The sequence below is a fragment of the Calditrichota bacterium genome (assembly GCA_013152715.1).
In the GTDB taxonomy this organism is placed as follows: Bacteria; Zhuqueibacterota; Zhuqueibacteria; order Thermofontimicrobiales; family Thermofontimicrobiaceae; genus 4484-87.
In genome coordinates this window covers 1-57,671 of the sequence record JAADFU010000097.1, presented here as the reverse complement: position 1 = coordinate 57,671, position 57,671 = coordinate 1, and the positions used below count along the sequence as shown (strand labels likewise).

Below are 57,671 nucleotides of genomic sequence, written 5' to 3'. Positions count from 1 at the left end.
TGCACGAAAAAGCCAGATTGCTGCGCGCCTGGGCAAATAGCCCGTGGGTGATGATGGAGGGAATTGACGAAACATTCGCTGCGGCGATTTTCATCGGTTATCACGCCAAAGCCATGACGGCGCAAGGGACACTGTCGCACACCATGCGCGGCGATATTTTTGATTTGCGCGTGAATGGCATTTCTCTGCCGGAATTGGGCTGGAATGCGCTCATTGCCGGTTACGTGAATGTTCCGGTCATTTTTGTTTCCGGAGATGATTTGATTTGTCGACAGGCAAAAGAACTGATTCCCGACATCGAAGCGGTGACTGTGAAGCAAGGATTTGGGGAAGCAAATTTGAATCTGCATCCCAAGGTGGCGCAGGAAAAAATTCGCCAGGGGGTCGCTTCTGTCATGGAAAGAATCGACCGGATCGCGCCTTTTCGGCTGGAAAAACCCTATGTCATGGAGATAGCTTACAAAAAAACGCGCCTTACCAATCAAGCCGCCTGGTATCCCGGCGTGGTGCGAAGAAATGATTTTACGGTAAGTTTATCCTGCGAGGATTTCATGGACTGTATGAAATTTTTTTATTTTGTGGGCTTCTAAGTTACGGGGCGTTTTCAGCCGCCCGTTTTTGAAAACTTTATTTCAGTAAACTGTCGTTCAACTCGATTCCTACCGGGCAATGGTCAGAGCCCAATACTTCTTTGTCGATAAAAGCGTCTTTCACTTCTCCCGCCAGATTTTCGCTGACGAAAAAATAGTCGATGCGCCAGCCAATGTCCCGTTCGCGCGCGCGGGTGCGCATATCCCACCAGGAGTAGTGGCCGCCTTCTTCGACAAACAGGCGAAATGTATCCACAAATCCGTGCGCCAGCAGTTTGTCAATCCAGGCGCGCTCTTCGGGCAAAAATCCGCTGCGTTTCTCATTTTCTTTGGGATGCGCCAGATCGATTTCCTTGTGCGCCGTGTTCACATCGCCGCAAATGATTATTTTTTTCCCGGCAGAGCGCAGCCGATCGGCGCGATCCAGAAAAGCTTCGTAGAAATCCATCTTGTATTTCAGCCGCTCTTTAGATTGTTTGCCGTTTGGAAAATAGATATTGAACAAAATGAAATTCCCGAAATCCGCTTCCAGCAATCGGCCTTCGCTGTCAAGGCTCTCAATTCCCATGCCCGATTTTACGCTCGTCGGCTTAAACTTTGTCAGCATGGCGACGCCGCTGTATCCTTTGCGCTCGGCAGAAGTATGAAAAAAATAATACCCTTCGGCGTCACGAATGTCGCCCGGAATTTGGTCGTCTTGCGCTTTTGTTTCCTGTAAACATAAAATATCCGGCTGATCGCGGCGTAGCCATTCCATGAAATTTTTTTTGTGAGCAGCGCGAATTCCGTTGACGTTCCACGATAATAAGCGAACCGTGTTCATTCACAGACCTTTCCGATTTATTGTATGGGGAATCAGAATCTCCAATAAAAAAATGTGTCATTATGATCGTGGCGAGTTTATTTCTTCGGTTTTATTTTGACCGCTGTGCCATAAGCCAACAGTTCAGCCGATGCTTGCATGACAGCGGACGTGGTAAATCTGACGCAAACGATGGCGTCAGCGCCCAAATCTTCGGCTTCTTTGATCATACGATCCAGTGATTGCTCCCGGGATTCCGCCAGCATTTTCGTGTACTCGGTAATTTCTCCGCCAACGAGCATTCTCAGTCCAGCCAGAATGTCTTTTCCAACATGACGCGCGCGAATGGTATTTCCGCGAACCAAACCCAGCGTTTTCGTGATTTGGTAATCGGCAAACTCATCTTGCGTTGTAATCAGCATACGACCTCCTGTTTTTTACAATTTAACATTTTTGTCGTAGTAATCGTCTTCTTTGTTTTCGATGCGGTCAGTAACGACCTTCATGAACAGCAGCCCGATCCCGGCAATGGCAACCAATCCGACAAGACCCCAGGGAAAAGCTACAATCAACCCCACGAACATTGCCACAACATAAATGAGAAAGACAATCCCCAGCAGAATATATCCCGCCTTTTCCATGACTTAACCTCCATTTTCAATGACAAGTGGCTATTAAAGTTTTGGTACGACTTCTTTTTTCCCTTGCAAATGGTAAATCAAACGAATCAAATAACTGACACTGGATAGAAAAACAAAAATGACCGTTAATGCTGAAAAAATCTCTTTGAGAACGTTGATTTGAAAAATATAACTGATAAGAGTCACCGCAAGCACGTTGGCGGTTATTTTCCCAATGAGATTCGAGGGCGTAATGAATTTAAATCTTTTTGCATAAAATAAACCGCCTATCAAAATGGCAACATCTCTGCCGATGATGAGGATTACCAACCACAGCGGCATTTGATGTTTGAGGTACAATATCACCGTCGTTAATCCGATCACTAATTTATCGGCCAGCGGGTCGAGCATTTTTCCCATTTCGGAAATTTGATTGAGCCGCCTCGCGAGAATACCGTCTAAAAAGTCTGAAGCAACTCCAATAACAATAATGAGCCCCATGGCAAGATAATTTTCATTCCATAAAAAAATTCCTACCGGGATTAACAACAACAAGCGAAAGAACGAAATAAAATTCGGTATGGTGAATATCTGCTTCTTGTCCAACAATCTTCCCCTTTCAGGAGTCGTATCAGAATTCAACTCGAATTGTGTTTATAACTTACAAAAAATCAAAGTCAAAATCAAGTTGAAAATTGACAACTTGTAAATATGAGGATTGACAATGGCAGAGAATTAAACCCACCGACGTCAAATCTCATCTTTTCAGAATGGACGGAACTCAACGATTGAAAGAAAATATGGAGATTTACGGCGATTTTCTTTTTAGAAGTGTTCTCTCCGCTTTGCAATGAAATTTTTTTTCTGCTTTCTGCCCCCTTCGGACAACAAACATGAAACGAGCATTGATTCAAATATTTCAAAATTATTGTCACTTTTTTTAAATTTTTCTTGACATTTTAATAAAAAAAACATATAATGCAGTGGTACAAAAGTTTCACAGTAATTAACATCTGAAAAATTTAATTCAAACGCAAAGAACATTTTTTGTACCAACTTCCGGCAAGCTTTCTCTTTTAAATGTGAGATCGGTTGATTTTCTCAAGTTCAAAAAACTAAAATAAAAACATGCCGCTAATGTCGCCAGATTAAACTGATATGAGAAATTTTAGCATAAAAACAGAAGTCGTTAAGATCTTTCCAATTTTTTAAGTCTGGAGACTTTGCGGCTGAAGAATAAAAACACAATCTCATTGGAGTTAAAGACATGGCTGATTTAACTTCTTACAAAAAATTGATCCTCAAAAACTTTGATCATCTCACTCGAAATCAGAAAAAAATTGCTCAATTTCTGATAGATCATCCCGAAGAAATAGCTCTGTCATCTATTGATACGATTGCAGATAAATTGGGCGTAGGCAAGGCCACTGTCGTGCGGCTGGCGCAATCGCTCGGTTACAAAGGATTTCTTGAGCTAAAAACAGAGCTCACAAATCGCCTGCGCAATGATCTCAAGCCTTCCAATAAACTTAAAGCCGCATTGCAAAACTCTCATCTCCGGTCCGAATTTCTGACGACAATTGCCAGCGATGAAATCCAGAATATTCAGGAAACACTGCACTCCCTCGATCAGGCGGCATTTGATAAGGCAGTGGCCATTTTGAAAGAAGCGCCTCACATCTACGCCATGGGATTAGGGATATCATCGTACCTTTCTCAGATCGCTGCCTATTTTTTGAATAAATTGTCGTTAAAAGCCAAAGCTTTCAGTCACGGTAGTTTGAGCTTCCACGAACAAATACTTTCTTTACAAGAAAACGACGCCTTAATCGGCATCAGTCTCCCTCCTTATTCAATTGAAACCATAAATGCCGCCGAAGTCGCTCGATCTCGCGGGGCAAAAGTCATTTCCATCACCGACAAACTCGTATCTCCCATTACGCGGTTTTCAGACGTTGTTTTCCCTGTTAAAACCCACAACATTGTGTTTATCAATTCAATCGGCGCAATTTTTGTCATTATTTACGCTCTGGCTACTGGGCTGGGTTTGAGCGACAAAGAATTTGCTCTCAAAGCGTTGGCGCAATTTGAAAATGCTCAATCGGAGTTTGGTTTTGATGTACATAAAGATTTTTTTGCAAAATCATGACGCAGCAGAATCCTTTCAGAGGTTTTAAGCTTTTGGAGGGACAAAAAATTTAAATGTACAATTTCCAGGGAGGTCAATTCATGAAATCTGAAAAATGCAAAGTTGCTTTAGTTTCCCTGTTAATAGTGATGTCCACTGCTCTTTTGGCTCAGGCACGGGTTGGCGACGTGATTTCGTCTTTCCCGGCGCCGGGCCATTTTTCCACCGGCCTCACTTTCGACGGAAAGAATTTATGGGTAGCAGACCGAAAGACCGACTTACTGTACCAAATTAATCCCAAAACCGGCGCTGTCACAAAAACATTGCCCGCGCCAGGTTTCAGCGTCACCGGATTGGCGTGGGACGGTAGCTATTTGTGGGTCATCGACGACAAAGAAAATTTCCTCTACCGCATGAACACAAAAACCGGCGAAGCGGAACGCATCATCGAATCGTACACGCGCCACCCGAAAGACATTTGCTGGGACGGAAAATTGCTTTGGGTCGTGGACGACAAATTAGACATGGTGCTCAGCGTGGATCCGGAGGACGGCATGATGATCGATCATTTTCCGTCCCCGGCGGGCAATCCCGACGGCATGGCTTTTGACGGAAAATATCTCTGGATCACTGATCGCGGCAAAGATATGCTCTATCGCGTTTGTCCGAAATCAGGCATGGTGATCAGTGCTCTTCATGCGCCGGCGCCTTACGCCCGCGGCTTGGCATGGGACGGAAAAACACTCTGGAATGTGGATTACCAGTCGGACAAAATCTATCAGATCAAATTGGACGATGATGAAATTCTCACTCGTGACGAAGGTCAGGCGCGAAAATTGGAAAACACGATCGACTTCCGCAATTACGGCCCAGGCGACGTGACTGAGCTGGATGTGTACATCGCCATTCCGGAAAATCGGGATAATCAGGAACTCCTTGAACCGGTTTCTTTCGCGCCGCAGCCGACGGCCATTTTGACCGACCAATGGGGACAAAGAGTCGCCCATTACCATGTCACAAATTTGAAAAGCGGAAATTTCTTTCGCGCCACGATGACGGTGAAGGCAAAAGTTTACGGCATTGAATATTTCCTCGATCCTGCGAAAACGGGCACGCTTGATGATATTCCCGGTGACATCAAACAAAAATACTTGGTTGATGGGAAAAAATTAATGATCCGCGATCCGTTCATTCAAAATCTGGCAAAAAAAATTGTCGGTGATGAAAAAAATCCTTACTGGATCGCGCGAAAAGTTTTCAATTATCTGATCGACCATCTTTCTTACAATTTGAAACCCGTCGGTGGCTGGAACACAGCGCCGACGGTACTGAAACGCGGCACCGCCTCCTGCTCTGAATACTCATTTTCTTTTGTCGCACTGTGTCGCGCCATGGGACTTCCGGCGCGCTACGTCGGAACGGTTTCTCGCCGCGGTGACGACGCCAGCCTGGACGAAGTTTTCCATCGTTGGTGCGAAGTCTATTTGCCCCATTACGGCTGGATTCCTTTCGACGCCAACAAGGGCGACAAAACCAGGCCGGCGGATCAAGCCGCCGGCATTGGCGATACCGACCGCCGTTACATCATCACCACTACCAGCGGCGGCGGCTCTGAATATATGGATTGGACTTACAATTTCAACTACCACTGGAAATCTAAAGGCAAATGTCGGATTTACACTGAATATTACGGCGAATGGGAGCCCATTGAAAAATAGGTCAAAGATTAGATCCGTGAAGAAAAAAATGGATTTGAGATATTAGATGGTAAAACAGAGAGACAAACGACAACCAACGTTCTTTGAAGCACTACTTCCTCTTATTTTGATGGCGCTTTTTCTGGGCATTGGCTACGGCGTTTTTCGTTTGCGCGCGGAAATTTTGCTCATTGCCGCTGCTTTCTGTTCCGGACTTATTGCGCTCAGATTGGGCTACAATTGGAAAGAATTGGAAGAAGGAATCGTGGAAAGCATCGCCAAAGCCATGCCCGCGATGCTTATTGTCATTTGTGTGGGACTATTAATCGGCTCGTGGATTGCAGCCGGGACAATTCCCATGTTGGTTTTTTACGGACTAAAAATAATTTCTCCAAAATTCTTTCTGCTCACTGCCTCTCTGGTGTGCAGTGTGGTTTCTTTATTCACTGGCACTTCGTGGGGGACAGTCGGCACAATGGGCGTGGCTTTCATGGGAATCGCCCACGGACTGGGTATTCCGCCCGGTGCCGCGGCGGGGGCGATTGTCGCCGGATCCTATTTTGGGGATAAACTTTCTCCGTTTTCCGACACGACAAATTTAGCGCCCATCGCCGCAAAAAGCAATCTATTCGACCACATTCGGCACATGCTCTGGACGACAACGCCGGCGTGGCTGTTGGGACTCGTTGTTTATTTCATCGCCGGCTATTCCTACGGGTCTTCTTCAATGGAATCGCAGCAAATGACCTTGATTTTGGACACGGTGCAGTCGAATTTTCAATTCAATATTTTGTTGCTGCTGCCGCCGGTGATTATTTTGTATTTTGCCATTAGCAAAAAGCCAACGATTCCGGGAATGATTATCGCGTCCCTGGTGGCGACAATTTTGGGGCTGATTTTCCAGAAAACAAACATGGTCGAAATGGTGAACGCCATGACTGTGGGTTACGAATCCAAAACCGGGGTCGAAGTCGTGGACAATTTGTTTTCCCGCGGCGGCATGGCGGGAATGATGCACGTAACTTTGATTGCGTTTTGCGCTTTCTCTTTTGCCGGAATCGTGCAAAAGGCCGGCATGCTGGATGTTTTGCTTCAGCGTTTGCTCCAGGTCGCCAAATCGACCGGCTCATTGATTTTATCGGTAGTCATTTCCGGCATCGCTGTGGCGCTCATGACCGGTAGTTCGTTTTTGACGATTCTCATTCCCGGGGAGCTTTTCTCTCCGGCGTTCAAAGCGCGCGGATTGGCGGCAAAAAATTTGTCCCGAACAACGGAAGACTCCGGTACTGTGGTTGTGCCGCTCGTTCCCTGGAGCATGGCAGGCGTTTTCATGGCGGGAACGCTGGGAGTTTCCACGTTGACTTATTTGCCGTGGGCGGTCATGTGTTACACTGGATTTGTTTTCGCGATTATCTACGGATACACAGGATTCGCCATTGCGCCGAAAATTCGGGATGATGAAACAATTATTGGGAGCTAATAAAAAAATGTCGCATAATGTGTGCGACGCCCAAAATGAAGATGAGTTCAAATTTTTCACTTTAATCCACTTTTCACTTTTAACCAAATGAAGGAGGCTGTTATGAAGAAGGCTACAGTCTTTGCAGCGCTCATACTGTTGCTTTTCGCGGCGCAGCTCGTACAGGCACAACCGGAACCGGTGTCGATTGTGACGCCGGTGTTGGTGGATTCCGCTGTTTACAATGGAATTTACCGCGGCGTGCAAATGCAGATTTTTTGCGAACCCACAACAGGAAATCTGGTTACTGCCTGGTACCGCTACTACAGTTCCGGGCCTGATCCTCGTCGCATTACTGCTGCCACATCTATCGACGGCGGCCAGACCTGGACAGTTCACGAAAAAATCAACTTTGGCGTTGGCGACGAAATGAATGCGCGTTATGCCTCGGTATATGGCACTCCCACAACGCCGATTATCGTTTATGCTGACAGGAATCCCGGCGGAAGCGATCGCGACAGCAGACCTGTTGTGGCAATGGACATTGCCGGTTGGGGCGGCGGTGCGTTCATTAACTATTTTGTTGATGATTCCGGAACGCCGGACACCGTGCTTTACTCCCGCTACAATTCTGTCGCTGTGGCTCCGGATAATGACCAACTCTGGGCCGTTGGCAGTTATCACACCTCTAGCAAGGCTCCCGGGGAAGGGCTGTATTACTATGTTTCTAAAGATGGCGGCATCACCTGGAGCAGGCCTAAAGTTGTCGCTTCTATCGCAAAATCAGACAGCGGCAAACCGAATTACGTGATTGATCTTTCTTCTTCCGGATTAGGCGTAGGACTTGGTCCCAACAATGCGGCTTTTGTTTCCGGATTGGGACAATGGTACAGCGACGATGATCTCTGGCGTCTTCTTTACGCCAAATCCGACGACGCCGGAATGACCTGGTCGCCGATTTCCATCATCCCCGGCGCCGAAACTTTGCAATTTGCCAATGCCGATGTGTACAAAAATTTCACGGCTCCTTTTGTGGACAAAGATGGCAACTGGCACATTTTCGCTCTCGGAACCGACACCATGGACTACGTTTATCCTGATTTTCCGGAACCCTATCGTGGCTTCGATTTCCGTTTTGACGGTTCCACTTGGTCAATCAACAAATTCGCTTTTCCGTCTTTTCTGGATAACGGATTGGCTGCGCTGGGTGATTTTTCGCCGGATCAGGAACTTTTTCTGTTTAACGACCCGGCAGTAGGCCCGGATGGCACTCTTTACTATGCCTACAGTGACGTCGTTGACACGACTGGCGCGATGGGCGATCCCTACGCTTTCAATTACAACATTATGATTATGTACTCCGAAGACAACGGCGATACCTGGCATGGACCAGTGTCTGTTTTAGACAAATGGACAGGACATGCGCCTTGTGGAATGGCGCGTTTTGCCACGGATAAATTGCACATTGTTTACCGTCGTCATTTCAACACAAGTCAGGCAGATCAGTTTTACTACATTGGCGTTCCGACTGATACCATTAAAGCTCGCGCTACTGGCGTAAACGACCAAGTCACACAAATTTTGCCGACTGAGTTTGAGTTGCATCAGAATTACCCCAACCCGTTCAATCCGACAACGAACATCACCTTTGATCTGACGCAGCCGGCGAAGGTGACGCTCAAAATTTACAACGATCTGGGACAAGAAGTGGCGACTCTGATCGACCAGAAACAGATGGATGCCGGATTCAAGGGAATCACCTGGCATGCTTCTGATCTACCAAGCGGCGTCTATATTTACAAATTAACCGCAGGCTCATTTACAGCAACAAAGAAGATGATCCTGACAAAATAATACTACTTAGTTAGATTGAATCTGAATATCCGCCCTTGCCTTTCTTTAGAGGGGGGACTTAGGGGGGATGGTTAATTGCATAAATAACATAATTTGCTAAGTAGTAATAATGACAGACTCAAAATAGCGGAGAAACGGGAAATGGTCAGGCAAATATTCTACTGCTTGACCATTTCTCATTAAAAAAAATGGATAAAGTCCGTTTCGTAAAAATACTCATATTTGTCAGTTGTGTTTTTCTCAGAAATTTGCCTCTTCCGGCACAAGAGATTGGTGAAACTATTTATTCAGTGGATGTTCCGGGAAATTATCCTATCGGCGTGGCCTGGGATGCGAATCGCTTGTTTTTTACAGATAGGATAGCGAATGCTATTTTTGAAATTGATGCAGCAACAGGGGAAATTTTATCGGAGACACACATGCCAGAGGGAGCGCTTGCCGGAGATGTGGCGTTCTTTGAAGGTGATTTGTGGATAATCGATTCTCAGAATAACGTTATTACGAAATTTAATCCAGCGGACTCCACATTTTCCAATCAAATTTTCCTTCACACAATAAATCCATCAGGACTCACTTCTGCTGGCCAATCGCTCTGGTATCTTGATCAACAATCTAAAATGATTTATCAGCTTGATGCGGCGACTGGCAGCTATCTTGATTCTACTCGTGCACCAGGGATTGCGCCCACAGGAATCAGTTGGGATGGCGCAAGATTCTGGATCGCGGATATGCGAAGCAATCGCCTCTATTTGTTCGATTTCTCTCATCGCAGCGTCATTCAAATCATTCCGCTCGATTCGCGCTTTCCGCAGGGAATTTCTTACGACGGCGAAAATATCTGGGTTTGTTCCCTGGAGGCGAAACAACTCCAGAAAATTGCGCTCGTCAGCGACAAAAACTATCGAATTTTATCTTCTCAACGTGCATTGTTACGTTACACCGTAACGATACGAAATAGCGGCTCCGGAATCATGGAAACGAAAACTTACATCGCCTGCCCGACCTCGTCGCTAAGTCAGTTTTTTGAGGACACTGTTCGCTTCAAAGATCCACCGTTGGATTTTTTTAAAGACAAATACGGTCAAAAAATTGCCTATTACTACCATAACATTAACGCCGGATCACAACGAGTTTATCAGTATCAGGTGCCGGCGACAATTAACGCCATTCGTTATTTTTTGAATCCCGACAGTGTTGGTTCACGGGAACAAATGCCGGATTCCATCGCTAATTTGTACACCGGAGACGGGGAAAAATACCAGATTAATGATTCGGTTATCCAACAAGCTGCCGCAGAAGCGGTCGGCGATGAAACGAATCTCTACTGGCAGGTGCGAAAAATACACGACTTTGTCATCGATCACATTTATTACAACAACGATTCCCGCTGGGACGCAGCGCCTCAAGTTCTCCAGCAGGGACATGGTTCCTGTTCGGAATACTCATTTTTGTTCATTGCTCTCTGCCGCGCGAAGGGAATTCCTGCGCGTTACGAAGCCGGCAGCCATTTGCGCGATGAGTTGCCTTACGAAGACACTGTTTTTCATCGCTGGCAGCAAGTCTATTTCCCCAATTACGGCTGGATTCCCATCGATTGTACTTGGGATGACCGAGACGACATGGTAGAGCAGGCGCTCTATTTTGGCGCAAAAAGCAAATCGACTTTCACCACCACCATCGGCGGCGGCGGAGCGACAGGACTCTGGTGGACGTACAACAGTTCCAATTCAACATCCGGCGGCGACATGGATAGAGAAAAAAAGATGGAATGGCTGGAAATTACCACTGCCGTCGAAGAAATTACTCAAAATATTTACGAAACGAATCCAAGCGATTTCCGATTGATTTACAATTATCCCAATCCATTCAATTCATCGACGACAATCGTTTTCGACTTGAATGAATCTTCGTTGGTTGAATTCAGCATTTACAATTTGCAAGGACAAAAAATCTGGGACAAGAAAGACTGGCGATCGTCCGGCAACAATTTTTGCCAATGGAATGGGACAGATTTTCGCGGAAATGCCGTTTCTTCAGGAAGTTACATTTTAAATTTGAAAACAAAATCAACTCAGCAATCAATACAAATGTTTTTGGTTAAATAATTTTTTGAGTTCATAATTCAGAGTTTACGGTTGAGAGTTGTGAAGCGCCGACTGCGTTTAAATAAGACGGCTCATTGCTTCGGGTGGAGAATCAAAACGCTTTACGGCATCGAATTTCATTTGGCCGACAAAAAAACAAAGCAAAAAGAAATTCCTAATTCGAAACCCAAAACGCGAAACTCGTAACCCGAAATCTGAAACTCGAAATACAAATATCAAAATGAGGAGGATCATAATGAAACCAAAGTCAGCTTCCTTGATGGTGATTTTTCTGTGTTTTGTTCTCACCCCAATCTTTGTTTTTGGCGGCACAACAGGAAAACTCACTGGCAAAGTCGTGGACGCTGAGAGCGGCAATCCGCTGCCCGGGGCTAACGTTTTTATTACTGGCACTTCTCTCGGAGCAGCCGCGGATATCAACGGCGTCTATTTTATTCTGAATATTCCGCCCGGCACTTATTCAGTGAAAGCGTCGATGATGGGTTACACGGCAATAGTGAAAGAAAATGTGAAAATCATCGTTGATCGCACTACTGAAATTGAATTTAAACTCAAACCGACAGTTATTTCCGGCCAGGTTGTAACGGTTCAGGCGGAGAGACCTGCCGTGGAAAGAGACGTTACATCCAAGACTTCCTATCTTGATTTTCAAACTTTTCAGAACATGCCGGTCAATGAATTCAGCGACGCGATTGCCGCACAGGCAGGCATTACTACCGGAGAGGGCGGAGAATTGCATTTGCGCGGCGGCAGACAGGGGGAAATCGCCTACATGATCGACGGCGTGCTGGTACAGGATCCGTTCTACAAAGCCGGCGCCGCCCAAATCGAGTTGGACAAATATACGATTCAGGAAATGCAACTGATTACCGGCGCTTACAACGCCGAATACGGGCAAGCCATGTCCGGAATTATCAACATTGTCACTAAAGAACCGCAGCGCAAACATTTTTCCGGACGCGTCGAGTACGAATCTCATTGGCTAAACGCTTCTCCGTTTCGACAAGTGGACTGGATGTTGAACTCGGATCTGGTAGATATCCCCTCTGCTCAAGAAGATCAATATCGGGATTCGTGGAGGCAGTACATTTCCGGCAATGATACATCTTCTACCCCCCTACCTGGCGATCCGTTAGGAACTTCTTTTTATCAAGTGCCTGATTTTACGGCAATCCCCGGCGTTGGCAATTTGCCCACGCTATTTGGGAATCCATTATTAGGTTACATTACAACGAATTTAACCGGGCCTGTTCCCTTCATCCCCAATTTGAGTTTCTTTGTCTCCGCGCGCCATTCTAATTTCAAAGATTATCGTCCCTGGGGTTACGACGCACGGCGCGAATTGAACGGAAAATTAGTTTATTCCAAAGGAAATTACAATCTCAAATACAACATCCACGCTACGCGGCGGTATTACAAACCTTACTCTCATGTTTGGAAATATCGTCCCTTTGCTTTGGAAGATCGGCAGGATATCACCAACAGAAATTTACTTGAGTTCACGCATACTTTGTCGTCCAAAACATTTTACACGGCAAAAATTTATCATTACTATCACCGATTCTATCGCTGGAACCCCAATCGCAAGTTCAAAATCAGCGATTGGCCCGAAGAAATTCGCAATGACCAGGTAAAGATGGATTCTGTGATCAATCTTTACAGCGATTGGGAAAAGGGAAGCACCAATTCCGACGGTTTCTACGTTCGCGGCGACCGCGGTCGCTACGAGGACAACCGAACGACGACGCTCACTTTCCAGCTCGATATGACCAGCCAGGTTTCCCGGCATCATCAGATTAAATCCGGATTGCAGGCCAAAAGACACACTGTGTGGCGAGATCGTTGGCGCTATCCCTGGCCCGGTTCAGCTCATTACATTGAAATTTTTGAACATCATCCGGTTGAATTTGCCGGCTATGTGCAGGATAAAATGGAATATGCGCGTTTCATCATTAATGCCGGTCTGCGGCTCGATTATTTTGATCCCAAATACACCATGTGGGAAGACATTTATGATCCCGGTCACCTGGATGAAACGACAGGAGAATGGATTCCTGCTCTGGAAGAGCCGGCAAATCCACAAATTCATTTAAGCCCGCGCATAGGAATCGCTTATCCAGTGACTTCGGGTATGGTGTTTCATTCCTCTTATGGCCACTTTTACGAAGTGCCCAGTTTTTATGAAATGTACAAACATCACGATGTGACGGCGGGCGGCGTCCCGCTTATTGGCAATCCCAAAATCAAAAGCCAGAAAACCGTGCAGTACGAATTTGGTTTAAAATATCAGCTTTCCGAAGATTGGGTTTTTGACGTCAATGCTTATTTCAAAGATGTCACGAATCTGGCGGCCAGCACTTTCAAACTTGTTTTTCCGTACAATTTTACTGTGTTTGACAATTCCGATTATGGCAGTATCAAAGGAATTGACTTCAGCCTGGAGAAAAAATACGGCAGTTATTTTTCAGGAATATTTAACTACACTTTATCCATAGCTAAAGGAAATGAATCATCTTCAAGAGACGGCTACAACTACTACCGCGGCGTTGACGTTACTTTGCGTCCGAATCGGGAATATTTCCTCGATTTCGACCGACGCCATGATATTTCCATGAATTTGATTTTCAAATCTCCCAAAGATTTCGGCCCGACGCTTATCGGGTACAATCCTTTGGGAAATATTGATGTCAATATTCTGGCGCAAGCAGCGAGCGGCTTGCCGTACACGCCTTTTGTCGAAGAACAAGCGGAAAATATTTTTGTGGAAAAAAACACCGGCAGAAGGCCGTGGACTTCGACCGTGGATTTGCGCGTGCAAAAAGAAGTCAATCTCTACCAAAATGTTCGCATGAATTTGTTTCTGGTGGTAAAAAATCTTTTCAATCGGCTCAACACTTTTTACGTTTGGTCGCGAACGGGTAAAGCTTGGGACGCCGGCCCGACTTCTTCCCACACGCAGGACAGAATTCACAATCCGTCGAATGTGGGTCCCTTGCGGCAAATTTCTGTGGGCGCGCGCGTTCTTTTTTAAACAGATTGAATTGCGGAAAAATTCTTTTTGATGAAAAAAAGCAGCAAACCGATTTGATCACACAAGCTTACTTGAAGGAGTTTAAACATGAGGAAAAACATTTTTTATTCATCACTTTTGATTTTGCTCATTTTCACGCTGGCTTTCGCCCAGCAGGTGAATAAAAGGGAAACGGATCAAACGACAGGCATCGCAAAACCTGCCGCACAGGGGCCGGATATTGCCTACGCGCTTCAGGGCAAGGGCGAACTGCTCAATTGTTTTATGAATTTCGGAGAAATTACCGATGGCTACTTCCAATCGGAATTTTATGATTTCCTCTGGCCCAAAAGCAAAGGGGCCATCTCCGCAGGCGACAATTGTGTCGATGACTTTTCCATGATTTTTGCCTGCAAAGGTAATGTGGTTGATGGCTATACAGCTTATCGCCAGGAAGATTGGGGACCCGTCGATGGAAGCTGGGGACATTACCACGCAAAAAATCAGTCCGAAGAACTCATGCACCAAGGCTATCCCCACCTGGCGGTCAGCGACATTCCGGCGACCTGGCCCGAAGGCTATTTTGACGAAAACGGCCAATTCATCGACACGCCCGGCGAACATCATTGGCCCGGAAAGTTTCGCATCGACATCGATTCGACTTCTGCGACTTACGGTCAGGAAGTCCCGGGCGAATTTCCGGCGGATCGCGTAATTTACGCCGCGTTGGATGATGCAGATGATTTACAAGGCGAACCCATGGGAATACGCCTCGACATCGAAACCTATGAATATGGCCGATCCTACGCCGCGGATTTTATTTTTTATGATTTCACCATTACGAACACCAGCGACACGAGATTAGATAGCTGCTGGTGGGGCTATTATTACGATCTTGATTACGGAGATTATCTGGATGAGGCGTACAAAACTTTCAAAACAGGACTGAATCCCGGCGAGTGGGATGTGATGATGGAATATGATCCCAATGGCACATTACCAGATGAGTTCGAGACCGGAGCTTTTGGCGTGGCATATTTTAAAACGCCAAAAGATATGGGCATTACCGATTCTCACTATTTTCTGGACACAGGCCCCACAACAGACGCTGAATTATGGCCTATTATCTCCAGTAATCCTTCTGATCCGAATTGTCCTGTACCCAAGGGCGACTATTTTCACGGCAACAATGTTCATCTGGACGATTACACGCTGACACAAAGTCCGCCCTACGGATACGACTGGGTTTGCATGGAAACTACGGGACCGTTTTCTCTTGAGCCAGGAGAATCCGTGAAAGCCGTGCTCGTTGTCAGCGGCGGTGAGAATGAAGAAGACTTCCTTGCCAATATCGATATTGCCAAAGGAATGTACTTGAAACATTATCAGGGGCCCTCGGGACCGGCGTCTCCGAAGCTATATGCGGTTGCCGGCGATGGTGAGGCCACGCTTTACTGGGACAATGCGCCGGAACTGAAAGCCGACCCTTTTACCGGCGAGCTTGATTTTGAAGGGTATAAAATCTATCGCAGCGTCGATAACGGAAATACCTGGGGAGAAAAGATACTGGATGGCGCGGGCAATCTCGTGGGGTATGTCCCGGTGGCACAATTTGATTTAAAAAATACGATCTCGGGATTAGATCCGTTGAATGCTAACAGTTATCTGGGAAACAACTCCGGAATTCGCCATAGCTGGACTGACACTGACGTCAGCAATGGAGTGACTTATTCGTACACAATCACCGCTTACGACAGAGGTCAGCCGAACAAAAATATCCCTTCTTTTGAATCTTCAAAAGGAACAAAAGCGACCGAGGACAACTTCGTGCAGGTCATTCCGGAACCGCCGGCTTCGGGCGCTGTTCCGCCAGAAGCTTCTGTGTCGCACATTGCCGGCATGGGCAAGGGAACGATTGACCTGGAAATTCTCGACCCGAATAAAATCACCGATCACACCTACCACGTCGTTTTTCCCGACAGCCCGGGCGTTAATTTTCAGTTGGTCGATGCCACCGACAATACAACTTTGCTTGAAAGCTATCCCATCAACACCGACGAAATGCCAGTCAGAGACGGCTTTCGAATCCGCGTGAATGGCGACGACGCTTACGGCGGCATCAGCGCTATCGTCGACGAATTTGGCAGAGATGTGTTCGGCAAAGGCAAAAGCGACACTACCGGCTCCTGGTACGTTGAAGCGCTGGAACGCTGGGGAGATTTTGACGCAAAAACTTCGAATTACGAAATCCGTTTCACCGCGGACAGTTCAGCAATCGGGACAAGAATAGGCGCAAACATTCAGATTGCAGAAAAAGTACCGATTCAGGTCTGGAATACCACCTTTAATACTCGTGTGCATTTTGTGATTCAGGACAATGGTAATTTACAGTTTGATGAGGGAGAGAAAATTTACATTATTAACGCGCCTTATCAGGAATTAACTATTGGAAGCACCTATTCGATCAATCTTTTCGAGCAGGTGCCGCTGGAAGTAACTATTCAAAATGCGCCGACGGATTCTGCGGGACTTCCCCCCATCGAAGGACAGAAAGTTACCATCATTACGCAGCGGGCGCACACACCGCAAGATGTGTACAAAATTACTTTTACAGCAAAATCTTTTCGTGCTGTTACCGACAGCGAACTTGACGCAGTACGAGTTGTTCCTAATCCTTACGTGGTGAACGCAGCCTGGGAACAGGGAGTGAATGTTCGTCTGATGCGTTTTATGTTTTTACCTCCGCAATGTACGATTACGATTTACACGACTCGTGGGGAAAAAATCAGAACTATCAGACATACCAATAGCGCCGGCGCCGAGGACTGGAACGTCACCTCCGATTCCAATCAGGATTTAGCTTTTGGCGTTTATATTTACATCGTTGAAACCCCTGATGGTCGTCAAAAAATGGGTAAATTTGCATTGATTAAATGAGGAGGGAATAATGAAAATCATTCGGGATATTTTGATCATACTGCTGCTAATGGTTTTCCTGCCGTATGGGGCAATGGCGGGAGATAATTTTAAAAAGACCGGTACCACGGCAGCGCAATTCTTAAAAATCGACGCCGGAGCGCGCGCCACTGCCATGGGCGGCGCCTTTTCTTCGATTGCCAGCGACGCTTCCGCTCTCTACTGGAATCCGGCGGGAATCGCTTTGCTGGATGAGCCGGAAGTGACATTCACCTATACTAATTGGATCATGGATATTAATCATGGCTTTACCGGTGCAGTGATTCCCCTGGGAAGGGGAGGTAGTATCGGATTTTCTGCGGTTTTTCAATCCATGGGTGAAATTGAACAAACGACAATCGAGCAGCCACGGGGAACAGGTCTGTTTTTCAGCGCTCAGGATTTCGCGTTTGGCGTGACTTATGCACGAGCAATGACCGATTTCATTCAGGTCGGTATCACCGGGAAACTCATTTATCAGAGTATCTGGAACGAGAACGCCACTGGTGTTGGAATCGATATTGGCATGATGCTGGATACCGGCATTCAGGGAATCAAGTTGGCAATGGTCATGAGTAATTTTGGTACTGAATTGAAAATGGAAGGCAGGGACTTAATTGTCGGCTACGATCAGATGCCGGAAAGCACGCTGAATCCGGACACCGAAGCCAAACTGAGTACTGAATCGTGGCCTTTGCCAACGATTTTTCGCGCTTCTGTGTCCACTGATTTTGTCGGCGCAAACGGTGTGTTCGCTGTCAGTAATAAAAATAGAGTCACTGCAATTTTTGATGTTGCTCACCCCAATGACAATGTCGAACAATTTAATTTCGGCGCAGAATACAGCTTCAACGAGCGCATGTTTTTTCGCGCCGGTTATAAAACGCAAACCGATGAAGAAGGACTGACTTTCGGCGCCGGTTTTGTCGCTCCTATTAGCCCGACAATCAACATGCACCTTGACTACGCTTATGCAGAATTCGGAACTTTCAAATATATTCAGCAATTTACTTTCGGGTTAACTTTTTAGTTTTTCAATTGTCATGCCGGGGCGGGATTGATTTCCGTCCCGGATTTTGCTAGTTCTTCGTTTACTTTGTCGTTATTGCATCATCTTTGAGGTATGGCTCAAAATAGATTGTGAAATCTCTGACGGCTAACGGCCGGGATGAAATCAGTGAGCTTGTTTTCGACTTAAAGATCATGAGAAGGAGCCAATGAGTGGCTACAGAGCAACAAGTAACTCAAATAATTACTGTTAGTTAGCCAACTTCGGAAAAATATTTCCATTTACTGCTTGCAAAGAAAAAAAAATTTAATTTTATCATTTTTTACTTGACTTTAATTTTTTTCTTTTTATATTCAATAACATAGGGCATACTAGAGGGAGGAAAAATATAACAAATGTATTGACCAAAATCATGAATGCAATTCTCAATTTCTCGTCAATTGGAATTGCATTTTTTTTTAATAATTAATTGAATCAGAAAGGGGAGCCAAATGGCAAAGGTCAAGCTGTTCTTTTGCATGCTCTTTATCGTATCGCTTGCATTAGCCGGAGCTTTATCCGCACAAGTGGCTGGCAAAATTGCCGGCTATGTGAAGGATGCAAAGACAGGAGAACCGTTACCCGGCGCGAATGTCATGATAAAAGGCACGTCTTTAGGTGCAGCCACAGACATTGACGGCTACTATTACATGATTAATATTCAGCCTGGCACCTATACGGTCTCTTGCGCCATGATGGGCTACAAAACGCTCACCAAAACTGGGGTTCAGGTTGTAGTGGGACAGACAACCAAGCTGGATTTCACTATGGAGGAGACGGTCCTTGATGTTGGCGAAGAGGTGGTTGTTACGGCAGAACGTCCGCTCATCGAAGCGGATGTTACTTCAAAGGTTTCCACAGTAACTTACGAGGAAATCAAAAACATGCCCGTAGAAGACATGACTCGCGTGCTTGCGCTGCAATCGAACATTACCATTCTCACTAACACGCCGTATGCGAAAAGAGGGTACAACATTCGCGGAATTGAAGATATTCGTATGCGCGGTGGCAGAAACAACGAAGTAGGTCTGTTCGTTGATGGCATGAAAGTACAGAACCCGTTGTTTGGCGGTTTTGCCACACGAATCAACAACAACGCCATCAACCAGATGACTGTGTCTGCTGGCGGTTTTAGCCCGGAATATGGCAACGCATTGTCCGGTGTTATCAATTTAACGACGCGCGAGGGTGGGAATCGGCTGTCTGGTTTGTTGGAATACAGCTCATCCGTTCCTTTCGGAGTAAAAGCATTAGGTACGGAACAGGGCAGAGCTCGAAATTATCAGGATGTTCAATTTAGCATTAATGGCCCAGTGCCATTTGTCCGCAATCTATCTTTTTTCTTTTCCAGCGAAGTTTCCACCAAAGCGGGAAGCGTCTATAAATTTGACGACATTATCTGGAACGATCACCCATTGGTAAAAAACGGCACTCTGCCGACATCGAATGTTCTGTTTCAAGATTTCCTCGAAGACGGAAAGATGGACTCGATTTCACTGAAAGAAGTCCACAGCACAATCGTTCAAGATGTTTATGGCGCGGATCGCTGGATCAATCCCCTGGACATCTGGAAAGGCTGGCATGGCATGGGCTGGAACAATTCATTTGACTGGTTAGGTAAATTAACTTACCGCATTAACCCAACAATGAAATTGTCGCTCAGTGCTTCCCAGTACAATGCATTCAGCCAATATAACAATTTTAGTGCAGGATATTACTACCATCTTCCGGGGGAATGGTACAATATCGACGTGAGTCCTGTGGACACCAGAGAAAACATCGATCGTCTATTAGTTTGCGATGAGTGCGGCACAAAAACTGTGCTTCTTGGCGATCGCTATGACGAAAACGGAAATTTGGTGCGGGCTCACGATCCAACACCTAACGCTTGCCCTGTCTGTGGCAGTACCAATTTTCAAGTCTGGCAAAGAAATCGTTCCGGCATGGCGGCACGCAACGTGCAAATCCGCACGAGCAATCGTCTCAATTTGATCTGGAATCATACACTAAGCCCCTCTACTTTTTACACAGTGCGTTTTCAACGATTTTTTGAATCCAGACGCGTGCGGATTCTCAACGATCCGACCAAACCTTATGGCGATCTTTTAGGCATGAAAAATTATTTTGCTCCGGACTGGGAGAATGTGCTTCAAAAAGATCAGTACGCTTTTCGCAATACCTATGGCGTACGCGACCCGTGGGAAGGATATTTCCGGATGCGCTATGACAACAGCTATTTCTCCGGTGATTCCAGTTACACCTACGATTTCAGAATCGATTTTACCAGCCAGGTCAACAAGCATCATCAGATTAAATTTGGCGGTCAATATACGAAAATTCACCAATTTCGCCATGACGATCAGGGCACTACCGGGCCTACCGCTTATCCTACCATTTACAATTACTGGCCTGAAGAAGGCGCCTTGTACATCATGGACAAAATCGAATATGCCAGCGTCGTGATCAATGTCGGAGGCCGTTTGGACTATGCCTTCCCGGATACCGTCGCCATGTGGGAAAATCCGTTGGATCCGTTAGCTGAGCAAGATTTTACGCAACCCGGGCTGGAATATCGACCGTTTAAAAAAGGCGAACGCAAATGGAAAGTCAGCCCGCGAATTGGTATCGCTTATCCGATTACCGCCACCTCGGTCGTGCATTTCAATTTTGGACATTTTTATCAGCAGCCAAACTACCGCGATCTTTATCGCGCCTCAGGCGCTATTCGCCAGGTGAGTATGCAATTGGGCAACATAATCGGCAATCCGCTGTTGGAACCGGAAAAGTCGATCCAATACGAAATTGGTTACCAACATCAAATTGGTAACCTTTGGGGAATCAATGTGACTCTCTGGTCAAAAGAGACAACCAATCAGGTTGGCTCTATTCAAGTGCCGGCTTATTCTGATCCCCAACATCAGAATCCTTATACATATTCGGTTTTCATCAACAACAACTTTGGTTCCGCGCGCGGCATTGATCTGGCAATTCGTAAGCGGTACAGCCACTATTTTTCAGGAACAATTAACTACACCTGGTCTCAGGCGCGCGTCTTGCGGCCGACTTCGTGGGACGGATACTGGAACGATGACACCAAAAACACGATACCCAAACGCGAAACGAAGCCGAATTGGGATCAGCCGCACAATATTCGTGTTTATTTGAATTTCAGTGTTCCCAGGAACGCCGGCCCGATTCTTTTCGGCAAAAGGCTATTGTCAAGCGCTGGCCTAAGTGTTTTTTATCAGGGGGAAAGCGGGAGACCATACACTCCGACGTTAGGTGAAGCCGGCTACGTGGCGAAAGAAAACTCTGCTCGCTGGCCTTTCTTTCACCAAATCGACTTGCGGGCATACAAAAATTTCAAACTGTTTAGTTTGACCTATTCCGCTTACGTGCAAATTCGTAACCTTTTCGACAGGAAAAACGTGATGGACGGTTACACCAGAACCGGCTCAGCAACCGATCCTGGCGGTCAATACTCTGAATATAGCGCCACGCGAATGGATGGCATTTCCATTAACAATTTTGGACCGCGTAGATCTATTACTTTCGGTTTAAGAATGGAGCTCTAAATTTTGCTTTTATTAATTCGCTGAATTCACGTTCAATTTTTTAAACCGATAATAATATGGAGATCAAAAATGATACGTTTCAAGAACGAGAAAAAATATCTAATCATCCCAGTCCTGTTATTCCTTTTCTGGGCCATGACATTGCAGGCTCAGCAGAAGAAGAACAAAGAATTACTGGGCGATGTCGAAAATTTGACATTACAGAAACCCGCCAGCATCTTCGACCGGGGAATAGCATTTATGGATGCCGGCGAGATGCAGGTCAATGGTGTCGAAAACTACGGAATGATCGGGAGACGCGGCTTTCCATATTGTAAACATGGCTACTGGGGCGAAGTACGCTGGATTATTCCTTTTCTTGCCGTTCCACCGCAGCCCTGGGCAACAAATATTGTCACAGAAGATGGAAACGTCGTTGATCGCAGCCAATACTACAACGTGCTGGAAAGCATCACCTGCTATTTCTGCGAACCTGAACAAGACACGAATTATCCTGATTGGGAGGCGAAAGACGGATCGCGCACAACGCTCATGGGCGACGACACCTGGTCGGATAGACCCTTGATCGCCACGAGCACGAGACCAAATTCCTGGCCTCAAGGATATTGGGATAAAGATCCAATGTCAGCCACTTATGGGCAATTCATTGAAACGCCCGGTGAGCGTCATTGGCCCGGTTATTGGGCAATCGATCCCGACCCGGAGTCGCCAACTTTTGGCAAACCCATTGAAAACAAATTTGTTTCTGATAAAGACATTTTCTTTATCATGGACGACAAATGGAATGGAATTCGCCAGGGAGATGAAAACAATTTGGGTTATCCCATTGGCTTTGATATGGAAGTATCAGGCTATTGCTATTCAACAACTGCCTACAAAGATATCGTCTTCTTCAATTACAACTTGATCTATCGCAAAAAAGACGAAGTCGCCGTCGAAGACCCGACGCGTCAAGTTTACGATCAACCCATCGATAGTCTCTATTTTGGCTTTTTGATAGACCCGGATCTGCCGGGGCGCGATCCGTTGGGATACACGATGGATCCCTGGGCAGAAGATGACTATTGCCTTGCCGATACACAACGAAATATTTTCCTGATGTTTGACAAAGATGGCTATGATCGGGATGCAGATGATATTAACTCCGAAGGACCTGTTTCGGCTTATGCCATTGCCTTTTTAAAAACTCCTAAAGATATAGGTTTGACCGGATACCATTTCTTCACTCAGGAAGATTACGATGCTGCCAACCGCGGCATTGAGGTGGAAAATATCATGTATGCCATGGCAAGCGGCAATAAAGATCTGCTCACACCGCAAATGCAACAAAAATATTTTCATGGTGACGATCCGCAATTTGACGATCTGCAAAAAATGCGCGATATTCAGGAATCCGTCGCTCCGGGTAATCGCCCGGACCTGTGGTTTACGATGTCGTCGGGGCCTTTCTCCATTTCTCCGGGAGACACGCTGCCGCTGCATTTCTGTATTGTCGGCGGGAAGGATAACCCTGGCGCGCTTGACGCCGATGGCTTTCCGACAAATCCGTACGAGGTTCGTTTTGCCGATGTGATTTCTAATTTTGACAAAGCAATGGATTTGTACAATAACAAATTCCAGGGCACGGGTCCTCCTCGTACTCCGACACTGAATGCGGTGGGGACAAAAACCGTCGACGACGATGGTTTGCCCATTGTTTATACGGAAAACGGGAAAGTCACGCTGTACTGGGACGATATCGCTGAAAAATCCCGAGATATCCTCACCAAAAAACGCGATTTTGAAGGTTATAAAATCTATCGGGCCTACGTCGATAGGAAATTGGACTACGTGGACTGGGGCCAGGAAATATATGAAGTGACCGAAACCGGTGAAATCGGCGATATTCTTGCTTACGTTCCGGTTTTTCAATGCGACAAAATTGACGACTATTCAGGAATGGATCCGTATCAATACTGGTTTTACGTCGGGAATAATACGGGAATTGTCCATTCGTGGACAGACAATGACGTCGTCAATGGCGTCCGTTATCGCTACGCCATTACCGCTTACGATCACTGGTATGACGACCCCTATTTTTTTAATTGCAACGAAACTTCCAAAGGCAAATCGCCTCGCGACTTGAATGTGGTTGACGTTATTTCGGGAGTTCATCCGGCTGGCTACATTCCGGCGAACAGTGACACTGTTTTTCAACGAATCAAAGGAGTGGGCAACGGCGTCATTCAGATGGAGATCGTTGATGACAATGAAGTTCTCGGCCATAATTACACGTTATCTTTTACCGACACAAATGGCTTTCTTGAATACAATGTGTTCGACGAGGATGACGGCGTCTTCAAAGTCACCGGCAGCACCAACATCGTCAGCGATACCAGCGGAGTTATTCCGGAGCCGTTTCCGTTCTTTGACGGCGTTGGTCTGAAAATCATCAATTACGACCAAGTAGATATTCTGGAATCTGAAACCCGCTGGACTTCCGTGTCTGCCGATACGTCTGATTATCAGGTTGACATCATCACGGGGCTAAAAGCGATTCCGGCAAATTACGAAATCAGATTTATGGGTGAAAATTCCGACACCAACGCTGTGGGAACGATGCCGCTGCCGTTCCAAGTCTGGAATATCAGTACGGACCCGCCCACTCAAATCGATTTATTGTTTACACCGCCGCAGGAAAGCTATCCCAATGGCGGACAGGTGAGAATGTGGGAATATTTGACGCCAGGGTCTTCTGCCCGGACTTTCACCTGGGTGTTTTCCGTTTCGTGGAAACCGGACACAGTCATTTCCGGCACGGATACCACGATTGTGGACGAATGGGGCGTAGGAAATCCGCCGTCAATTGGCGACATTTTTACTTTTACTACAAAAAAGCCGTTTAAAGATGACCAATTCCGATTTCAAACTTACAAACCCAGCGCAAAGGTGATCCAGGACGACGATCTGGCGAACATCAAAGTTGTTCCCAATCCGTACGTTATCTCCTCTCGCACGGAGCTTTACACGGGAAGTTCGCAATGGAATTTGCACGAAGTACGTTTTACGCATTTGCCGCCAGAATGCACGATACGCATTTATACTTTAACCGGAGATTTGGTGCGGACTCTTGAACACACAAGTCCCACTTATGGCGAAGAACGCTGGGATCTTCTCTCCAAAGAAAATTTAGAGGTTTCCTTTGGCGTTTATATCTACGTTGTAAAAACGCCTTCAGGCAAAAAACGTATCGGAAAAATGGCAGTCGTCAAATAATTACAGCCATCAAATGGGAGATAAAAAAAGATGAAGAAATTCACAGTTTTATTGGTCATATTATTGCTAACCGTCTCCGCGTTTGCGCAGCAAGAGGTTAACAAAGTCGGCACAACGGCTGCCAATTTCTTGAAACTTGAGGTTGGCGCCCGTGCCGTCGCTTTGGCCGGCGCGTTTACGGCTCTTGCCAATGATGCCACCGCGCTGCATTGGAATCCGGCTGGGATTGCTTTTTCTAATCAAATGAAGGCAATTTACAGCAATACCAATCTTTACGCAGGCATTCGTCATCAATTTTTAGGCATTATTTTTCCGTTCTCTGCCAATTATTTCGGCGTATCATTCAATTATGTGGATATTGGCAAAATAGAACGAACAACGGAATTTGACCCCGAAGGCACCGGCTTGTTTTTTCAGAATTTCAGTATGGCGGTCGGGCTGAGTTATGCCCGCGTGTTGACTGATCGAATCACCTTTGGCGTCACCGCCCGTTGGGTGCATGAACAGATCTGGCAGGAAAAAGCAGACGGCGTCTCCGGAGATATCGGACTGATTTTCACACCGGGTTTGACTGGTTTGCGATTGGGAATGAGCATTACGAATTTTGGCCCAAGCATGGCGATGAATAGCGGGCCTCTGCAGACCTTTTATTACGCGCCGTTGCCGGATCAGCCGGGAACGGGAAACCGTAATTTAGAAGCTCAGTTGCAGGTCATGGATTATGCGCTGCCCATTAGTTTTCAGATGGGTGTCGCCTTTGATATCGCCGGCGCCGAGAGCGTTATTCTCCCGAACCCGAGCAACCGCGTCTCTTTCATTTTGGAAATCAACGATTCGTTCGACAACCCGATGCGCGCCAAATGGGCGATGGAATATGAGTGGCGTAAAATTCTGGCGCTGCGCATGGGTTACAAACAAAATTACGATCTGGGCGAGTTTACCTGGGGCGGCGGTCTGAAAATACCTTTCCGAAACATGGATTTGCGCTTCGACTACGCCATGGCGCAATACGGCGACTTAGGCAATGTCCATGTGACAACTTTACAGATCGGGTTTTGAATTTAATTCGAAAATTCAGAGCAGTGAGGAAACCAAACCCTTCTGGTAGGCGTATGCTTACAGAAGGGTTTGGCAAATTGGGAAACGACTCATAAGAAATGAGGAGCAAAAGCAAAATTATGAAAAAAATAACAATTCTCATGCCATTTTTGATTTTTATCATTGGCTGCGCTGGCGCGCTTCCGACGATGCACGAGCCGGTGGAAGGGAAAAATCTGATTATCGGTTCTATCATTTTCGAGAACAATGGTTATCAAAATCGCAACGACATTTATTTTGACAACATTGAGGTGGCAGTTATCGGCATTTACAAGGAAAATGGCAAAGAAAAAGTTTTTGGCAAATGGACGCGTACTGACAAAAACGGTTACTTCTTCATTCCCAATGTGCCGGACGGCCGCTACGGTCTCAAAGGGCTGCGTATCAACATGTCGGGGCAGGCGTTTTTGACTATTGTCAATGAATTTCGCACTCTTGTTGATAATTACAAAATATGGCCAAGCGAGAATATTGCATTTAGCGGAGAATTTTTTGACGTAAAGCCACAAAATCGGATTGTCAATTTAAAGCACAACTATTTTACTTTTTTCCAAAATCAAGAGATTAGATACGGCTCTTATGATAAAATCGACCGCTTTCAGGCATCCAACGGCGACGTCGTCAGCCGTCCGATGATTTTCAAATATTTCATTGATAGTTATCCCCAGAGCGGCTGGAATAAATATTTGCAAAAGGTTCTAAATACCTACCAATACTAAAAAAGCGAAGAAAAGCAAAATGAAGAAGCTATTTGTGACAAACGTTTGTTTGCTGCTGGTGCTGTTCAATAGCGCCGGTTGGGGTTCAGAAAATTCAACGACAACTCCTGCTGAAAAATTGCGTTTTTATGTCGATCAGGCCGCATTTAAAGGCGACGACGACGGCGTCAACGGCTATCTGGAAATTTATATTTCCATCCCTGCTTATCAATTTAAATATCAGCCCAAGGGGAAATCTTTTTTGGCAGCCTACGAAATTTCGATTTCTTTATTCGATGCAAATGAAAAATTAGCCGCTGAAAAAAAGTGGCAGGGATTCAATCAAATTGATTCTCTGAATCAAGCTGAAGGATTGACCACTTTAGATATCGCTGCATTTATGGTGCATCCGGCGACTTATCAGGCAAAAATTCACATTACCGATTTAAATTCACAAGCTTGCGGCGATGCGGCTATTCCCGTAACAATAAAAGCTTTCTCCGGCGATTCGCTCGCTTTGAGCGATGTCCAATTTGCGCGATCCATTAAAAAAACAACCGAGCGGAACAAATTTGTCAAAAACAAAATCGACGTCATTCCCAATCCGTCGCGGGCGTTCGGCATCGAATCGCCGTTTGTCTATTTTTACGGAGAAATTTACAACATCCCGCAAATGAACAACAAATCCACAAAGCTCACCAGAGCTTATTATTTAGTGGACAATCGCGGCGATACGGTGAAATCCGACATCAAGCAAATCTCCCCGCGAGGCAGTTCATCGGTTTGGGTGGGAAAAATCAATATTCTCGATCTCATCTCCGGGAGCTATGATTTGCATCTCATTGTCACCGATGCGGCCAGTAAAATGAGCGCACGCCAACAAGCGGATTTCTGGATCAACAATCCCTACAAAATGCTGACGTTCAAACAATACCGCAAAGAGGATATTGAAGAATTCAAAGCGCAAATTTACTACATCGTCGATGAAAACGAGCGCTCCTTTTTTGATCAATTAGCGACGCCGGCGAAAATCAATTATATCAATAATTTCTGGAAAAATATCGACCCGAAGTTTCGCAGCGAGCATTTGAAAAGATTTTACATTGCCAAAGAACGTTTCAGTTCCCCCACGCTTAAAGGCTGGAAGACCGATCGCGGCAGAGTTTACATCATGTACGGTCCGCCGGACGACGTCGATCGCCACCCCGCTAGTCTGTCAACGCGGGCGTACGAAATTTGGTACTACGAGCACATGCGCGGACAGTCGCTCGTCCAATTTGTATTCGTCGATTTAGGCATTCAGGGAAATTACCAACTCGTGCATTCCGATCTGCAAAATGGTGAACGTCAGGAAATTTACAATCCCAACTGGCGGGGTGAAATTCGTATTTCGCGATAATGTTTTTGTTTGATTGAAAAGTCATACTAAAAAGAAATTTTTTTCAAATAAACGGGCGCAATGCCCGTTTGTCTTTCCCCTGAAAATAAACTGAGGAAAAAATGGCGGCGAAAAGCAAATCTACGACGGCAAAAAATACGACTTTGTTGCAGAAAATATTGCTCATCGGTTTTGGTTTGCTCGTGATTTTAATAATTGAATTGCTATTGCAAGCGTTTGACGTCGCCGATCGCTTTTCCGAAGCAGACCCCTTTGTCGGATTCGAAAACGTTTATCCGCTGTTCGGTGAGAAGAAAGCGCCAAATGGGGAAAAAATCTATCGCACAAATTCCAATAAATTGTCATTTTTCAACGACCAGCAATTTTTCAAAGCAAAACCGGACAGCGTTTTTCGCATTTTTTGTTTCGGCGGCTCCACGACTTACGGCAGACCGTACCGCGCCGAAACTGCGTTTCCCCGTTGGCTGGAGATCAACCTCAATTTGGCGGATGCAACGCACCACTACGAAGTCATCAATTGCGGCGGAATTTCCTACGCCAGCTATCGCATCGTCAACCTGGTCAAAGAAGCTGCCAATTATCAACCTGATTTGTTCATCGTTTACAGCGGCCACAATGAATTTCTGGAAGCAAGAACGTACGAAAACATTTTAAAACAAGATGCGCGTCTCAAAAAGGTACGTGTTCTTCTTGACAAATTTCAAACCTACCGCTTGCTGCGCAAATCCGTCAATGCCATCAAACAAAAAATCAAACCGAAAAAAACAAAGCTGAAAGGTGAAGTCAGCGCCATACTCGACGCCAGCGCCGGGCTGGATCGTTACACCAGAGAAAGCATTCAAAAAAAACAAACAATTTCCCATTTTCGCTACAATCTGGAACGCATCATTCAACTCTCGCGCGAGCGCGCCATACCTCTGATTTTGTGTACCGTCGTCAGCAATGTCAAAGATTTCTCCCCGTTCAAATCAGAGCATAAATCAGACCTTTCCGCTGAACAAGTCAGAACTTGGGACAAATATTTTCAAAAGGGAATCCAATTTCAAGAACAGCGGAATTTTACAGAAGCGCTGACGAATTACTATGAAGATTTTTCCATTGACGATCAGTACGCAGAATTGGCTTTTCGCATTGCGCAGTGTTTGTACGCCACAAATCAATTTGAATTAGCTAAAAAATATTTTTTCCTCGCACAGGAATTGGACGTTTGTCCTTTGCGTGCACCCGCCGGAATCAACCAGGCGATTCGGAATTTGAGCGCCCAATATCAAATTCCGCTCGTCGATCTGGAACCGCTTTTTGCCGATGCACAAAATCATTCCATCCCCGGAAGCCGCTATTTCATCGATCACGTGCATCCGACAATTCGGGCGCAGCAGATGATCGCAGAAAAAATTGCCGAAACGCTGAAGCAAAAACAGCTCGTTCCCACGCAGAATCAGATTGATCAAAAAAAATTGCACAAAATTTATGCCGCTGAATTGCAAAAGCTGCCGACAAATTATTTTAAAGAAGGAATTTTGAACCTCGCCAAGGTGCTCGGCTGGGCAGGAAAAGAAAAAGAAAAATATGACATTTTGCGCCGCAACGCCGTTTCGCTGAAAAATAATTTCGAATATTATTACATGATCGGAAACAGCGCGGTGAAAAACGGCGAGCTCGACAAAGCCATTGGTTATTTCAAAAAAGCGATTGCACTGAATTCCGGTTTTTCCGAATCTTACACCAATTTAGGTTTTGCGCTGGAAAATTCCGGCTTTCCGGATGAAGCTATGAAAAATTATCAGAAAGCATTGGAATTAGACCCGGAAGACTATGTTTCGCAATCCAACATTGGGCGAATTTATTACATTCAAAACAAGCTGGAGGAAGCAAAAAAAGCTTACCAAGCAGCGATCAAACTGAAACCTGACTACCCGCACGCGCACGAAGGGTTGGGTGTCATCTATCACAAGCAAGGCAATTACAACCGAGCGCTTGAAGAATTCAAAAAGGCAATTTCCTATAATCCGAATTACGCCGAGGCCTACTATGATTTAGGGCTGGTGCTTTTTGAGCAATTTAAAACGGATTCCGCCATTGTCTATTTCAAAAAAGCCATTCAATGCCAGCCGGATTACGCCGACGCCTATTCCAGCCTCGGTGTTTGTTATTATCGGAAAAAGATGTTGAAGGAAGCAATTGAGAGTCTGGAAACTGCGGTTTCGTTGAATTCCAATCTTGCCAAAGCGCACAACAATCTCGCCGTCGCTTATCACAGCGCAGGAAAAATCGATCTCGCCTGGCAGCATATTCAACTGGCAAAAAATTTGGGTTACCAGATTCATCCTGAATTTGTCAAGCTGTTGCAAAAAGAGCGCGGAAAAATTAAGAGAAAGTAAGGGGGGGAATCGCTTTTCTCCGTGAACCGACCGCTACTTATTTTATTTCTTTGACATTTTTTGCTTGCATAATTAAAGATAAATTTTATTTTAGTATTTATTGCATCTCAAGTAATTAGCAACAGAAAACGCGAGTAACAGTGAGGAGACGCCAATGTCTGGAATTTTGGATGCTGTTTATGCTTTCATGGATTCATTTGTAAAATTCATGTGGGGCAACTGGATGATTGCACTGTTGGTAGGCACGGGCATTTTGCTCAGTTTGATGACGCGGTTTATTCAGTTCAGAAAATTTTTCCTTTCGCTGAAATATCTTTTTCAGGGCGGCAAAAAAAGCAAAGTTCTTAAAGACACTGAAGGCGATATTTCGCCTTTTGCCGCGCTAATGACCGCCTTAGCCGCCACAGTGGGAAACGGGAATATTGCCGGCGTCGCCGCGGCGATTGCCACCGGCGGTCCCGGGGCGCCATTGTGGATGTGGGTGTCGGGATTGTTTGGCATGGCAACGAAATATGCGGAGTGCTTTCTTGGCGTCAAATACCGCAAAGTTGCAAAAGACGGTTCTATGGCAGGCGGCCCCATGTACTACATCCGTTACGGCATTAAAAAGAAGCAATTTGCTAAATTTTTGGGTATGTTATTCGCAGTCGGGGGTGGGATGACTGCTCTCTTCGGGACAGGAAATATGATGCAGTCCAATTCCATGGCGCTGGCAATGAAACAGCAGTTTGGCGTCCCCACTTTAATCAGTGCCATCGTAATCACTGTTTTAGTCGGAATTGTTATTTTGGGCGGCATCAAAAGAATCGGCGCCGTGGCAGAAAAGTTAGTTCCGGCGATGATCATTTTCTACCTTGCCGGCGCACTGGCAATTTTAATTGCGAGATTCACTCAAATTGACGATGCTTTTGTACTCATTTTCAAATCCGCATTTTCCCTGCAAGCCGCCGGAGGCGCGCTCATCGGCACCTCGGTGCAAAAAGCGATCAGTTTGGGCGTGCGGCGCGGCGTGCTTTCCAACGAAGCGGGTCTTGGCTCCGCTGCCATTGCTCAGAGCGCAGCAAAATCGCCGGACCCGACGTTCAACGGACTTCTCGGCATGACCGGCGTTTTCATCGACACCATTCTGGTCAACACGCTGACGACTCTGACCATTGTTGTTACTGGTGTGTGGAAACTGACACCAGCGTGCGGCGTCGCATTAGTAAAGGAAGGACAAAAATTAACGCCTGATGTTATTAATAATCTCCATCCGCAAGTAATAGATATGGCGCATAAAATCGGCTATGATATTTCTGCCGGAGGCCTCTCCAGTACTGCACTCACTGTGGAAGCGTTTAATTCAGTCATTCCGTTCGGCGGCATCATCATCGCTATCGGCTCGCTGATTTTCGGCTACACCACGCTTTTGGGCTGGGCCTATTATGGTGAGCAATGTTTCGGGTACATCTGGGGTGTGAAATCTGACAAGATTTATCGTACAATTTTCATTGGTTTGCTATTTTTTGGTGCTTTGCTCACTGGTCATTACATGGACATCATTTGGAATCTGGGAGACAGCTTCAATGCAATTATGGCAATTCCAAACCTGATAGGATTACTATTTTTATCGGGTATTGTATCTAAAATTACCAAGGAAACTTTTAGCAAAAGCTAAATTTATGAATTGACCGCTATAAAAAACTGTTGAAGTAGTTTCATGTTTTGGGGTTTGATGGCATAACATCCGAACTATTAATTCGGTTGTTATGTCATTAAGCAACCAAGATCCAAAAAACCGTTTCAATAGTTTGCAACATACTTTTTATGACTTTAATTTAGAATTTTGGGATAAAGTTACTTATCATTATCTGCGGAAATAATCTTTATTGCGCATATAGATTCTTCAGAAAACATTTTTAAATCATCTGAAATCAAACCAAGCTTCAATGAAATTAAATTACAGGTTATGCAAAGAATGGCAAATGGTCCACAATTATCAATTGTTACAAAATAAATTTGACTATCGCCAGAATTTTTTACCAGCCAAAAATTCAAATAGGCCTTCTGTTGAAGATTGCCCAATCGTTTAAAGGAAATTCAGTATGAAAAAAAATTTCTTTCTTGCTATTAGCATCTTATTTCTTGCCCTTGTTATCAATATTAATGTCTTGATTGCTGAAAATCACCCGGAAGGGAAATTAGATGTATTTGTAACTTTCATAGTCACCGTTCCGGAAAATACTCCTGAAAGTGATACTGTTTTTATCGCCGGAACCATGAATAATTGGGACCCCGGATCAGGAGAAGGCTCTTCCTCCGATGATTTACCCATGACAAAAATTTCAGCCAATCAATGGCAATTGACGCTTTCGTTATCACCGAATAATACTTATGAATACAAATACACTCGAGGCAGTTGGAATAGCGTGGAAAAAGACGAACAGGGCAACGAAATTGACAATCGTGAAGTTCATGTACCGTTTTACGCCATCACGATTAATGATACCGTTTCCACCTGGCGGGATGTATTAAATCCGGTGACTCCGGAAAATGTCGATCCGGTCGTTACAATTTACAATGATTCCCCGCAAACTTCCATAGCAATCACCTGGGCTTCTGCAGCAAAAGGCACGAACACCGTTCGTTATGGGATTAACGACATTAGCGAGAATCAACTTGTCGTGGAAGAAAGTCGGGATATGGTCACAAAAAACGACAGCTTGATTCACGTCGCCCGTTTGACTGATCTGCAACCCAACACAACATATTTTTATCAAGTAGAAACTCAGGGAATTTATCAAAGCGATACGTTGAGTTTCACCACGGCGCCGCCGCAGGATAGCTCATTTATGTTCATTGCCTTTGGCGACAACCAGCCTGCGGTCAATACTACAATTTTAAATAACATTATCCGGGAACATCCGACGTTTGTGCTTCATACCGGTGATCTGGTGCAAGACGGCACCCAGCTCAATCAATGGTTTGATGTCTTGCATGACCATCAAAATCTCACAAGTACCACGCCAATGATGGTTATTTATGGTAATCACGAGGAAAATTCACCCTATTTGACAAGTTTTTTCACATTTCCCGACAACAGTTCTTCCGATAGCTACCAGGGGCATTGGTATTCTTTTGACTATAACAACGTTCATATTATTGGCTTGGATATTTACCAGGATTTTAAAGCAGGAAGTGAGCAACAAGATTGGTTGCTAAATGACCTTCAATCCATTGGCGAGGAGATTTCTTACACTATCGTATTCTTCCATGAACCGCCTTACAGCTCCGGTAAGCATGGCGGCAATCTTGAAGTGCAACAATACTTGCTCCCCATCTTTGAGGAGTACGGTGTCGATCTGATTTTTTGCGGACACAACCATCTTTACGAACGAAGTATCATTAATGGAATACCATACATTACCACCGGCGGAGCAGGAGCCACTCTTTACGACTACTATCCGGGGATTAATCCTTTTTCTGTATATGTCGAAAAAGTATTTCACTATTGCAAAATTTACGTCACCCGGGATAACCTGTGGGTCGAAATGATTCGTCAAAACGGCAGCGTAGGAGATGTGCATTATTCCATGCAAACGGACGGGAACGACAAAGACTGGCATTCATGGAAAATTGCTCCGATAGAAGACACAGACAATCTCCAGACAGATCCCGAACTGAAATTGGAACGTTTTTTCATTACACAGGATGCCAATTATTTTTACTTCGGATTCGACGCTCCTGCCCGGACAAAGGGAATTTCCTACGGAATGTATATCGACACCGACAATATACCGGGATCAGGAGGAACGACCGACCGCTGGGGCAAGGCAATTACCGCTGTTTCCCGTCATCTGCCGGAAATTGAAATTTACGCCTATCACAAAAATGACGATACCTGGTCAAGCAGCAGCCCCAAATTCTATCACTGGGATCAGGCTAACTCGCAATGGATAAGTGCTTCCGGCGGCATGGGCAGTCTGCCCACAGGCGGAATTTTTTCCATCGACAGCACCAATCGCTTTTTTGAATTAGCAATCCCTAAAACTGCGCCCGGTTTTAACGGCACAGATAGTTTTTTTGTGGAACTATTCACGGTGGGCGAAACCAGCGGCGCCGGCGCATCGGAATCAATTCCTTCAGATTCTTCCATTCAATTTACAGCAGAAAATAAATCCACTGCCATAACTGTTTTGACCAATTTTTATGGTTTCAATATGAGCAACGAGGAAAAACCTGATTCCAACACAATTTGCATTGACGGGGATCCGTCGGACTGGTTGTCAATGGGTATCGAGCCGTTAGCAGTTGACACGGATAGTGCCCAGCTCAATCCAGAATATCAGTTAGACTCGCTCTATGTTTACATGGATAGCGTCAATGTTTATTTCGGGTTCCGGACGCCCTGCCAGAACATTGGCTTGCATTTTGGGATTTACATTGACACGGACAATATCGTCGGGTCGGGCGGAACTTATGACAAATGGACATGTGACGTCACTGCCGTACCACGACATCTTCCGGACATTTCAATTTATGCGTATCACAAAGATACCGGAGGGTGGTCGGGAAGCAGTCCCAAATATTACACTTGGAACAGCGGAAGTTGGGTGCAACACACCGGAGGATATGGCTCGTTACCCACCGGCGGCGAATTTGCCCATAGCGCGGATAAGGATTTCGTGGAAATCAAAATTCCTCGCACGTCACCCGGGTTTCATGGCGTGAATAATTTTTACATTTCTTTGTTTAATTTTGGCAGCGCAAAAAAGGTTTGTGAAACAGTACCATCAGACCCGGCCGTCCGATTCAATGGTGAAAATAAGACAACTTCCGTGCAACTTTCTCAATTTGCATTTTTTCAGACGGAACCAGTATCGGTTAAGCAAGACAACACCGGACAGGTAATCGTGGGGTTTGATTTGAAGCAGAATTTTCCGAATCCGTTTAATTTGAACACAACAATTTCCTATCACGTATCCAAACCAGCACATGTCAAATTAGTAATCTATAACATTTCCGGCCAAATTGTCAAGACGCTGGTGGATGCGCAACAACGTGCGGGACATTACTCCGTTCAGTGGGATGCTAATACAGCAGCTTCAGGTTTATATTTCTACCATATCAGCGCTGGTGAATATTCAGCGACAAAAAAATGTTTGATTTTAAAATAAAATTGTCTTGATTCATCGTGCGCATTAATCACTTCAACGTAAATCGCCAGATGCAATAATAATCTTCATTCGTAATTTCTGGCGGACAACTGACCGCCTCGGTCTCGAATCGTTCATCAATTGTTTTGGCGAACAATCCGTACTCCACAATGCCAACGGATTTGCACGGAAAATCGGGCAGTTTTTTGCGGCGCCGCGCTGCCTGCACGCGGCAGGTGCGTACGCGATATTCCAGTACATTTCCATCGATGAAAATTTCATCTTCATTCAATTTCGAGTACAAACGAAATTTCAAAGCGCGCGCCAGTCCTGAAATTCCTGAATTCGGCGGCAGCCCCAAAAAATCAATCAGTCGTTTTGCTTCAACGACAGTAAATTTTCGCCAACTCTCCCGATCGCGGTCGATGGCCTCTTCCAGACCGAATTTTTCCTCTACCGAAAGAAACCAGCAGCCATCGTGAGCGAGCCAGTTTTTAGCGTAAATGTTCAATAGTTGAAAAAGCTCATCCTTTGACAGGTCTTCGATTCTGTCAGCTTGAGTCATTCGGTTCCCTTTCGTGATTTTGTAAAAGCAGCCAAGGTGTAGTACAGCTTAAAGGTGTGCCACACCTACGCGAATTTTGCTCAGATTCCTCTCCGATATTTCCCGCCAACTTCGTACAACACATGCGTAATTTGTCCCAGAGATGCGCGCTCGACAGTATTGAGCAGTTCCTCAAAAACATTCCCGTTCGCCAGCGCTGTTTCGCGCAGTCGTTCCAGCGCCTCTTTTGCTCCGGACTGATTTTCTGACTGGAACGATGTCAAATTTTCAAGAATTCCTTGCTTTTCCTGATCGCTGGCGCGGGTAATATTCATATTGTCGTACGGCGTCTCCCCTGTCTCACGCACGAATTTATTCACGCCTATAATCGGATATTCGCCGGACTGCTTCAAATCCTCATAATAGAGAGACTCTTCCTGGATTTTCGAGCGTTGGTATTGCTTTTCCATCGCTCCAAGCACGCCACCGCGTCGTGAAATACGATGAAATTCATTCAATATCGCCTCTTCCACCAAATCGGTAAGCTGTTCAATGATAAAAGATCCTTGATTGGGATTTTCGTTTTTCACCATTCCCATCTCATTGGCAAGAATCATCTGAATCGCTACTGAGCGGCGCACTGATTCCTCAGTCGGCGTAGTGATCGCTTCGTCATAGGAGTTGGTGTGCAAAGAATTGCAATTATCGTAATAAGCCATCAAGGCTTGTAGCGTCGTGCGGATGTCGTTTAATTCAATTTCCTGTGCGTGTAGAGACCGACCGGATGTTTGAATGTGGTATTTTAACTTTTGACTCCGCTCATTTCCGCCATACAAATCTCTGATGGCAATAGCCCAGATTCGCCGGGCAACGCGTCCGATGACGGCATATTCCGGTTCCATTCCATTGCTGAAAAAGAAGGACAAATTCGGCGCAAACTGATCGATTTTTAAACCGCGATTTAAAAAATACTCCACATAAGTAAAGCCATTCGCCAGGGTAAAAGCCAACTGCGTGATCGGATTGGCGCCGGCTTCAGCGATGTGATAGCCGCTGATACTGATTGAATAATAATTTCGAATATCATTTTTAGAAAAATATTCCTGCACATCGCCAATCAATTTCATGGCAAAATCGACGGAAAAAATGCAGGTGTTCTGCCCCTGGTCTTCTTTCAAAATGTCTGCCTGAACAGTGCCGCGCAATTTGCGGAATGTTTCAATTTTTAATTTTTCTTTTTCTTCAGAGGACAATTTTCTGCCTTGCGCTTCTGCTTTTTTCAATTCCCGGCGAAACGCAACCATGAAATACATCGCCAACATAATTGGCGCCGGGGCATTGATGGTCATGGACACTGAAGTCAACGCATCGGTTTGATCGAAGCCTTCCAGCAGTTGATCCATGTCATCGATGGTACAAATGCTTACGCCGCTTTCACCGATTTTGCCGTAAATGTCCGGTTCCGTCGCCGGATCTTCGCCGTAGAGCGTGATGCCGTCGAACGCCACGGAAAGCCGTTTGGCGCGGTCATCTCTGGTCAAATAATGAAAACGCTTGTTCGTTCTTTTTGCGCTGCCTTCACCAGCAAATTGGCGTCGCGGATCCTCTCCGGTGCGGCGAAAGGGATAAACAGCACCGGTGTAAGGAAAACAGCCCGGCAAATTTTCTTTGTAATAAAATTTGAGCAACTCTTCCCAATCGGAAAAATTCGGCAGCGTTACTTTCGGGATATTCAAGCCGGAAAGCGAGCGATTGAATAAATCCACTTCAATTTCCCGATGCCGCACTCTGTAGCGAAATTTTTTCTGCTGATAGCGCTCTTTCAATTCAAGCCAATTTTCCAGAAAATCTTTTGACTGCTGGGACAATTTTTTCCAAAGCTCATCAAATTTTTGGTGTAGCGTTTCTTTTATGGCTGCATCTTCGATCAAATCCATGCTTTTTTTCAAACTGTAACATTTACCGGCAAGCTCCGATTCCTGCCTGGCGCGCTCGTGATATTTACGCACGGTGTCGGCAATTTCCGTCAAATAATTCACGCGTCGGCTGTGGATGAGGCCGTACTCGAACTCCAATTTTGTCGGTAAAATTTTCAGCAGATTTTCTTTTATCTGATATTTTTTCTTATTTTGCTTCAAAATTAAATCAAGCAAATCTTTAAAAAGACGGTTGACGCCGTGATTGTTGAATTGGTTACTGCTGGTTCCGTAAACCGGCAAATCGAGTTCAAACAGAGATTCGCGATGCGACACTTTCACGCCATGATTGCGAATGTAATTGATCATCACTTCGCGCATGGCGTCTTCAGAGCCCGGCTTTTCAAATTTGTTGATCACAATGTAGTTGGCAATTTCCAGCATGTCGATTTTATCCAACTGCGACGGGGCGCCGTACTCCGAAGTCATCACATAAGCGGAAAAATCACTCACATCCACCGCCTGACTGTCGCCCTGACCAATGCCGCTGGTTTCCACAAAGATGACGTCAAAGCCACAGCTTTTGAGCACGGCGATGGCGTCGGTGAGCGCGAGACTGATTTCACTGGCAGACTCCCGTGTGGCAAAGCTGCGAAAATAAACGCGATCGTCATAAATGTTGTTGTAGCGAATGCGGTCGCCTAACAGCGCGCCGCCGGAAATTCGCTTTGACGGGTCCACAGTCAGAATTCCGATGGTCATGTCCGGCACAATTTTCAGGAAACGATTCACCAGTTCGTCGATGAGCGAGCTTTTGCCGCTGCCGCCAGTACCGGTAACGCCGAGCACTACAGATTTTCCTTTGTCGTGCTGCTGCAATTTTTCTAAAATTGGCGTCGTGATTTGTTTTTCGCCGATGTGATCCTCAAAAAATGAAATCTGCTGCGCAATCGTCAAATGATTTTTAGGTGAATTTCCCTCAATTACTTTTTCGCCAATGAATTTGCCGAACAACTGCTTTTCCGCTGATTTTCGTTTGTGAATGCGTTTGATGATGTCGTCAGCAATACCGTCGATGCCCAATTTTTGTCCGTCGAGCGCATGGTACAATCGTTCCACGCCGTAGGTTTCCAGGGCTTCAATTTCCGACGGCAAAATCACGCCGCCGCCGCCGCCGAAGACCATAATTCTTTCCGCGTGCGATTCTTTGAGTTTGTCCACCATGTAGCGGAAAAATTCATTGTGTCCGCCCTGATAAGAACTGACAAGTATGGCGTCGGCATCTTCCTGAATGGCAGTAGTAACTACTTCACGCACCGAGCGATTATGACCTAAATGGATGACTTCCGCGCCGCGTTTTTGCATCAATTTTCTGAAAATATTTATGGAAACGTCATGCCCGTCGAATAACGCCGCTGCTGTGATGACTCTTATGTGGTTCAATTCTCCTCCTTAAAAGATATATTTTCTTTTCACGCTAATTTACCCTTTCAAAGGTCTCGAACATTTGAAAGGACTTGATAAATCTAATCTCTCAACATATTTGCAGAAATCACAATTCGCATAATTTCATTGGTGCCCTCGTAAATTTCCGTAATTTTGGCATCCCTGAGATAACGTTCCACAGGGAAATCTTTGATGAAACCGTAGCCACCGTGAATTTGTATTGCTTTGTTGGCACAAAAAGATGCTGTCTCCGAAGCTTTTAACTTTGCCATTGCCGCCTCTTTTGAGTAGCGCAGGCCTTTATCTTTCATCACAGATCCCCGATAGGTCAAAAGCCAGGCTGCTTCATATTCAGTTGTCATATTGGCAATCATCCACTGAATCGCCTGAAATTTAGCAATGGGCTGGCCAAATTGCTGACGCTCTTTAGCGTAAGCAACCGAATCCTCAATTGCCGCCTTGGCAATCCCCAGCGCTTGTGACGCTATTCCCAGTCTGCCGCCATCCAGCGTGATCATGGCTATTTTAAAACCTTTATTGAGCTCGCCGAGCAAATTTTCTTTGGGAATGGCGCAATCTTCGAAAATCAATTCCGCTGTCGTCGATGCGCGGATGCCTAATTTATTTTCTAATTTCCCCACGCGAAATCCGGGAGTGCCCTTTTCCACGATAAAAGCACTGATGCCGTGGTGTTTTTGTTCCATGTCAGTGGAAGCAAAGACCACTGCTACATCCGCATTCGCGCCATTGGTGATGAAGTGTTTTGTACCATTAAGCACCCATTTATCGCCCTCTAATTTCGCTGTTGTTTTTACCGCGCCTGCATCGGATCCCGCACCTGGTTCAGTCAGCGCATGGCAACCGATCTTTTTCCCGGAACACATGTCAGGCAGATATTTCTTTTTCTGTTCTTCAGTGCCAAAACGAAAAATGGGATCCACTGCCAGAGACGAATGCGCAGAGACAATTACTCCTGTCGATGCGCAATACTGAGAAATTGCTTCCACAGCCAGCATGTAAGAAACGTAATCCATCCCGGCGCCGCCGTACTCCTCAGGATAAGCAATGCCCATTATCCCCAATTCGCCCAATTGTTGTACAATATTTTCCGGATATATCTCCTTATCCTCATTTTCAGAAGCCACAGGCGCAATTTCTTCCTTGGCAAATTTGGATACCATTTCTCGGAGCATTTTTTGCTCTTCGGTCAACAAATAATCCATTTTTCCTCCTCATGGTTTATCTTTAAAGTCAAAAAATGACTTAATAAATTCTGGTTTTTCTTCGATGCGAAGGTTGCGGTCTATTCAATTTTAATTTTGGTATTCTATAATAAAAAATGTTCTGACAATTTCCCGTATCTCGTTCTTTTGAAACTCAGCTTTTGCACCAGACTCTTCTAAGTCCCGAAAGGACGAGATAGTGGCTAATGTAGATTTAATCAGTCTTCATTTTACCAAAGAATAAAGTCGGTTCTAATTCCGAAATAGCCTGATATCCTCCTCGCTTTTATTAAAATTCGTTCAACATTTGGCGGATAACAGAGAAATTCACAAAAATTTCGTGAGTAAAATTACCAAAAAAAACGCTGTTACCAAAAATTAAGAAAAAATTAAAAATCCAGCGGGTGCCAGCACGGACGAAACAGGTGAATCGGTAATGAATTGATTAATTTTTATAATTAAATTCGTGACTGGCGCCCCGCCAGGGTTAAAATTTGCTCGTCTCACTCAAATTTCATGAGCACGCCATGCGTTATTTTTTAGTCAGATGGCATACAACACAATTTTGTGCTTCAATATGAGGAGCGACCTGGTGAATGACTTCCTGGTTATGGCATCTTTCGCAGATCCGAATGTTTGTTGTTTTAGTTTCGGTTCCTTCATGGCAGATGTCACAATTATCAATGGAAATTCCATGATGAGTTTCCTTGAAATCTACAACCTGAAGCCCTGCAGCCTCTCCGTTATCATGGCATTTTTTACAATTTGCCACAGCCGGAGTAACCATAGAAACAGGGTAGGTCGCAACAGAAGTGCTGTAATCATTCAGCCCCGGACTATCGTGGCAATTAGTACATTCGTTATTAAGCGCCGCTTCGGTCTTATGATGCGGAGTCTCTGTATGACATTTCATACAGTCCCTTTGCAGAACAACCCCCATTTGTCCGGGAGTGGTTGAGACACTATGACAGGTGACACACTGCCCGGATTGAGCAATTTGCGTTTCATGATGGGTATCGGCGAGAGAGGTGCCATGACAATCCTGACAGACTTGCTTGGTCAAGCTTGAGTATTCCACATCCAAAAGACCAACATCCTGTGCAACCGGAGCTTGTTGAGCGTTAGCCGTAGAGAGAAAAAAGATAAATGTGATGAAGAGTACTGCTGATAATGCTTGATTGGCCTTTTTGATCATACGATCCTCCTCTTTAAATTAGAGTTTGTTAAAAAATAATTCACCTGTTTTTTAGACCCCTCTTCCGATTTATAATGAAGTTTTTAGGGATGCCAATTGGGTTTTCTCTTTTCCAAAAATGCGTGCATGCCTTCCTGTGCTTCGTCGGAAATTCTCATTTTTGCAATCAAATCCGCTGTGTAGTGATAAGCTGTTTGCAAATCCATTTCCTGAACTTCGAAAAATAATTTTTTACAAATAGCAATGGCTTGGGGACCGCAGACCAGCAATTCTCGGGCTTTCTCCTGCGCAAAATCGAGCAGCTTTTCATGTTCAACAACATAATTGATCAAATTAATCTTTAGCGCCTTGTCCGGGCCAAAACGCATTCCTGAAATGAATAATTCTTTTAGCGCTCCTTCGCCGACCTTTTTGAACAGATACGGAGAAATGCAGGAAGGAACCAGTCCGATTTTGACTTCAGACAGACTGAATTTCGCCCGTTCAGAAGCAATGACGATGTCTGACGCGGCGACAAATCCCATACCGCCTCCGACAGCAGCGCCGTTTATGGCAGCAATCACTGGCTTGGGACAGGTGTAAATCAAATAAAACACTTGAGAAATAAGCTCAGAATCCTGCAAATTTTCTTCGTAAGTATAATTGATGATCTCTTTCATCCAATTCAAATCAGCGCCGGCTGAAAAAGATTTTCCCTCTCCGGTAAAAATGACCACGCGCACCTCGTCCGATCCTGCGATCCATTCCAGAATTTCCGACAATTCTTTCAGCATGGTCGAGTTAAAGGCATTGTGCACATCAGGCCTGTTCAGCCAAATGGTGATTGCTTTATTTTCGATATGATAACGAATGGTCTGAAATTTTTTTTGCATAAAAGCCTCAAAATTTATGTTTTTGCTTGTTCAGACTAGCTTTGAACATCCCCCTAAATCCCCCTTCAAAGGGGGACTTTTAGAGTTCCCCCCTTTGAAGGGGGGACAGGGGGGATGTCTAGATTGAAAAAACTATTTTCGAAAATAACTGGGTTCTAATTTTTCAAACATCATAACACCCAATTCTTCTGGAAATGACCAATCGTAAAATTTCAGAGGTTCCTTCGCCGATTTCCAGCAAGCGCTGGTCGCGATAAAATCGCTCGATATCGTACTCTTTCATCAAACCGTAGCCGCCGTGAATTTGAAGCGCCTGATTGACACAGCGATGCGCCACTTCTGAGCAGTACAATTTTGCCATGGACGCTAATTTTTTGTATTCGTCCCGTTTTTGATCGCACAGCCACGCGGCGCGGTAGAGAAGATAGCGCGCGGCTTCGATTTCCGTTGCCATATCAGCTAATTTGAAAGCATTGGCTTGAAACGTGGAGATTGCTTTTCCGAATTGTTTTCGTTCTTTGGCGTATTTCAGCGCTAATTCATAGGCGCCCTGAGCACACCCAAGTCCCATCGCTGCGATAGAAAGCCTGCCGCGATCCAGCGTGTCCAGCATTTGACGAAACCCCTCGCCTTTTTTGCCAAGCATGCTTTCTTCCGGCACAAGGCAGTCTTCGAAAAACAACTCCGAGGTAATAGACGAGCGCCACATCATTTTTTCATGCATCGTTTTTGCCGTGAAACCGGGCGTGCCTTGTTCGACCAGAAAGCAAGTGTATTCTTTTTTCCCATCGGGACGGGTGCCGGTCACTGCCTGCACCGTCACTCCCAGCGAGGCTTCTCCTGAACCGTTGGTGATAAATATTTTCGAACCATTAATGCGCCAGCCGTCCTTTTCCTTTTTGGCGACAGTCTTTGTCCCGCCAGCATCAGAACCTGCATTGGGTTCCGTAAGGCCAAACGCCCAGACCTTTTCTCCGGTAGTGAGCTGAGGCAAATATTTTCTTTTTTGATCTTCATTTCCAAAAATATAAATAGGCCCGATGCCCAACGAATTATGAGCCGCCACCGTAGCCGCCTGAGAACCATCGACTCGTGCTAATTCTTCTACAGCGATAATGTAAGGAATATATCCAAAGCCGTTCCCGCCATATTCTTCAGGAATGCAAAACCCAAATAATCCCAACTCGCCCAATTGACGCGTGATTTCCGGCGAAAACTCCTCTGCGTCGTCCAATTCTTTTGCCTTTGGTCTGATCACTTGCTCGGCGAACTCACGTACCGTATCGCGAATCATGTTCGCTTCTTCGGGAAGGTCAAAATTTAGCGACATGGATTCCTCCCATGATAGGTTTTAAAATAAAAAAGTCAGAATTAAAATTAGTTTCCAGAACCCCACTCAATTTTTAGTGTCCACTAACTAATAACAAACAACGGCTGATCTAACTTCACCTCCTGGCCGTCCTGGACCAGAATTTTTTTGACTACTCCACTATTTGAATTTTCCGTGCCTTGAAAAATGATGTGATTGAACGTCTTCATTACTTCAATTAAGCCCAGAACTTTTCCTTTTTCAATTTGCTGACCTTCTTCCACATAAGGCGCGGCGTCAGGAGAAGGTCTACGATAAAAAATACCCGTGGTAAATGCGCGCACCACAAAACCGTTTTCTGCAAATTCATCATTGCTCTCAATTTTTTCAGCGCCCGAAATCTGCCGGACGATCTCCGTCTGTTCCGCTGTCAGTCGAAATAGTTCATCGCGATAGCCGACGTTGACAATTCGATCCGGAGATTCGCTGTAACTCACAATTCCACTCACATTTTCCGGCAAATAGATAAAAAAACTCGTATTCAATACAGTCAGTTTGCCGATCATTGCGCCGCCGGTGACAAAAGTTTTTTCTCGCGGCATTTCAGAATAAAATCCAACCGCAGGAGATAAAATTCGAATTTGGGAATCTTCTTTTTCAATCAGAGCAATCATCTCTTCCTCTTCGACTTTGGTTGCTGTCAGAGATTTTGGTTTCGTCAATAAAGTGCTTTAATATCATGCATCGACCAGATGCGCGGATTTTTCACGCGACGATAGCCAATACTTTGATAGCTCATGTCAATCATCGTTTCCAAATAAGGCCGCAATTCGTGAAGCAGAATAATTTCGTCTGTATCCAACTGTCGCGCCGATAAAATTGGATCCATATCTTTCGTGATTCGCTGCTCAACTCCTTCCATCCCTCGCTTAATTGCTTCGTATTCTTCCTTATTCGTAAAAATAATATTAAAATCATCGTCCAATTTCGTGCGATAAGCACCAATCGCCAGAGTTCTGCCTTCCATTACAGCCAGCCTCGTCAACGGCGTGGAAAATTGTACAATCGGCTCGTAGGGTCTGCCGTTCATTGCATAGTAGCCAGCGCCAGAAGCTTTGCGCAGCAGCACGGTAATCACTGGATTAGTGGAAGTGGAAATGGAATACAAAAGATCGGAACCGTAACCCAACAATCCCATTTTTTCCGCTTCGAGTCCGATGTCAAATCCCGCCACGTCCTGCAGCCAGATAAGCGGGATTCCATCGTCGTTACAGGCGCGCACGAAGCTGGTCATTTTAGCGATGCCGTCGCGATAGAGAATTCCGCCGGGACGGCGTGTACTGCGATGCACCGGGTGATCCGTGAGAAAAGCGTTGTTAGCAATAATTCCCACATAATTTCCATTGATTCTGCCGACGCCGCAGATGATTTCCTTCCCTTTATGAGGGAAAAGCTCCCAGAACAAGCTATGATCCAGAATACGGGCAATGATCTGACGCATGTCATAGGTCACGCGATGGTCAGGAGGCAAAATTCCAGGAATTTCATCTGATGAAAAATGAGGAGGCGCTGGTTCCTGTCCGTAGCGATAATAGTCATTCGCCGGAGTCGGCAACTTTGCAATTTCAGAACGAATTTTTTTCAATGCTGCCCGATCATCGGGCACGCGAAAATCCGCGCAATTGGAAAGATGCACATGGATATCCGGGCCGCCGATGTCCAGCGACGTGATTTTTTGACTTTTGCCCCCCTTTACCAATGCGGCACCGGCGATCACCATGTAGGCTTGTTCAGTCATGTAAACCACATCGCTGATGATTGGCATGTATCCGCCGCCGGCAATGCAATCTCCGAAAACACCGGCAATTTGCGGTACTTGCTGGGCGCTGAGCAAAGCATTCATTTTGAAAATATACCCGGCACCGGTTTTCCCGGGGAATGTTTTCGCCTGTTCCGGCAAAAAGAGCCCGCTGCAATCGATCAAATAGACCACGGGTATCCGCAGCCGCAGTGCTATTTCCTGCGCCCGTTCAATTTTCTCCGGCGTCAAAGGCCACCAGGCGCCGGAAGCAACTGTGTTATCATTGGCAATCACAACCGTGTATCTGCCTTCAATTTTCACGAATGCGGTGATTACACCTGCCGCGGGCGAGGTGCGATTTGTCTTTCCGTCAAAAAATTCAATGCCATAGTTGACAAAAGTGCCGATGGGGAAAACTTTGCTGCCCTCATCTTTCAAAGCTTCGATGCGCTCCCACGTGGTTAACTTGCCTTTTCTGTGAACTCGCTCCACATAGGTTTTCCCCCAACCAGCGCGAATTTCCTCCCTCGCCTTTAAATATCTCTCATTGAGATTTTCATTCTCTTTCAGATTCTTGTTGAAATCCTCAACTCCCATAAAATTAGAAATGGTCGAACCAATTCGCTCCAAGATCACTTTTGCCATTGGCTGCTGCTCCTATTGCCTTCCTGTTTCGATAAAATTAAAAATTATTTTTCCTCGTTAAAAAACGTATTCATTAACCATGCCGTGTGATAATTTCCGCTGATAAAATCCGGATGCGACAAAATCTCCAGATGCAAAGGAATGGTAGTTTTAATCCCCTTGATCGAAGATTTTTTCAATGCATTGATCATAGTTTCGATTGCATTCTGGCGCGTTTCTCCCCAGGCAATTATTTTGCAAATCATGGAATCATAATAAGTGGGAATCTCATATCCTGTGCGAACGTGTGTGTCCACACGAATTTTTCCCGGACCCTCGTTTTGGGGAATTTCAAATTCAGTAATCCGGCCCGGCGATGGTAAAAAATTATTCTGCGGATCTTCAGCATTGATGCGGCACTCGATGGCGTGACCCGAAAAATTTACATCGTCTTGCGTCAAAGAAAGCGGATAATTCGCGGCAATTTTTATTTGCTCTTTCACAATATCAAATCCGGTGATCATCTCTGTTACCGGGTGCTCCACCTGCAAGCGGGTATTCATTTCCATAAAATAGAGATTTTTATTTTCATCCATTAAAAACTCAATTGTCCCTGCATTAGTATAACCGATTTTTGCCACAGCATCGCAGATGATCCCCCCCATTTTCTTTCGCAAATTGTCATCCACAGCCGGAGAAGGCGATTCTTCGATGAGTTTTTGATTTTTTCGTTGAACAGAACACTCGCGTTCTCCCAAATGGATGGCGTTTCCGTAAGAGTCAGCTAAAATTTGAAATTCGATATGCCTGCCGTGCTGAATCAATTTTTCCAGATACAGCGCCGGATCGCCGAAGGCTTTTTCTGCCTCCATACTCGCTTGCGCGAACAGATTTTTCAGCTCCGCCTCATTTTTGCAGGGGCGAATACCTTTGCCTCCGCCGCCGGCAGTTGCTTTCAATAGCACAGGATAGCCAATTTTTTCCGCGACAGTTAGCGCATCGTTCACAGCTTTTACATTTCCGTCACTACCGGGGATGGTTGGCAAGCCGGCATTTTTCATTGTCACTTTTGCGACAGATTTATTCCCCATCAATCGAATGGAATTTGCCGAAGGGCCTATAAAACTGAGTTTGTTCTGTTCGCACATATAGGCAAAAAGAGCATCTTCAGCCATGAAGCCAAACCCCGGATGGACGGCCTGACACTCGGAATTTATCGCCGCCTGCAAGATTGCCTCTTTGTTCAAATAACTCTGATTGCTGGGACCAGGTCCAATACAAACAGTAAAATCCGCCTGCTCTAAATGGGGAGAATTCTCGTCTGCTTCAGAGTAAACAGCAACAGTTTCAATCCCCGATTCCTGACAGGCCTTAATGATTCGCAGCGCCACTTCGCCGCGGTTGGCGATGAGAATTCGTTTGAATAATTTTTGGTTTGTCGGCATCTTTGTCCTCGAAATTACTTCATAAGCACACGGAGGGACGCGGATCGGAGCTATCGAATCAATTTTAAAACCACAAAGGACGCGAAGGAGACACAGAGATTCATACATTGACAATTACAAATTCAAATTTATCCTTTGTGCGCTTCGTGTTTGTTGTGGTTTTAAATATTTTTTTGATTCCAACGCCGTCTGTTCGCAGATTACCAGAGATTATTATTTGATTAAATTTGTAAATCCGCGAAAATCCGTTTCATCCGTGTCATCCGCGTGCTATTAAATCACACCCCCACATCCGGCACAAATTTGTATCCGTACATAATCCCCCCGGTTTTTCCCTCCTCGTTGATGCGACGGAATTTGGCAATCAGTCGGTCTCCTGTTTTCAGGTGATTCGGATCGCAATCGGTGATTTGTGCCATGAGCCGGACGCCTTCGTCCAACTCGACAATTCCAACTGCATAAGGCACCTGATCGCCAAAACCAGTAGGAGCTACACGAATAATTGTGAATGTTTCCAATTTTCCTTTTCCGGAAAGAGTTATTTTTTCAAATTGCCGGCTGCCGCACTCCGGACAGATCAATCGTCCCGGGAATGCAATATGACCGCATTGTACACATTTTTCTGCTTCCATTCGATAACGTCGCGGTATTTCCCGCCAAAATCGTGGTATATGCATTATTTCACCTCCAAAATATGTGAAACAGAACTGGCGCCTGAGCCTCCCATGTTTTGTGTCATTCCGATACGCGCGTTTTTGATTTGCCGTTTTCCGGCTTCACCGCGCAATTGCGTAACCACTTCGCAAATCTGCGCCACACCAGTCGCGCCTACCGGATGGCCTTTTGCCTTTAGCCCACCGGATGGATTGATGGGAAATTTTCCGTCAAGAGCAGTCATGCCATCCATCACCGCCGGGCCGCTCTCTCCTTCTTTCACAATTCCCATAGACTCCATAATCATCAACTCGGCGATTGTAAAACAATCGTGCACTTCGGCAAAATCAACATCTTCAATTTTCAGACTTGCCATTTTTAGCGCGCGTTCGATGGAAAGGTTAACTGCTTCTAATTTGAGCAAGTCTTTCCGTTGCGCCAGTGCGATAGTATCCGTTGCATTTCCAACGCCGGAAATGACCACGGGAGCATGCTTTTTCAGTTTTTTCGCTTCTTCCAACGGAGCCAGCAAAACAGCAGCCGCACCGTCGGTAATAGGTGAACAGTCAAACAACCGCAGCGGGTCCGCTACCATTGTCGAAGACATCACGTGCTCGCGGGTAACTTCGAACGGAAATTGCGCATTGGGATTCAAACTGCCGTTGTGATGATTTTTTACAGCGACTTCTGCGAGCTGCTCCCGCGTCGTACCATAACGTTCCATGTGGAGACGCGCCATCATCGCATAAAGTCCGGGAAAAGTCACGCCGTGAAACACTTCCCATTCCTGATCTGCTGCGGTCGCCAGAGCATAAGTCGCTTCCTCGCCATCGACATCTGTCATTTTTTCTACGCCGATCGCCAACACATAGTCTGCCATGCCCGACGCCACTTCCAAAAACGCACTTCGCACTGCCTGTCCACCGGACGAACATGCTGACTCCACGCGCATTGCTCCGGCGTGTTTATTTCCAAGATAATCTGCCACCATCGCGGAAAGGTGTTCCTGTCCCACGAACAATCCGCTGGACATGGTCCCCACGGTGATCGCATCAAAGCGATCCACGCCAGCGTCGTCCAAACAATTTAACGCCGCTTCGACACATAAATCTCTGATTGATTTTTCCCAGAGTTCGCCCCATTTTATCATGCCAACTCCGATAACTGCAACTTCTCGCATGGATTTACCTCCTGTAAACGAGTTTAAATTTCTCGTGTCATAATTGACTCAAGCACATTTTTAAGTAAAATTACTCGGCGCGCAAAATTTTCTTTCTGAATTTCGCGTAAGTGCCGTAATCAACCTGAATAATATGATCATCCAATTGTTTTCGCACTAACGGCGCTTTTTCGCGCACGTGCTTGAGTCTGTCTGTGGCTCGAAAAAGAAAAGCGTCACTGCCAGCGCCCGATCCAAAAGAAACCAACATGATCAATTCGCCGGGTTTTGCCACATCCAGCGTCGCAGCGAATCCCATGGGCGATGCGCCAGAGTAAGTGTTTCCCAAAGTAGGAGACAAAAGTCCGTGTTTCCACTGGTCTTCCTTAAAACCCAACTGTTTTGCCACAGTTACCGGAAATTTCCCGTTAGGTTGGTGAAAAATGACATAATCGATATCTTCCGGTTTCATATTTACTTTTTCCATCAACGCCCAGGCAGCCCCTTTGACGTGCCGGAAATACGCCGGGACTCCGGTGAATCTCCCCCCGTGTTTCGGGTAATTTGCGTGTTCCCGCCGCCAAAAATCAGGAGTGTCTGTCATAAAACAGTGCGTATCTACTAATTCGGCGACTAAATCTTTATTTCCGACTACGAACGCGGCTGCGCCGGCTGCGGCAGAATATTCTAATGCATCAGCCGGAGCGCCCTGAGATGTATCTGCGCCGATGGCAAGGCCATATTCGATGGCTCCGGCGATTACTTCCTGCATGGCGATAAAAAGCCCTTCAGTACCGGCTTTGCAGGCAAATTCCAAATCTGCAGTGTGGGTATGCGGCGTCATGCCAAGCGCAGCAGAGACAATTGTACCCGTGGGTTTTACTGCATAGGGATGCGATTCACTCCCCACATAAATAGCGCCAATTTGCGCCGGATCAATTCCGGCACGCAATACGGCATTGCGAGCTGCATTCACTGCGAGCGTCGCTGTGTCTTCGTCTGGCGCCGGGATGGATTTTTGCTTCAAACCCAAGCCCCGACGATAAGATTCAGCATCTGCGCCCCACACTTTGGCAACCCCACACTTTGGCAATTTCCTCGACACGAATCCGATAACGCGGTATTTGTGTGCCATAACCTACTATTCCAACCATAAAATTCTCCTTAAGAATTTCGATTGATTATTTTTTTGTGCTTTTTTTAATGGATCGAAACTAAAATCCAGGCTTATGTTAATAAAATGTTGTAAAAATAATTGCTTATCCGTTTCTGTGTTTGCTCTAAAAAAGCCAAAAAACCAGTTTTTCAGACCGGACTCATGAATTTCTCTTTTCAAAAAAACTTTAACGCCTTCGTCTTAAAAAAAAGAGCGGGATTATTTGTTCGGAGTAAATCTGACCAATTAACATTGAATTTTGTCACTACAAAATTCATCGTCCCATGCCACCTCCGCCGAATTCTATTCTCAGGTAAGGGCCGCTAAAGTTAAAATCAGGGCCGCCGGTTACATCGTACTCGTCAATTTTCCAGTCAGAAGTAAAAGGCGCTATTGTGTAGCCCGCCTGAACGCCCAAAAGAAGACCGCCGACGCCTTCTTTGCTTTCCTTGAAGGTAATAAAATATTCGGCGTTCAAAGACAAATTAAGCAGGAACGCACCTTTGCTAAGCTCCGTGTTTCTTTTCGGGTTTGACAAAACATCATCAAAAGAAGCTGTGCCCGATTGGATAATGGTTATCGATGCGCCGCCCCCGCCAATTCCTAACATGGGAAAAATATTGACTTTTTTACTTGAAAACAACATGTAGCCAATGTCAAAAAAACCGTAACCAACGGCTAAATTCGCTTTGTACGCTGTATTTCCCAGCGAAAATTTTTCTTCGCTCGCTGTAAGCCCGAATCCCTCGCCGCCAATCACCAGTTTATCCCTAAAAGTGTGCCCGCCGCCGCCCATAGAGAGGAAATTGTCGGAAAATTCAGGATAGCCTTTTGCCGCCAATCTGGAATTAAGATCCCCAATATCGAGCTTTGACATCCCAATGGAAAAATATCCAGAACCGCCGGCTTTTTTGAAAGAATTTTCATCAGCCATGAGTAAGCTGAAAGCGATAAACACGAGGGCTACTGTGAAAATTCCAACAATTTGAATTCTCTTGTTCATGAGTGCCTCCCCGGGATTTTTCCCGTTTTTTTGTTTGCACAAATTTGGCGTTTTGCTTGCGCCAGATTTTTAAAGCGGCTAACTAATTTTTATAATCCCGCCCCTTATTCTCTGTTCATGTTTATGTTTTTACCAATTCTCTCCGCAGTTATTTTTTATTTCATCTCCGAACCAACTGCGTTCCTGTGGCAAAGAATCACTTTTTTATTTCCAAAAAATCGTACATCTTTCCGTCAATGTCGTAAGCCATCATGCGCAACGAATTGCCGTGAATGGTGACCAAACAATACTGCCAATTTTTCAGCAATTTTGCCGTGAACCAGCTTCGCGTGGGCGCGTACGGCTCCAATTCGGCGCCACCGCCGCCGGTTTGAATGTAAATGACACCCTTTTTCCCATCCGCAACTTTGCCATTTCGAATGGGAAAAGTGCGTTCGTAATTGTGAATATGACCCACCCAGACGATGTCCACGCCGTATTTTTCGTAGAGCGGCACCAGCGCTTTCCTCACTTTCAAATCACCCAGAGGAGAAATTGTCCCGTTGAACGTATCACCGTAATCGTTGGAATCTGAAGAATAGGGCGGATGATGGTGCGCGACGAATTTCCATTTGGCTTTGGAATGTGCCAATCCGTATTTTAACCATTTCATCTGCTCACTGTCCGGCTTCAGGTCTTCATTGGTGTCCACGATGAAAAAGTCCGCGTTGCCGTATCGGAAGGAATAGTAATTTTCCGGGTCAGGATAGCTGGAGTAATCATAAAACCAGTGGGCGTTTCGTTCGTGATTTCCGATGGCCACATAGGTTGAAAAACGACTCATGAAAATAGATGCTGGCTGCAAGTACTCGCGAACCCACTGTTCTTTTTTAGTGCCGTTAGTAACGACGTCTCCGACATGAATCACGAAATTGGGTCTTTCAGCAAAAACGCGCTCGGCAATGCGCTGGAATGTCTCCGGGTAAGTCCGTGAATCGCCAAATACGACAAAAGAGAAAGCAGACTTTTCTTTCACGGCAGTCTGAAAAGTGAAAAGTTTGCTGGCAATGAAATCGCCTTTTTTGTCTTGAGAAATTACCCGGTAAAAATATTTCGTCTCCGGCGCAAGTTCGGTCAGAGTCATTTCGTGGATGGTTTTTAGATTGTCGTTTTGTTTCCTGTTTTGTAAAGGAATTTCCTGCCCGTATTCCACGATCGAATTTGACAATAAATTTGTTTCCCACATGATGGTCATTGTCGTTTGCGTGGATTGCTGCAAATAAGGTTCGACGACAAATTGCAAATAGGGCTCTAACGGAGGTTGTTTTTCCTGGGCGAAAGTAATAGAAGCAAAGAAAGAAATTAGTAAAATGGATGCGAATTTTTTATTAAATTTCATTCATAAACCTCTTAAAAAAGTCCGATTTTGACAACTTTATACTACTTTATCAAAAGACACTTTTGACTCTTAACATATTTTTTGGTTTTCATTATTATGATATATATTCCTGAAGGTCTATCATTAGCATTCCAGTTAATCTTGTAATAGCCCGCATAATTTTTTCCATTCACCAATTGAGCGACTCTTTCACCAATCACATTGTAGATGCCAATTGCAACATTGGTAGGCTCTGGTAAACCGAAAGATATTGACAAAGTTGAATTAAACGGATTGGGATAAATTTTTCCAAGAAAATATGTATCAGGGAGATTATCCTTTTGTAATAAAATTTGAGAAGGGTAATTGACGGTCACATTGACAGACAAACTATCTTTACCTTCAAGGGAATCTTCAACAACAAACTTTACTTTTGCCGTTCCAGACCAATTTGATGCACTAAATTGGACAATATGGTTGTTAGTGTCTATAATTAAATTTGAGTCTGCTGAAATAACAATCCAGTCTAAAGACTCAATGGTATTATCTGGATCTGTAGCACAAGTATCTAAATTAATCTTGTAAGTTTCAGTATTTAGAAAACTAAAATCTTCAATATTGGTTATTTTGGGCGGATCATTTACAGGAATAACAATTACATTAACATTTATGGAATCGCTAAGTTCTCCGTCAGAGGCAATCGCGAGAAATGAGGTGTCAATTGCTCCTTCCGGTGGTATTCCATATAGACTGCTGTCATTTTTAATTTCTGTCCAACTTGGGAAATTCTTAAAGTTGAAAAAAATGACATTTGAATCAGGATCAATCGCTCTGATTGTATAAGTCATCTGCTGATGCTCATAAACGGATATAGAATCTGAAGAAACAATAGCTGGGGGATTATTAAAAATTTCTAATGAAAATTCAGCAGAGTCAGCATCTGTTGGCACTCCATTATCAATAACCTTAACAATAAAATCGTATTTCCCTGATTCAAAAGGAGAACCATAAATTCTTCCAGTATTATAATTCAAAATTACACCATTTGGCAAATTGCCATCAATAATCTGCCACTTGTAAGGGGGAATGCCACCCATGACTTCTATAGTGTCATCATAACTTTTTTTGAATTCTCCATTTTTAAGTTGCTTTTGAATTATTGATAAATTTTCAATCGGGGAAATACTAACTTTAATGCTATCGTTCCATTCTGTTACGCCGCCAGAGTCATCTTTTGCTTTAGCGATAATGTAGTACACGTCAGATTCCGTATAGGAGTGATCAAATGATATTACAGAATTTGACAATATTGGGTTAGACCAATTGATTGCTGAATTATCACCCCAATTTAATTCCACATTTAAGTAATCTCCCTCATGATCGAGCAAAAATATCGACGGAGAAAAATTGGTACGTTCCACTGTGGAATATGCAGTATCCGTAAAAACGGGGAAATTTGGAGGGATATTTCCTGATCCTTCTAATGAGTATAAGGCGTAATTAAGGTAATATTTTATTCTATCATATTCATCTGGTAAATTTATGTAAGAGTCAAATGTTGCTGTTGTGTGAGGTAGAAATCTATCTTGTAGTTCTTTATTTGAATAATTTTTAATAGAAACTTGTTCTGCTTCAGTTGGGTAAGCAGTAACCGAGAAAATTTTTATGGAATCAGATGGAGCATAAAGTAAATCCAAATATGTATAATCCAGTTCTACCATTTTATCATTTTTAAAAATTGCTGCAAAAATTTTAGGGAAAGTAAATGAATAATTTGAGCGATTCTCCACTGTTCCAATCCAATGATTTAGGTTATCTTCTTTATTAATCACCACATTGGTTAATTTCATAAGTTGATCCCAATATATATCATCTGAACCATCCTCCTCATAATAAGATATAAAAAATAAAATATTATCAAAATCATATTTTTCAGCATAATCAGTTAGAAATGAAGTTTGATAAGGTGACATTCCAGAATATCCATACGTTACAAAATCAACAAAAGTGTAATCCGCGCCAACAAGTACGTTATCTTTATAAAATTGATATGTTAGCTTTACAAAATCTGTATATATTTTTGTTTTGCATCTCAATCTCGCTGTAACTCGATATGTATCTTCACTCCAATCATGTAAATTAAAATCAAGCAATTCAAAATTATCGTCTAAATCAATTGAATTTATACAGAATACTATATCTCTGTTTTCAACTCCTTGTTTTCTTAACACATTTTTTAAACTATCAATATTAAATTTTGTATGAGAAAGAAATTTCTTGTGGATCTGTGAATTTGAAAATTTCATTTGAGAAAAAATTTCATCGAGTTTTTGATATTCCTTTTTTAATTGGTTCAGAATAACTTTTGAATTTTGTGAGAAAGCCGGTAAAGAGAGAATAAATATCCAAAAAATAATAGCTTTCATCAATTTACTCGATTTCATAGATACCTCCTTATTTATCTATTTTTGAAATTGATGTATGAACAAAATAACTCAGCAAAAATTAATAAGAAACTTGAATTTAAAATAATTGCATCTAAAAAACATGGATTCACACTGATTAAACGGATCCTTGCGGATTTTATCCGCGAAAATCCGCCAAATCCGCGTTCATCTATGGTCTATTCAAAAATTTCTTAATTTTTTTCGATCATTCCCCTCGCCGATAAACAATCACCACCAACGTCTTATCATCGCCGCCCATGTTAATGGACATGCCATAAGGTCGATCCGGGGAAATTTCAATTTGTGCATCGCCGGCGTTCCCGGTTAATTGTTCCCAGATAGTTACTGCCTGGTGCACACCAGTGGCGCCTGTGGGGTGTCCCCAGCCGATGAGTCCTCCTGTGGTGTTGAAAGGAATTTTTCCGTCGCGAGCAGTATTCCCTTCGAGCACAAAATCTGCCCCTTCGCCGGGTTTTGCCAGACCAATCGCTTCCATCGCTAAAATTCCGGCGATTGTGAAGCAGTCGTGCGTTTCCACAGTGCCAATTTCATCGACTGAAATACCTGCATTTTTTATCGCCTGAGCGACAGCACGTTTCATCGTTCCTAATTCCGTCAAATCTTCCGGAGGTCTGGTAATGTCGTAAACCACATTGGCGAATCCAACTACTTCCACAGCCTGATTTTTAGGAATGCCCAATTTTTTCAATCCTTCCTCGGACACAATGGCAATGGCAGACGCACCGTCAGACACTTTGGAACAGTCAAACACATTCAGATATTCCACAAAAGTTCGGGGATTGGGCTCGGTCAAAGCCAATGCTTCCAGATCCTCCGTTGTGTTGTGATACTCCTGCGCTGTGGGGCACAGCCGCGCGTGTTCGATGGCGTTGCGGTACCAGCGAGCAAATGCCCGCCGTGTTTTTTCCCGACCGTATTTTTCAAAATAAGCTCCGGCGCGGTTGCTGAATTGTCCCGGGAAAAAGTGAGCATGACCCGTTTTCCGATCATGAAACCAGCCGGCGCCTGCCAGAATATCGGCGCCGTAAACCGCTTTCACCGAATTTTGCACTTCCACGCCAAGCGCTAAAACAACGTCAGCAGTTTCCGACAGCACGGATCGCATTCCCGAGACAAGCGCTAATCCACCGGACGCGCATGCACCTTCCGTCCGCAAAACAGGCTTGTACAAAAGCGTATCATCAATTGCTCCGAAAAAGGCTCCCAGATGCCCCTGTTTATTGTAACGGGACGCCATGAAATTTCCGATAGCTCCTTCGTCCACATGTTCGCCGCCGCCAATTTTTTCCAGCGTGCCCCGGCCCGCTTCTAAAATATAATGATCTATTCCCGGTCTCGGTTTCTTGGGATGAAATTCTTTTCGTCCCGTGCCCAGAGAAATAGTGTTGTATCCGCCAGTCATATAAATTTTTCTGCGCAATGTATTCATAAATTCACCTCGCTATTAAAAATATTCATTAATCGGTCCGTACACATGATAAAATCCGGTGAGCAAAACCGTATTGACATCTTCGTTATTTTTAGCAACGCCGTCTTTCACTAACTGCAGCGCGATTTTCTGGGAACGTTTGCCGTAGCGTTTCGCCAGGTCCGCGCCGAAGGTATTCATTTTATTCAAATTTGCAAAATATTCATTTAGCGCCTGTTGCTTGTTTGGATGCCGCACTGCGGCTTTCCAGGGCAAAACATT

At 44.9% G+C, this 57,671-nt stretch carries 36 protein-coding genes and 2 pseudogenes (1 of these 38 running past the window's edge); 17 read left to right on the top strand and 21 right to left on the bottom strand.

Annotated elements, in window-relative coordinates; all coding sequences use genetic code 11:
• Nucleotides 1–590, top strand: partial view of a M55 family metallopeptidase gene (locus GXO74_08270; GenBank protein ID NOZ61663.1) — the 3' portion only. It extends 220 nt beyond the left edge of the window; the window shows 590 of its 810 coding nt (coding positions 221–810); its start codon lies beyond the left edge, outside the window; the stop codon is at nt 588–590.
• A 37-nt stretch (nt 591–627) separates the two neighbouring features.
• Here GXO74_08270 and xth read toward each other — a convergent pair whose 3' ends face one another.
• The 4 genes from xth to GXO74_08250 form a co-directional block, all read right to left on the bottom strand.
• Nucleotides 628–1,413, bottom strand: a complete 786-nt coding sequence (gene xth, locus GXO74_08265; protein NOZ61662.1) for an exodeoxyribonuclease III — start codon at nt 1,411–1,413, stop codon at nt 628–630.
• Nucleotides 1,414–1,490: 77 nt separating this feature from the next.
• Nucleotides 1,491–1,814, bottom strand: coding sequence for a YbjQ family protein (locus GXO74_08260; protein NOZ61661.1), 324 nt, complete (start codon nt 1,812–1,814; stop codon nt 1,491–1,493).
• Nucleotides 1,815–1,829: 15 nt separating this feature from the next.
• A complete protein-coding gene (locus GXO74_08255) occupies nt 1,830–2,033 on the bottom strand; it encodes a hypothetical protein (protein NOZ61660.1) in 204 nt (67 codons plus the stop codon).
• Between the two features lie 33 nt (nt 2,034–2,066).
• Nucleotides 2,067–2,618 (bottom strand): hypothetical protein, encoded by a 552-nt coding sequence (locus tag GXO74_08250; GenBank protein ID NOZ61659.1) that lies wholly within the window; start codon nt 2,616–2,618, stop codon nt 2,067–2,069.
• Nucleotides 2,619–3,279: 661 nt separating this feature from the next.
• Here GXO74_08250 and GXO74_08245 point away from each other — a divergent pair.
• The 16 genes from GXO74_08245 to GXO74_08170 all read left to right on the top strand — a co-directional run bounded on the left by GXO74_08245 (nt 3,280) and on the right by GXO74_08170 (nt 35,830).
• The gene (locus GXO74_08245; GenBank protein ID NOZ61658.1) at nt 3,280–4,161 is read left to right on the top strand and encodes a MurR/RpiR family transcriptional regulator; all 882 of its coding nucleotides are present in this window, start codon (nt 3,280–3,282) and stop codon (nt 4,159–4,161) included.
• 128 nt (nt 4,162–4,289) lie between these two features.
• Nucleotides 4,290–5,858 (top strand): hypothetical protein, encoded by a 1,569-nt coding sequence (locus tag GXO74_08240; protein NOZ61657.1) that lies wholly within the window; start codon nt 4,290–4,292, stop codon nt 5,856–5,858.
• A 46-nt stretch (nt 5,859–5,904) separates the two neighbouring features.
• A complete protein-coding gene (gene nhaC / locus GXO74_08235; protein ID NOZ61656.1) occupies nt 5,905–7,317 on the top strand; it encodes a Na+/H+ antiporter NhaC in 1,413 nt (470 codons plus the stop codon).
• 102 nt (nt 7,318–7,419) lie between these two features.
• The gene (locus tag GXO74_08230) at nt 7,420–9,150 is read left to right on the top strand and encodes a T9SS type A sorting domain-containing protein (GenBank protein NOZ61655.1); all 1,731 of its coding nucleotides are present in this window, start codon (nt 7,420–7,422) and stop codon (nt 9,148–9,150) included.
• 419 nt (nt 9,151–9,569) lie between these two features.
• Nucleotides 9,570–11,255: a T9SS type A sorting domain-containing protein gene (locus GXO74_08225; protein NOZ61654.1), complete on the top strand. Its 1,686-nt coding sequence runs from the start codon at nt 9,570–9,572 to the stop codon at nt 11,253–11,255.
• Between the two features lie 235 nt (nt 11,256–11,490).
• Entirely contained in the window at nt 11,491–14,286 is a 2,796-nt protein-coding gene (locus GXO74_08220) for a TonB-dependent receptor (protein ID NOZ61653.1), read from the top strand.
• Between the two features lie 87 nt (nt 14,287–14,373).
• On the top strand, nt 14,374–17,202 hold the full coding sequence (locus GXO74_08215) for a hypothetical protein (protein ID NOZ61652.1): 2,829 nt from the start codon (nt 14,374–14,376) through the stop codon (nt 17,200–17,202).
• 10 nt (nt 17,203–17,212) lie between these two features.
• Entirely contained in the window at nt 17,213–18,250 is a 1,038-nt protein-coding gene (locus GXO74_08210; protein ID NOZ61651.1) for a UPF0164 family protein, read from the top strand.
• 470 nt (nt 18,251–18,720) lie between these two features.
• The gene (locus GXO74_08205) at nt 18,721–21,843 is read left to right on the top strand and encodes a TonB-dependent receptor (GenBank protein NOZ61650.1); all 3,123 of its coding nucleotides are present in this window, start codon (nt 18,721–18,723) and stop codon (nt 21,841–21,843) included.
• A 69-nt stretch (nt 21,844–21,912) separates the two neighbouring features.
• Nucleotides 21,913–25,098: a hypothetical protein gene (locus tag GXO74_08200; protein ID NOZ61649.1), complete on the top strand. Its 3,186-nt coding sequence runs from the start codon at nt 21,913–21,915 to the stop codon at nt 25,096–25,098.
• Between the two features lie 30 nt (nt 25,099–25,128).
• Nucleotides 25,129–26,157 carry a PorV/PorQ family protein gene (locus GXO74_08195; GenBank protein NOZ61648.1) on the top strand — a complete coding sequence of 343 codons (1,029 nt, stop codon included), beginning with the start codon at nt 25,129–25,131 and terminating at the stop codon, nt 26,155–26,157.
• A gap of 119 nt (nt 26,158–26,276) precedes the next feature.
• Entirely contained in the window at nt 26,277–26,915 is a 639-nt protein-coding gene (locus GXO74_08190) for a hypothetical protein (protein NOZ61647.1), read from the top strand.
• A gap of 19 nt (nt 26,916–26,934) precedes the next feature.
• Nucleotides 26,935–28,293, top strand: coding sequence for a GWxTD domain-containing protein (locus tag GXO74_08185; protein NOZ61646.1), 1,359 nt, complete (start codon nt 26,935–26,937; stop codon nt 28,291–28,293).
• Between the two features lie 101 nt (nt 28,294–28,394).
• A complete protein-coding gene (locus GXO74_08180; protein ID NOZ61645.1) occupies nt 28,395–30,674 on the top strand; it encodes a tetratricopeptide repeat protein in 2,280 nt (759 codons plus the stop codon).
• A 154-nt stretch (nt 30,675–30,828) separates the two neighbouring features.
• Entirely contained in the window at nt 30,829–32,331 is a 1,503-nt protein-coding gene (locus GXO74_08175) for a sodium:alanine symporter family protein (protein ID NOZ61644.1), read from the top strand.
• Nucleotides 32,332–32,758: 427 nt separating this feature from the next.
• Nucleotides 32,759–35,830: a T9SS type A sorting domain-containing protein gene (locus GXO74_08170; protein ID NOZ61643.1), complete on the top strand. Its 3,072-nt coding sequence runs from the start codon at nt 32,759–32,761 to the stop codon at nt 35,828–35,830.
• 28 nt (nt 35,831–35,858) lie between these two features.
• On the opposite strand, the gene GXO74_08165 is transcribed toward GXO74_08170, so the two are convergent.
• The 17 genes and pseudogenes from GXO74_08165 to GXO74_08085 all read right to left on the bottom strand — a co-directional run.
• A complete protein-coding gene (locus tag GXO74_08165) occupies nt 35,859–36,374 on the bottom strand; it encodes a hypothetical protein (protein NOZ61642.1) in 516 nt (171 codons plus the stop codon).
• 80 nt (nt 36,375–36,454) lie between these two features.
• Nucleotides 36,455–39,709, bottom strand: a pseudogene (locus GXO74_08160) (methylmalonyl-CoA mutase).
• A gap of 86 nt (nt 39,710–39,795) precedes the next feature.
• A complete protein-coding gene (locus GXO74_08155) occupies nt 39,796–40,938 on the bottom strand; it encodes an acyl-CoA dehydrogenase (GenBank protein NOZ61641.1) in 1,143 nt (380 codons plus the stop codon).
• Between the two features lie 532 nt (nt 40,939–41,470).
• Nucleotides 41,471–42,133 (bottom strand): hypothetical protein, encoded by a 663-nt coding sequence (locus GXO74_08150; GenBank protein NOZ61640.1) that lies wholly within the window; start codon nt 42,131–42,133, stop codon nt 41,471–41,473.
• Nucleotides 42,134–42,216: 83 nt separating this feature from the next.
• Nucleotides 42,217–43,005, bottom strand: a complete 789-nt coding sequence (locus tag GXO74_08145; protein NOZ61639.1) for an enoyl-CoA hydratase/isomerase family protein — start codon at nt 43,003–43,005, stop codon at nt 42,217–42,219.
• A gap of 163 nt (nt 43,006–43,168) precedes the next feature.
• Nucleotides 43,169–44,335 carry an acyl-CoA dehydrogenase gene (locus tag GXO74_08140; protein ID NOZ61638.1) on the bottom strand — a complete coding sequence of 389 codons (1,167 nt, stop codon included), beginning with the start codon at nt 44,333–44,335 and terminating at the stop codon, nt 43,169–43,171.
• A gap of 83 nt (nt 44,336–44,418) precedes the next feature.
• On the bottom strand, nt 44,419–44,916 hold the full coding sequence (locus GXO74_08135; protein ID NOZ61637.1) for an acetyl-CoA carboxylase, biotin carboxyl carrier protein: 498 nt from the start codon (nt 44,914–44,916) through the stop codon (nt 44,419–44,421).
• A gap of 116 nt (nt 44,917–45,032) precedes the next feature.
• Nucleotides 45,033–46,760 (bottom strand): propionyl-CoA carboxylase, encoded by a 1,728-nt coding sequence (locus GXO74_08130; protein NOZ61636.1) that lies wholly within the window; start codon nt 46,758–46,760, stop codon nt 45,033–45,035.
• 44 nt (nt 46,761–46,804) lie between these two features.
• On the bottom strand, nt 46,805–48,184 hold the full coding sequence (gene accC, locus GXO74_08125) for an acetyl-CoA carboxylase biotin carboxylase subunit (GenBank protein ID NOZ61635.1): 1,380 nt from the start codon (nt 48,182–48,184) through the stop codon (nt 46,805–46,807).
• Nucleotides 48,185–48,462: 278 nt separating this feature from the next.
• On the bottom strand, nt 48,463–48,861 hold the full coding sequence (locus GXO74_08120) for a Zn-ribbon domain-containing OB-fold protein (protein NOZ61634.1): 399 nt from the start codon (nt 48,859–48,861) through the stop codon (nt 48,463–48,465).
• A complete protein-coding gene (locus GXO74_08115; GenBank protein NOZ61633.1) occupies nt 48,861–50,018 on the bottom strand; it encodes a thiolase domain-containing protein in 1,158 nt (385 codons plus the stop codon). The genes GXO74_08120 and GXO74_08115 overlap by 1 nt, the downstream gene beginning before the upstream one ends.
• A 70-nt stretch (nt 50,019–50,088) precedes the next feature.
• Nucleotides 50,089–51,151, bottom strand: a pseudogene (locus tag GXO74_08110) (hydroxymethylglutaryl-CoA synthase).
• Nucleotides 51,152–51,427: 276 nt separating this feature from the next.
• On the bottom strand, nt 51,428–52,156 hold the full coding sequence (locus GXO74_08105; GenBank protein NOZ61632.1) for a hypothetical protein: 729 nt from the start codon (nt 52,154–52,156) through the stop codon (nt 51,428–51,430).
• 196 nt (nt 52,157–52,352) lie between these two features.
• A complete protein-coding gene (locus tag GXO74_08100) occupies nt 52,353–53,534 on the bottom strand; it encodes a metallophosphoesterase family protein (protein NOZ61631.1) in 1,182 nt (393 codons plus the stop codon).
• 41 nt (nt 53,535–53,575) lie between these two features.
• Nucleotides 53,576–55,957, bottom strand: a complete 2,382-nt coding sequence (locus GXO74_08095; GenBank protein ID NOZ61630.1) for a T9SS type A sorting domain-containing protein — start codon at nt 55,955–55,957, stop codon at nt 53,576–53,578.
• Between the two features lie 208 nt (nt 55,958–56,165).
• Complete coding sequence (locus GXO74_08090) at nt 56,166–57,410, bottom strand: 3-ketoacyl-CoA thiolase (protein NOZ61629.1); 1,245 nt, start codon at nt 57,408–57,410, stop codon at nt 56,166–56,168.
• Between the two features lie 15 nt (nt 57,411–57,425).
• Nucleotides 57,426–57,671 (bottom strand): hypothetical protein (locus GXO74_08085; GenBank protein NOZ61628.1); only part of this gene is annotated, 246 nt, incomplete at its 5' end.

Coding starts and splice junctions, on each gene's coding strand:
- xth (NOZ61662.1), bottom strand. CDS start 1,413: ATGAACACGGTTCGCTTATTATCGTGGAACGTCAACGGAATTCGCGCT.
- GXO74_08260 (NOZ61661.1), bottom strand. CDS start 1,814: ATGCTGATTACAACGCAAGATGAGTTTGCCGATTACCAAATCACGAAA.
- GXO74_08255 (NOZ61660.1), bottom strand. CDS start 2,033: ATGGAAAAGGCGGGATATATTCTGCTGGGGATTGTCTTTCTCATTTAT.
- GXO74_08245 (NOZ61658.1), top strand. CDS start 3,280: ATGGCTGATTTAACTTCTTACAAAAAATTGATCCTCAAAAACTTTGAT.
- GXO74_08240 (NOZ61657.1), top strand. CDS start 4,290: ATGTCCACTGCTCTTTTGGCTCAGGCACGGGTTGGCGACGTGATTTCG.
- nhaC (NOZ61656.1), top strand. CDS start 5,905: ATGGTAAAACAGAGAGACAAACGACAACCAACGTTCTTTGAAGCACTA.
- GXO74_08230 (NOZ61655.1), top strand. CDS start 7,420: ATGAAGAAGGCTACAGTCTTTGCAGCGCTCATACTGTTGCTTTTCGCG.
- GXO74_08225 (NOZ61654.1), top strand. CDS start 9,570: ATGCCAGAGGGAGCGCTTGCCGGAGATGTGGCGTTCTTTGAAGGTGAT.
- GXO74_08220 (NOZ61653.1), top strand. CDS start 11,491: ATGAAACCAAAGTCAGCTTCCTTGATGGTGATTTTTCTGTGTTTTGTT.
- GXO74_08215 (NOZ61652.1), top strand. CDS start 14,374: ATGAGGAAAAACATTTTTTATTCATCACTTTTGATTTTGCTCATTTTC.
- GXO74_08210 (NOZ61651.1), top strand. CDS start 17,213: ATGAAAATCATTCGGGATATTTTGATCATACTGCTGCTAATGGTTTTC.
- GXO74_08205 (NOZ61650.1), top strand. CDS start 18,721: ATGGCAAAGGTCAAGCTGTTCTTTTGCATGCTCTTTATCGTATCGCTT.
- GXO74_08200 (NOZ61649.1), top strand. CDS start 21,913: ATGATACGTTTCAAGAACGAGAAAAAATATCTAATCATCCCAGTCCTG.
- GXO74_08195 (NOZ61648.1), top strand. CDS start 25,129: ATGAAGAAATTCACAGTTTTATTGGTCATATTATTGCTAACCGTCTCC.
- GXO74_08190 (NOZ61647.1), top strand. CDS start 26,277: ATGAAAAAAATAACAATTCTCATGCCATTTTTGATTTTTATCATTGGC.
- GXO74_08185 (NOZ61646.1), top strand. CDS start 26,935: ATGAAGAAGCTATTTGTGACAAACGTTTGTTTGCTGCTGGTGCTGTTC.
- GXO74_08180 (NOZ61645.1), top strand. CDS start 28,395: ATGGCGGCGAAAAGCAAATCTACGACGGCAAAAAATACGACTTTGTTG.
- GXO74_08175 (NOZ61644.1), top strand. CDS start 30,829: ATGTCTGGAATTTTGGATGCTGTTTATGCTTTCATGGATTCATTTGTA.
- GXO74_08170 (NOZ61643.1), top strand. CDS start 32,759: ATGAAAAAAAATTTCTTTCTTGCTATTAGCATCTTATTTCTTGCCCTT.
- GXO74_08165 (NOZ61642.1), bottom strand. CDS start 36,374: ATGACTCAAGCTGACAGAATCGAAGACCTGTCAAAGGATGAGCTTTTT.
- GXO74_08155 (NOZ61641.1), bottom strand. CDS start 40,938: ATGGATTATTTGTTGACCGAAGAGCAAAAAATGCTCCGAGAAATGGTA.
- GXO74_08150 (NOZ61640.1), bottom strand. CDS start 42,133: ATGATCAAAAAGGCCAATCAAGCATTATCAGCAGTACTCTTCATCACA.
- GXO74_08145 (NOZ61639.1), bottom strand. CDS start 43,005: ATGCAAAAAAAATTTCAGACCATTCGTTATCATATCGAAAATAAAGCA.
- GXO74_08140 (NOZ61638.1), bottom strand. CDS start 44,335: ATGTCGCTAAATTTTGACCTTCCCGAAGAAGCGAACATGATTCGCGAT.
- GXO74_08135 (NOZ61637.1), bottom strand. CDS start 44,916: ATGCCGCGAGAAAAAACTTTTGTCACCGGCGGCGCAATGATCGGCAAA.
- GXO74_08130 (NOZ61636.1), bottom strand. CDS start 46,760: ATGGCAAAAGTGATCTTGGAGCGAATTGGTTCGACCATTTCTAATTTT.
- accC (NOZ61635.1), bottom strand. CDS start 48,184: ATGCCGACAAACCAAAAATTATTCAAACGAATTCTCATCGCCAACCGC.
- GXO74_08120 (NOZ61634.1), bottom strand. CDS start 48,861: ATGCATATACCACGATTTTGGCGGGAAATACCGCGACGTTATCGAATG.
- GXO74_08115 (NOZ61633.1), bottom strand. CDS start 50,018: ATGCGAGAAGTTGCAGTTATCGGAGTTGGCATGATAAAATGGGGCGAA.
- GXO74_08105 (NOZ61632.1), bottom strand. CDS start 52,156: ATGAACAAGAGAATTCAAATTGTTGGAATTTTCACAGTAGCCCTCGTG.
- GXO74_08100 (NOZ61631.1), bottom strand. CDS start 53,534: ATGAAATTTAATAAAAAATTCGCATCCATTTTACTAATTTCTTTCTTT.
- GXO74_08095 (NOZ61630.1), bottom strand. CDS start 55,957: ATGAAATCGAGTAAATTGATGAAAGCTATTATTTTTTGGATATTTATT.
- GXO74_08090 (NOZ61629.1), bottom strand. CDS start 57,410: ATGAATACATTGCGCAGAAAAATTTATATGACTGGCGGATACAACACT.